Source organism: Paenibacillus sp. J22P165 (genome assembly GCF_059692015.1).
The window spans coordinates 748354-806024 of record NZ_JCAUAP010000002.1 but is presented as its reverse complement, the minus strand read 5'-3'; the positions used below and the strand labels follow the sequence as shown (position 1 = coordinate 806024).

The 57671-nt window shown below is 44.1% G+C and carries 36 protein-coding genes (1 of these 36 running past the window's edge); 28 read left to right on the top strand and 8 right to left on the bottom strand.

Annotated features, from left to right (window positions below; all coding sequences use genetic code 11):
- The 3 genes from AC58QM_RS07680 to AC58QM_RS07670 form a co-directional block, all read right to left on the bottom strand.
- On the bottom strand, positions 1 to 282 hold the beginning of the coding sequence (locus tag AC58QM_RS07680; RefSeq protein ID WP_497282716.1) for a carbohydrate ABC transporter permease. It extends 600 nt beyond the left edge of the window; 282 of the gene's 882 nt are visible here — the first part of the coding sequence; it begins with the start codon at positions 280 to 282; the stop codon falls past the left edge of the window.
- Between the two features lie 10 nt (positions 283 to 292).
- Complete coding sequence (locus AC58QM_RS07675; RefSeq protein ID WP_497282715.1) at positions 293 to 1273, bottom strand: ABC transporter permease; 981 nt, start codon at positions 1271 to 1273, stop codon at positions 293 to 295.
- A 202-nt stretch (positions 1274 to 1475) separates the two neighbouring features.
- On the bottom strand, positions 1476 to 3794 hold the full coding sequence (locus AC58QM_RS07670) for a helix-turn-helix domain-containing protein (protein WP_497282713.1): 2319 nt from the start codon (positions 3792 to 3794) through the stop codon (positions 1476 to 1478).
- Positions 3795 to 4222: 428 nt separating this feature from the next.
- On the opposite strand from AC58QM_RS07670, the gene AC58QM_RS07665 reads away from it, so the two are divergent.
- The gene (locus AC58QM_RS07665) at positions 4223 to 11296 is read left to right on the top strand and encodes a CBM96 family carbohydrate-binding protein (protein WP_497282712.1); all 7074 of its coding nucleotides are present in this window, start codon (positions 4223 to 4225) and stop codon (positions 11294 to 11296) included.
- 70 nt (positions 11297 to 11366) lie between these two features.
- Here AC58QM_RS07665 and AC58QM_RS07660 read toward each other — a convergent pair whose 3' ends face one another.
- Both AC58QM_RS07660 and AC58QM_RS07655 read right to left on the bottom strand, forming a co-directional pair.
- Entirely contained in the window at positions 11367 to 12359 is a 993-nt protein-coding gene (locus AC58QM_RS07660) for a hydroxyacid dehydrogenase (protein ID WP_497282711.1), read from the bottom strand.
- A gap of 24 nt (positions 12360 to 12383) precedes the next feature.
- Positions 12384 to 13202, bottom strand: a complete 819-nt coding sequence (locus AC58QM_RS07655) for a sugar phosphate isomerase/epimerase family protein (protein WP_497282709.1) — start codon at positions 13200 to 13202, stop codon at positions 12384 to 12386.
- Positions 13203 to 13351: 149 nt separating this feature from the next.
- On the opposite strand from AC58QM_RS07655, the gene AC58QM_RS07650 reads away from it, so the two are divergent.
- On the top strand, positions 13352 to 14200 hold the full coding sequence (locus tag AC58QM_RS07650) for a helix-turn-helix domain-containing protein (protein ID WP_497282707.1): 849 nt from the start codon (positions 13352 to 13354) through the stop codon (positions 14198 to 14200).
- Positions 14201 to 14273: 73 nt separating this feature from the next.
- Here AC58QM_RS07650 and AC58QM_RS07645 read toward each other — a convergent pair whose 3' ends face one another.
- Complete coding sequence (locus AC58QM_RS07645; protein WP_497282705.1) at positions 14274 to 16517, bottom strand: AraC family transcriptional regulator; 2244 nt, start codon at positions 16515 to 16517, stop codon at positions 14274 to 14276.
- A gap of 239 nt (positions 16518 to 16756) precedes the next feature.
- Here AC58QM_RS07645 and AC58QM_RS07640 point away from each other — a divergent pair, with 239 nt between their 5' ends.
- From AC58QM_RS07640 to AC58QM_RS07625, 4 genes are all read left to right on the top strand, one after another.
- A complete protein-coding gene (locus tag AC58QM_RS07640) occupies positions 16757 to 17647 on the top strand; it encodes a carbohydrate ABC transporter permease (protein WP_497282703.1) in 891 nt (296 codons plus the stop codon).
- Between the two features lie 64 nt (positions 17648 to 17711).
- A complete protein-coding gene (locus AC58QM_RS07635; RefSeq protein ID WP_497282701.1) occupies positions 17712 to 19265 on the top strand; it encodes an ABC transporter substrate-binding protein in 1554 nt (517 codons plus the stop codon).
- A 77-nt stretch (positions 19266 to 19342) separates the two neighbouring features.
- Complete coding sequence (locus AC58QM_RS07630) at positions 19343 to 20263, top strand: ABC transporter permease (RefSeq protein ID WP_497282699.1); 921 nt, start codon at positions 19343 to 19345, stop codon at positions 20261 to 20263.
- 98 nt (positions 20264 to 20361) lie between these two features.
- Complete coding sequence (locus tag AC58QM_RS07625; RefSeq protein WP_497282697.1) at positions 20362 to 21249, top strand: AraC family transcriptional regulator; 888 nt, start codon at positions 20362 to 20364, stop codon at positions 21247 to 21249.
- A gap of 15 nt (positions 21250 to 21264) precedes the next feature.
- Here the strand turns inward: AC58QM_RS07625 and AC58QM_RS07620 are convergent, their stop codons facing one another.
- Positions 21265 to 22407 carry a Gfo/Idh/MocA family protein gene (locus AC58QM_RS07620; RefSeq protein ID WP_497282696.1) on the bottom strand — a complete coding sequence of 381 codons (1143 nt, stop codon included), beginning with the start codon at positions 22405 to 22407 and terminating at the stop codon, positions 21265 to 21267.
- Between the two features lie 217 nt (positions 22408 to 22624).
- On the opposite strand from AC58QM_RS07620, the gene AC58QM_RS07615 reads away from it, so the two are divergent.
- From AC58QM_RS07615 to AC58QM_RS07565, 11 genes are all read left to right on the top strand, one after another.
- Entirely contained in the window at positions 22625 to 23467 is an 843-nt protein-coding gene (locus AC58QM_RS07615; RefSeq protein ID WP_497282694.1) for an AraC family transcriptional regulator, read from the top strand.
- 93 nt (positions 23468 to 23560) lie between these two features.
- The gene (locus AC58QM_RS07610; RefSeq protein ID WP_497282692.1) at positions 23561 to 24403 is read left to right on the top strand and encodes a sugar phosphate isomerase/epimerase family protein; all 843 of its coding nucleotides are present in this window, start codon (positions 23561 to 23563) and stop codon (positions 24401 to 24403) included.
- Positions 24404 to 24432: 29 nt separating this feature from the next.
- The gene (locus tag AC58QM_RS07605; RefSeq protein ID WP_497282691.1) at positions 24433 to 25449 is read left to right on the top strand and encodes a hydroxyacid dehydrogenase; all 1017 of its coding nucleotides are present in this window, start codon (positions 24433 to 24435) and stop codon (positions 25447 to 25449) included.
- A 150-nt stretch (positions 25450 to 25599) separates the two neighbouring features.
- Positions 25600 to 27411: a sensor histidine kinase gene (locus tag AC58QM_RS07600; protein ID WP_497282689.1), complete on the top strand. Its 1812-nt coding sequence runs from the start codon at positions 25600 to 25602 to the stop codon at positions 27409 to 27411.
- Positions 27408 to 28496, top strand: a complete 1089-nt coding sequence (locus tag AC58QM_RS07595; protein WP_497282687.1) for a response regulator — start codon at positions 27408 to 27410, stop codon at positions 28494 to 28496. The genes AC58QM_RS07600 and AC58QM_RS07595 overlap by 4 nt, the downstream gene beginning before the upstream one ends.
- A 172-nt stretch (positions 28497 to 28668) precedes the next feature.
- A complete protein-coding gene (locus AC58QM_RS07590) occupies positions 28669 to 30840 on the top strand; it encodes a glycoside hydrolase family 52 protein (protein ID WP_497282790.1) in 2172 nt (723 codons plus the stop codon).
- 99 nt (positions 30841 to 30939) lie between these two features.
- Complete coding sequence (locus AC58QM_RS07585) at positions 30940 to 31920, top strand: ABC transporter permease (protein ID WP_497282685.1); 981 nt, start codon at positions 30940 to 30942, stop codon at positions 31918 to 31920.
- 10 nt (positions 31921 to 31930) lie between these two features.
- Positions 31931 to 32812 (top strand): carbohydrate ABC transporter permease, encoded by an 882-nt coding sequence (locus AC58QM_RS07580; protein ID WP_497282683.1) that lies wholly within the window; start codon positions 31931 to 31933, stop codon positions 32810 to 32812.
- 72 nt (positions 32813 to 32884) lie between these two features.
- Positions 32885 to 34453: an extracellular solute-binding protein gene (locus AC58QM_RS07575; RefSeq protein WP_497282681.1), complete on the top strand. Its 1569-nt coding sequence runs from the start codon at positions 32885 to 32887 to the stop codon at positions 34451 to 34453.
- 107 nt (positions 34454 to 34560) lie between these two features.
- Complete coding sequence (locus AC58QM_RS07570) at positions 34561 to 41589, top strand: CBM96 family carbohydrate-binding protein (protein ID WP_497282679.1); 7029 nt, start codon at positions 34561 to 34563, stop codon at positions 41587 to 41589.
- A gap of 210 nt (positions 41590 to 41799) precedes the next feature.
- Positions 41800 to 42624 (top strand): heparin lyase I family protein, encoded by an 825-nt coding sequence (locus AC58QM_RS07565; RefSeq protein WP_497282678.1) that lies wholly within the window; start codon positions 41800 to 41802, stop codon positions 42622 to 42624.
- A 10-nt stretch (positions 42625 to 42634) separates the two neighbouring features.
- Here AC58QM_RS07565 and AC58QM_RS07560 read toward each other — a convergent pair whose 3' ends face one another.
- A complete protein-coding gene (locus AC58QM_RS07560; RefSeq protein ID WP_497282676.1) occupies positions 42635 to 43540 on the bottom strand; it encodes an AraC family transcriptional regulator in 906 nt (301 codons plus the stop codon).
- Between the two features lie 152 nt (positions 43541 to 43692).
- Between AC58QM_RS07560 and AC58QM_RS07555 the strand changes: the two genes are divergently transcribed.
- The 11 genes from AC58QM_RS07555 to AC58QM_RS07505 all read left to right on the top strand — a co-directional run bounded on the left by AC58QM_RS07555 (position 43693) and on the right by AC58QM_RS07505 (position 57664).
- Entirely contained in the window at positions 43693 to 45633 is a 1941-nt protein-coding gene (locus tag AC58QM_RS07555) for a glycoside hydrolase 5 family protein (protein WP_497282674.1), read from the top strand.
- Between the two features lie 17 nt (positions 45634 to 45650).
- Positions 45651 to 46538, top strand: coding sequence for a hypothetical protein (locus AC58QM_RS07550; protein WP_497282673.1), 888 nt, complete (start codon positions 45651 to 45653; stop codon positions 46536 to 46538).
- Between the two features lie 133 nt (positions 46539 to 46671).
- A complete protein-coding gene (locus tag AC58QM_RS07545) occupies positions 46672 to 47271 on the top strand; it encodes a TetR/AcrR family transcriptional regulator (RefSeq protein ID WP_497282671.1) in 600 nt (199 codons plus the stop codon).
- 63 nt (positions 47272 to 47334) lie between these two features.
- Positions 47335 to 48537 carry an MFS transporter gene (locus AC58QM_RS07540; RefSeq protein ID WP_497282670.1) on the top strand — a complete coding sequence of 401 codons (1203 nt, stop codon included), beginning with the start codon at positions 47335 to 47337 and terminating at the stop codon, positions 48535 to 48537.
- Positions 48538 to 48668: 131 nt separating this feature from the next.
- On the top strand, positions 48669 to 49613 hold the full coding sequence (locus AC58QM_RS07535) for a DUF1861 family protein (RefSeq protein ID WP_497282668.1): 945 nt from the start codon (positions 48669 to 48671) through the stop codon (positions 49611 to 49613).
- A 121-nt stretch (positions 49614 to 49734) separates the two neighbouring features.
- Complete coding sequence (locus tag AC58QM_RS07530) at positions 49735 to 52029, top strand: helix-turn-helix domain-containing protein (RefSeq protein ID WP_497282667.1); 2295 nt, start codon at positions 49735 to 49737, stop codon at positions 52027 to 52029.
- 171 nt (positions 52030 to 52200) lie between these two features.
- A complete protein-coding gene (locus tag AC58QM_RS07525) occupies positions 52201 to 53166 on the top strand; it encodes an ABC transporter permease (RefSeq protein ID WP_497282666.1) in 966 nt (321 codons plus the stop codon).
- A gap of 1 nt (position 53167) precedes the next feature.
- A complete protein-coding gene (locus tag AC58QM_RS07520) occupies positions 53168 to 54046 on the top strand; it encodes a carbohydrate ABC transporter permease (RefSeq protein ID WP_497282664.1) in 879 nt (292 codons plus the stop codon).
- A 52-nt stretch (positions 54047 to 54098) separates the two neighbouring features.
- Positions 54099 to 55646: an extracellular solute-binding protein gene (locus tag AC58QM_RS07515; protein ID WP_497282663.1), complete on the top strand. Its 1548-nt coding sequence runs from the start codon at positions 54099 to 54101 to the stop codon at positions 55644 to 55646.
- A 71-nt stretch (positions 55647 to 55717) separates the two neighbouring features.
- A complete protein-coding gene (locus AC58QM_RS07510; RefSeq protein WP_497282661.1) occupies positions 55718 to 56779 on the top strand; it encodes a glycoside hydrolase family 130 protein in 1062 nt (353 codons plus the stop codon).
- Positions 56780 to 56797: 18 nt separating this feature from the next.
- Positions 56798 to 57664: a protein phosphatase 2C domain-containing protein gene (locus AC58QM_RS07505; protein ID WP_497282659.1), complete on the top strand. Its 867-nt coding sequence runs from the start codon at positions 56798 to 56800 to the stop codon at positions 57662 to 57664.
- Positions 57665 to 57671 lie beyond the last annotated feature (7 nt).

Here is a 57671-nt window from a genome sequence, read left to right as displayed (position 1 = left end):
GGTAAAGAAAATATTAAGTACAGTGCCTGCCACCACATAGAATATCGTGTTTAAATAGCCGATTGTAATCATGGGATTACTGAACACGAGTCTGTAGCCTTCAAGGGAGAAGCCTGTGGGCAAGAACATGAGCCCTCGCTGCTGTGCGAATTGTGCAGGCTCACTGAAGGAAGCCATCACGATATAGTAGAAAGGATAGAGGGTAACGAGACATAAGAATGAGAGTAACAAATAAGTAATACAATCAAAACTAACATCAGCAAACGTTTTTTTCTCTTTCATGGTGTACCCCCTACCACAGTTTCGTTTCCGTAAAGGAACGACTCAGTTTATTGGCTAAGATTAGAAGTGCAAAGTTAATGACGGAATTGAATAATCCGACAGCTGCACTGAAGCTGTAATTGGACTCAAGCAAACCCTTGCGATAAACGAAGGTAGAAATGGTATCGGCTGTTTCGTACATAGATGGGTTGTACAGGAGAATAATTTTCTCTGCTCCCACACTCATGAAGTGACCGATTGTAAGAATGAATAAAATAATAATGGTTGGTGCAATACCTGGCAGTGTAATGTGCCTGATTTGCTTGAGTCGGTTGGCACCATCCACGCGAGCTGCTTCATAGAGAGAAGGATCAATACCCGCAATAGCAGCTAAATAAATGATGGATCCCCAACCCACCCCTTGCCAGACACCAGAACCGACAAATAAGAATCGAAACCAATCCGAGCTAGTAAAAAACTTCTTCGGCTCCATACCGACCATACCAAGCAATTGATTGACTAATCCGCTTAAGGAGAAGAAGTCCACCGTCATCCCTACTACGATCACCACGGAAATAAAGTGAGGAACGTAAGTGATGGTTTGGACCGCTTGTTTAAATAAGCGATGCCTGACCTCATTTAAGAGAAGAGCTAACAGAATTGGAGCGGGAAACCCGAAAATAAGCTCATAGAAGCTGATGAGCAGCGTATTTTTTAATACACGCCAAAAGTAGAAAGAACTGAAAAATTGCTTGAAGTGGACCAAGCCTACCCAATCGCTGTCCATAATCCCTTTAGCCGGTGAGAATTGTTTAAAGGCAATTTGTGCGCCATACATCGGTACATAATGAAAGATGACGTAATACGCGACAACAGGCAAGAGAATTAAGTAGATGAGCTTATTTCTCTGTAAATCTTTTTTGAGCCTGCTCAGGTACCCCGTCTTCTTGTGGTTAACAACAGCCACTATGGTTTGTGCTGCTGACAAGCTGTTGTTTGAATCGGTTTGCATTGGGATCACCCTTTCTATGTGTTTAACTTGAGTATAGAAGGGCGGGCGTCTGAAACCTACCGTTAATAAGGGAGAAATGCCTGCGGAATGCCACTTTTGGGACTATCAATTGGTATCCAATGCCAACAAGAATCGCTATTTGTGAGAAAAAGGACAGAAAAACCAGGCAGCTGTTTAATGACGAGCCATCTGGTTTCGTTTGTTATTTGATTCCACTGCGATATTTACCAGGAGTAAGTCCTGTATGTTTTTTGAAAATCCGTTGTAACCCGATATCTGTTGAGTAGCCCAGCTTTTGCGAGATATCTACAATGGTTAGGTCTGTCTCGCTTAGTAGTTTTTTCGCTTCCTCTACACGCATTTTGGCGATGTAGTCCGTCAGTGTCTCACCCGTGTGTAATTTGAAGAATCGGGATACGTACTTAGGAGACAGACTGAAATGGTCGGCGACACTCTCCAGTCCAAGCATACCGTTAAAGACTTGGGCTTCGAGATAGGTAAGCATATTATTTAATAGCTCTTGGTTGTGGTCGGATCTTTCTTCATTCACATAAGTACATAGAGTGGCATACATCTTCTTTATTTCTTGAAACATTTCAAGTAACGTGTCACAGGAGGTAAGCCTTGTATCCGGATCGTCCTCTAGAATAAACACATCGCGATAGGTTAGGTTTAGCACCTGCAAGCATTTTAACAGCGTGCTTACAATATTGTACATTAACCATTTACCTAACTCAGGTGCAATAGCTCCTCTGTCAAAATTCATGGCATAGACCTGGTCTAGCAGCTTGCTGACCTGTTCCAATTCGGCATGCTTCACTAAATTAATAATCTGACCTTCCATTTCAATCGGGTAGTAGTAGGTTTTCTCTTCTTCACCCAAGTCACGGTAGAAAATAACAGAGTGCTCACTCTTTAACCATTTGTGTGCGATCGTCCGCATAGCTTCGGAGTAGCATTCTCCAATCTTCGAAGCGTGAGGTCGACTTTCACTGACAGCTATCGTCACAAAAATAGACAATCGGCTTTGCAACACATTTTTTAATTCGTTTAAGCAAGTCTGCATGATTGGCTGCCATTCATTGGTATCGCAACTATGGTTGATGAGTACGCCAACTTGATCTCGTTCCATTTCAGCAAAGTAGCCATACATGCCTCGTTCTTTCAGTAAATCCTGCAAAATATTCATGATAATAAACCGTACATGTGCCCATTGCCTTTCCGAGTTGTCCTTCACAAACTCTGTACAGTCGTCCAGATCAATCAGCATGACGGCAAAGTGCGGATAGGTAAAAGGAGCGCCAAGCATTTCCAATGAGGCTTCTTGGATGGTATCGCTTTCAACACGCCCTCGAATGAGTCGATGGATGTAGCTGGATTGAATCGTCGGGAAGTGCTTATGAAGCTGTCCACGTAGTTGACGCTCCTCTTCCTGAGATTCCTCCATGGAAAATTTCAGCGCAGCCCACTCATCCCACTTGCCATTTGGGGAGTTGGAAGGGGCTTTGGAACGGATGACCTGTACTAAGTTCCGTAATGGACTATAATTACGCTCCGTCATGACATAGGCGGCGATTAAACCAAGCAGCAAGCAGGCTGCTCCTGCGGCCATAGCGGCATTTTTGACATGAAGCACAGGGGCTATGAACGCTTTTTCAGGCATGGTAACTACATAGGTCCAGCCGGATTGTTTGGAGTACTCGGATGTTACCATCATACGGTCTTTCTCCGTGACATTGGTAATGGACGTAGTCGGAGATTGGCTTACTTTTGCAAGAAGCTCCCCATCAAGTGGGTTTTCAGATGTACTCATTACTAGGTGTTTGTCTTTGTCGAGAATATAGATCTGTATTGGATTCGTATTTACAGACATTTCCGTGGAATCGAGTAATTTGGATTGATCCAGCATAATTAATAATTTGCCGAGAGACCCTGTGCGCTCCCCTAGTGGGATAGAGGAAGTATAGGTCACGATTTGCTTGCCTGCCGTTGTAGGGCTCGCGGGAAGAAATTGCTGATAACTATAGCCTTTGACGACTGTTTTCATCCAAGCCTCATAGGTGAGGTCCTTGAAGCCTAGATAGTTGTCGTAATAAAAGGCAGTATCCATCCTCGCCGACGAAGTCACGATGCTGTCTAACTGGTCAATACTAATGGAGAAATCGTCAATAATGCTATTCACTTGTTTATACTTTCGAAGTTCGGCTAGCAGTTCGCTCGCCAAATAATCCTTTTGGGGATGGTCAGGCTTTATTTCGGTCAGCAACGTTTGAATTTTGGGATTTACAGAAATGAGATAAGAGAATTGCTGGAGTTCAGCCAAGCGATGATCAACGTTCTGACGAAGCTGGCTGAGCAGTAGCCGATTCGCTTGATAAGCGTTATCATAAATGATTTTCTCAAGTTGCGTATACATTCCCCATCCAATGAGCAGCGGGAATAACAGCATGATGAGATTGGAGACGAATAGGCGGTAGAATACCTTTTTGCGACGGAGCGAGAATAGATTGCGGTTGATCAACGGGGTCACCACCTAAGATAGGATGCCGATCATCATCTTTATATTGCCTGATATGAAGCATTCTAGCATATCTGGAATGGGTAGTGCTAGAAATGTTTGCAGAAAATTGGGGATGATAGCTAATCTGTTGCATTGCCATAAAAAGTGCAGCTTTTTCACCATTTTTTTCAGTTTACTTCGAATTATCCATGCAGGTCCAAATGGTATTGAAACCTTTCTAACGAAAAAAATGCAGCCTTTTGACGACTTTGTGAAGTATACAAGTGCCTGGTGTGATTCTAATATGAGAGGGAAGGCATCGCCATCACCTCCCATTTATGATAACGCTTACGAGAAGGGGGCTCGTAGTGATTCATGCATAAGTGAGCTGGCGAGCAGTCATCCAACGACGAGTAACCACTATGGAATCTATTTAAAGGAGTGAAGTAATGTCGAGGCTAAAAGTTAAACAAATCATGAGTAAGTTGTTAATTGTCGTTCTGTTGGCCGGATCTTTTCAAGGCTTGCTGATGAATCCATCCACAACTAGTGCGAGAGACGATTTAATTATTGCAGAAGGGGACACGTATGTATCCAGCGTAGTTGCCGATCAAGACAAAAATTTTAATAAAGCGACGTTTAATCAAATGGCAGTAGCTTCTTCAGGTACGACCAATCAATATGCATTTCTACGGTTTAATTTGGCAACACTCCCAACCGACCTGAACGGAGCTACATTTAAGCTTCGATTGTATAACAATCCGGTAACGACCTCCCCTTCCAAAGATACGGCAGTTACGATGAACGTCTACGAGACCGATGATTCTTGGACGGAAGATACATTGAAATGGACGAACATGCCCTCGCCGATGGGTCCATTGATCACCTCTTTTACAATTCCAACTTCGGCCAATGTAGGTACTTCTGTTGAAGTGGATGTGACGAATTATGTGAAGCAGCAGAAAGCCTTAAATAAAAAAGTGAATCTTGTCATTATGAGTAAATCAGGCTATTGGAGAGGGTTTACAGATAAGGATAGAACCTCATCTGAATCTAATAAATGGCCAGCCATCGTCTACACGCATGATGCGGAACCAGCCGTTTATCAATCGGCAGCGGTTAGTGGAGATTATAAAGAAATTAATTTAGCTTGGAATGAAGCCATTTTTGACAATACGTCGGGCAATTTAAAGAGTAAAGTGCTGCTCACGACGGATGGGCTTACGTATAACCCTTTAGGGGCCAATGATACGGTCACGGTGAGCAATAATGTGTATGTAAAAGTAAACCTACAAGCACCGCTGATCGGAGAGAACAATCGGATTAAAGTGCTGGCTAACACGGTAAAGGATGCCTATAACAATATTACTTCGACGGAAGTTGTCACGAATCAACTCATTGGACAAGTGGATATGACCGTTCCAACGTATCAGAATGCAACGGTTGGCGGTACAGCGCGAACGGTAACACTTAACTTTGATAAAACGGTAGCCTGGCATACAGCGAATCCGAAGTCAAACATCCTGATTTCTACTAATGGGGGCACGACTTATCAAGCGCTTGGCGCCAATGATACGGTTGCCGTTAGTGGAAATTCTGCTGTTATTCAATTTGCTAGCGCGTTGATTGGCAGCAATTATAAAGTGAAGGTACTAGCAAACACGATCAAATCATTTGCTAGCAATTTGCCGATCACCACAGACATCACGACTCAGACATTGAACATTCCAGCACCGCTAACATCGCTGGTAACTGTCAAGGTTAACGCGGATACCTATGTAGATGCCGGTGGAGCCATTACGACATCGGATGTGAGCGCAAACAGTCCTTACTACAAAAACTATGGAACAGAATCGCTTATGTATGTAAGAGAAGTTTCTGGCGCTTCTGTGATCGGCGCAGCTAAGGCGAGATCTTTCCTGAAGTTTAATATTGCGGATCTGGGAACGTTTAATATAGGGAAATTGCGTTTGTATCTTTCCTATGGAACAACGCAAGGTGGAACCTTCTCCTTCTACGCTGTAGATGATGATAGCTGGACGGAAACGGGATTGACCTATGCGAACCAGCCAGCTTATGGCGATCTAATTGGAACAGTTACCATCGATGCAAACCGAACCGATACGTGGTATGAACTCGATGTAACGGATTACTTGAGCAAGCAAAAAGCCAAAGATGGCGTTGCCAGTATCATGATTATGAATGATACAACGTCCACAACAGGTGCACGGAGTTTTAAAACGAAGGAAGGCTCTGGCGTAGGAACCATCTATCCGCAGCTAGCCGTGGATTATGACAGCAAAGCTCCTGAAATCTCAGGTGTAGCAGTAACGGATAACAAAAAAGTGGAATTGACGTTCAATGAAACACTTGTGAATAAGGCTGCTGATTTGAAAACTACGATCACTACCTCCTCAAATGGTGTAGATTACACTGCGCTTGCAGCGGGTGACACGGTAAGTATTAGCGGACAAAAGTTAACGATTAATTTGGCTCAGAAAATAACTGCGCCAACATTAACAGTCAAAGTGGCGACAGGAACATTAGCCGATGTGTTCGGCAATGTCAATGGACTTGCGATCGTTACACAACCGATCGTACTTGACGTCTCGGCTCCTATCTTCGAGCCTAACGTAAAGATGGATGCGACGAATAAAATCATTACGTTGAAGGCGAATGAAACGTTAATTAATCAGGCTGCTGACGCTAATGCACTGAAAGCAGCTGTTACCTTGAGTGCAAATAACGGGCCATTCGTTGCGTTAGCTGCAGGGGATACCGTTACGACTAGTGGTAACTCATTTATCGTCACGTTAGCTTCTAAAATCGTTGGAGCGAACTACAAATTAAAAGTAGCTGCTTCTACCGTCAAAGATGCCAGCGGAAATTTGACTCCGGAATATACGTCTAACGCTTTCTCTGAGGATGTTACGGCTCCTCAATTGACGGATGTATTTACCGTCAACTTTAATAAAACGATCAAAGTCGCTTTTGATGAGCGCATTATTAACAATTTGGGAGATAGCCAAGCTTTGAAGAATGCCGTACAGCTATCGACAGACGGTGGATCTAGTTATCATGCGCTTGGTGCCAACGATAAGGTTGAGATTGGTGTTAATCATCTCAATCTGATTCTAGGGCAGCCCGTTTCTGGAACAGGATTGAAGGTGAAAATAGCCTCTGGCGCATTGAAAGATGCTCCTGGCTTTGTAACATCGGAGATTAGCGGCACATTTGCGGCAAGCCCTGTTGCTTATCCGTATTCGGAGCCTGCTCATGAATCTCTCGTGGATGCCTTAAACCATATTCGCAACATCGTGTTTGCTAATACAAATAACGGAACAGGCAACGCGGTTGAAACAGAGAATGCCAAAGGATTCTCCGTTGTGGCACAAGCTATAGCTGCTGGGAACACGGATCCCGTTTTGGTAGATGAATATGTGGATGCACTGAAAAAGATGTTAACTGTCCCTGCCAAAATGCCCAATCTGCAAGCGGGTCTTGATGATCGGTCACAGTCACCGATTGTATACGGAATGGCGCTTCTCTGGAATGACGCGCGCATTACGTCAAGATTAACGGAAGCCGAGAAGTCTATCTGGTACACCTTTATGAAGGCAGCGCTAATCGCGGAGATGTATATGCTTAGCGATTACGATAAGGATGGCAATTATATCGGCTACACGCAAAGAAGACTCGCGATGAATGGTGACGCCAATAACGGTGTAACGGGGAACTTCGGGGAACCTCACTTGACTAATCTCTTCGGTGCTGCTTTTGCCATTGGTTTAGATAACATTAGAGGGATTATCGCAAATTATGATCATAAGGCATTTATTACCGAGTTAAAAAGTAAAGGATTAACTACCATTGCGGCTAGCTTTGAGAATACGAGTAATTATTCGACAGCTGCAACAGATGCACTGAAACTGACAGAGAAAGCTGCCCGAGTGGAAGCAACATTGAAATCGAGCAAATGGTCATTCATGAATGTGACTTTGGATGATTTCCTAGAAAATCCTCTGAAAATTCTTGCTGCCCAAGAAGCGTACAACTGGCCATATCTAGCAGAAGATGGGGAGTTTCAAGGTCAACTCGGGATGGGGTTTGAGTTCCGTTCAGCCGATCAAGGCGGTCCGCGTGAATCACCAAGCTATGTGATTTTAGGGTTGGAGCCTGCGATTTCCAATACGGTTCTGTTGAATCATTTTGGTTATCTGCATACACCTGAAAATACGAACTCAGCTGCCCAAATTGAAAAGTTACAAAAGGTAGCGTCCAATGATCTTTACGCTAAAATTATTAATGGCTATTTTGGTCAAAGTTGGATTAGTACCCATACGTACCAGATTAATGAGAGTGATTCCTGGCCGTTCCTGTTTGAATTACTATATTCGACAGGAAATCTGACGGGGGCAACTTTCCATGATTCATTCAACTACAGCAACGTAGCTGACATGGCGTCTAAGAATTGGACAGTTAATCAAGCTAGTTCTACCATTACGAACGACAGCATCATTCCGTATAATCAAAAGTCTGTCATAAACTCGTCCGTTGTTGGTGGACATAACCATGATGATAATGAGAAATTGTTTACCATCACGGGAGGTCAAACACCGGTTATTGCTTACAACACCGCAAAGAAACTGGCGAATATGAACTACTTTGCCTGGATGAACACGCCTGCGATTGGAACAGGTGAAGCGGGAATCCTAGCGAGGGTTATTGATGCCAACAACTATTACCAAATATCGTATACCAGCAATAAGTTGTTCATTAAGAAAAGGGTGAATGGCAACTTTACGACGATTGCCGAGAAATCGTTTACGTTGCCTACGACTAGACCTGGGTCGATCTTCTATTTTAACCCTTGGGGCTGGAAGGATACGGTTGTCCCGGCGACAGCTCATCGATTACGAGCAGTATTAACGAATGGCACTATTCATGTGTATGTAAATGGTAACATGGAATTAAGTGCACAGGATGCAACATTTACTGAGGGTTATGTGGGCTTAACGGCTGTACAGACGGTTGCCAAGTTCGATGGTCTTCTCGTTAGCTATACACAGCCTGCAGCACCTGTTTTGAATTCGGTTAAAGTAGGCAATACCAACTTGACGCTAGATTACACACCTGTTGATGGTGCATTGACCTATAAAATCAAGTATGGCACACAATCCGGGACGTATACACACACGTTAACTACGACGAATCCAACACCAGTGATTCCTAACTTGGTTAATGACACGACCTATTACTTTGTTTTAACTGCCGTAAGTGCACAAGGGGAAAGTCCTATTTCCAATGAGAAAGCGGGCACACCCAAAGCACCGGATGCTGTGACACCTACGCTGAATAGTCTTGTCGCAGATGGCAATCAAGTCACAGTGAATTTTTCGACGGACCCCAAGAATACATCATATGTAATCAAATATGGGAAAACCAGCGGGAATTACACGAATACAATTACCAATGTAACAAACACAGGCTATGTCGCAACCTTGGATGCTACAGCAAGACCTTACTATTTCATCGTGATCCCTTCGAATGAAAATGGATTAGGGACCGCTTCTAATGAGAAAAGCGTTGTACTGGATACACCTTTCTTACCTGTCGTTAGTGTAATGGCAAGCTTAGACACAGATCCGAAGTATGTGGCACTGAATACCATTGATGGTGACCTTACAGCTGAATCACGTTGGTCAGCAGAGAAAGAACAGTGGATTCAGTATAAATTAGGCGATCCTAAAGAAATTAACGCCGTATCCTTAGCCTATTTTAATGGTCATACGAGGAAAAATTATTTCGATATTCAGGTATCCATAGATGGAAATAACTGGACGACAGTTTATCCTGGAGGAATAACAAGCGGAACAACATCGGAGCTGGAAACCTACGTATTTCCTGCGGTGACAGCTCAATATGTGCGAATTCTTTGTCATGGTCATTCGGGTGCAGGCTTTGGACTTGGATTTAACAGTATTATTGAAACCAGAATTTTCGCGGCTGCGCCAACGAAGCCAACAGGTTTGCATGTAACTAGTAAGACTGCTAATCGCGTTAGCTTGACTTGGCAAGCATCTAGCACGCAATCGGATACGACCATTACGTATGATTTGTTTGATGGGGGGAACAAACGCAATGCTTCAGACATTACGGGCACATCCTATACTGTGACTGACTTGCAGCCCGAAACAAGCTATTCGTTCACCGTTGCAGCCAAGGATTCAACTGGTAAAGTATCCGACGCGAGTAACGTCTTGACGGTAACAACGGAGGCTTTACCGACACCAGCAGGCGGTACACCGCCAGCTTCTGGAGGAGGAACACCGCCGCCAACGCTGCCTCTTGGCACGGTGGAACTTCAACCTGTCATAAGTGGTGAAACCGCTCGAGTAGCGTTAAGTGCTTCTTCTTACAACACGGCATTAGGTCAAGCACCAACGGGCAGTCATGGAGATAAAGTTGTCACAGTGGTCATCAAGCCTGAACAGGGGATCAAGGAATATCGCCTTGCACTTCCGAAGGAAGCTTTTGATGCCTCGAAACCGAAAGTACGAGATTCTGTGAAGGAAATAGAAATCAAATCTGCACTGGGAACGATAACGATTCCTGAGAATATGTTTAAGCCAAAAGACGTCGAAAACGCATCGACGATCGAGATCTCCATCTCACAAGCGAGTGCGGATGGTCTTAGTGCTAAAATGAAGGAGAAGATTGGCAATAAACCGCTTATTGAACTGAATGTGCGAATAGATGATCAAGTTGTTCTTTGGAAAAATAACAATGCTTCTGTCAAGGTAAGTATAGCTTATATGCCAACCGAGCAAGAACTGCAAGATCCTGAGCATATCGTCATCTGGTATGTGGATGGTGCCGGCAAAGTCATCAAGATTCCTTCTGGGAAATATGATGCAGCCACAGGAAGAGTAACCTTTACAACCACACATTTCAGTACTTATGCTGTCGCATTTGAGAAGACGACCTTTGAGGATATCCAAAGCTTGGCTTGGGCGAAGAAACCAATCGAGGTACTAGCTTCCAAAGGGGTCATTAATGGGACTTCCGAGAATATGTTTTCGCCGAGTGTCAACATCACAAGAGCTGATTTCATCAAACTCCTTGTCGATACGTTAGGTGTCAGCACCGAAGTGGAAAGCAACTTTGGCGATGTGATGCCTTCGGATTATTATTATGAGGCGGTTGGAACAGCCAAAGAGCTAGGCATCAGTTCTGGCACAGGAGAGAACAACCTTAACCCGCTTGCATGGATTACGAGACAAGACATGATGGTCATGGTGGAAAGAGCGTTACGCTTAGCAGGTAAGAAGTTGCCCACTGCGAATTCTGTGGACATGACTCCGTTTGCTGATTCAAATCAAGTAGCGTCTTATGCGAAAGATAGCATCACCATTCTGATTCAAAGTGGACTTGTGGAAGGAGATGGGCAACGCCTTCACCCATTAGGTCACACAACGCGAGCGGAAGCAGCGGTATTGCTGTATAAAGTCTATAGTCAATGAAGAAAAGGGATTGCGCTATGAAATGCGCAATCCCTCTTTTTAAGTCGGTTGCAGTTAGGTAACCTGCCTACTACCGTGTCATATGGCGAAACTGTTCAACAGGCACCCGATAAGCGAGCTCATCACCACGTTGGAACCGTCGGATCTCTTCCACCATCGCGGCACTTAATTTTGTAAGTTCCACCATTCCGGCTACATGAGGCATCAGGATGGCATTGTCCAGTATTCTTAGTTCGCTGGATAATGGCAGAGGTTCTTTCTCAAATACATCCAACACAGCTTGGATTCTTCCCGTTTTAAGTTCTGCGATAAGAGCGTTCTCGTCAATTATAGCACCTCGCGCAGTATTAATAAGAAGGGTGCCATCTTTGAGGAGGGCCAGCCGATCTTGATTTAACAGATGGTAGGTCTCATCTGTTTTGGAGGCATGGATAGATACGATGTCTTGATCTGCCAGCGCTTCCTCTAAGGAGCAGAGGGTAACATTTGGATAGGGGATAAGCGATTCTGGCGATACATAAGGATCATACAGCTTTACGCTAACGCCGAACGGTCGCAATAGGTCCAACAGAAACCGACCCACAGTGCCCAGACCAATAAGGCCTATGCTTGCTTCTACTAGCGTGCCACAAGGCGAAGTATCCCAGATGCCTTGTTTCATGGCTGAATGGCGTTGTACGATATCGCGCTTAGCAGTAAGCATGTATGCCAATGTTCCTTCTGCTACATACTTAGCCATCAGTCGATTCGCACTAGCTACTTGAATCCCCCTCTCATACACGTCTTCTGTTAGAAAAGTAGCGACACTGCCGCCGGGAGTAACAATGAGCTTCAGATGCTTGGCTTCGTCAAGCACTTCTTTGGTGAATTTCGGAGCTCCCTCCCATGCCATAACGATACATACTTCAACTTGATACAGCATCACTTTAAGTTCATCTGGCGTACAAACGTGGCTATGTGGATTTTCTCTTAAGTTGCCGAGAACTCGGAGATCGCTCAGAATCGTGGTTGGGAAAAATTGTTGTTTTAATTTGCCTCTGTGCAAGGATAATAGCATATTCATCTTCTAGGTCTCCTTATTTGAACTTTACGAATCCGTGTGAACTTCAAGCTGTGAACGAACGTACTGGACGAAAAAAGGAAGTGACTGCTCATAGTCTGCCAGATAGGGACGCCAAAGTTTTTCCCACTTAAAGGTGACCCAGCCCTGGAACTGATTTCCCCCTATTGCATGAAAGTAATCCTTTAGTGGAATTTGGCCAGTACCTGGTAATACATCTTCATAGCCGTTCTTCAACAGAAGAATATCGGCTATATAGAATTGCTGAGTCAAATCGGAAGCGACTTGCTGGACGTGATCAGCACTTTCCTTTTGGAGAAGGCAGTGATCAGTAGAGACAATGAGGCCGAGCCTCGGATCGTTTAATTTCCGGATGACATGGGAGCAGTCGCTCACGCAGAAGTTGTTATAATGATTTTGAAGTAACAAAGTGACCTGTTTAGGAGCATCACTTAGCACCTTGTGAAGTACACGTACCAATTGGTCTTGAAACGAACTGACTTCCATGCCAGCAGGGATTTGACCTAGTCGAAGCCGGAGGCTGCTTGCACCCAGTTGATTGGCGAGTTCTAAGTGGGAGAGAATGCTTTCTGTCATTTGCAACCATGAAGACGGTGTGTTGTTGCCGGTTTCGTTATAAGCTAAGAGACTAGCTAAAGCAATGCCTTCGGCATCAAGCGTATCAACAAGTTCTTGGATGTGATGCTTAGAAGAGGCTAGTGTAAGTTCCCCAGATGAAGAGGACACGCGAAGGTCGATGCCATCGTAGCCATATTTTCTTGCTATTTTGATGGCTTGGACTCCCGTCAACTCAGGCGTAGCAAGTGTGGTGTAACTTAACTTCATTGGTTCAACTCCTTGTATCCAAGTGTGAATGGGGCGTCTATCTGTTACTTACTATACCGCTTTTTTCTTGGAAATACGTGTGTTGTTTGTACCTAAAAAGTATGTTATTTTGATGTCATATGAAAGACTGAGAAGGAGGTTGTATTCGCATGAAAGTTCAACGATTTACGGCTGAACAAGTCATTGATCCCGTAATAGAGGCTTATTATCGCATTCATAATACAAGCAGCAATGTTCGTGTTTTACACACCCATGAATACTATGAGCTTCATTGTGTCGTAAAAGGGACGCTGAAGCATAGTTTTGCAGATGGCACTAGCCAAGTTCTGCCTGTCGGAAGTTTGTTATTTATTCGTCCCCAAGATGAGCATGTTTGTTTAGCGGCAACCGAAGAAGAGTGCGAATACATCAACATTGCCTATTCGATAGGAACTATGCAAGAGCTATTTGGATTCCTTGGGAAAGGGTTTTTAGCTGAGCGATTATTGGCTACACCGTATTCGCCATTGTATGTCCTTTCCGAAGTGGAGAGTCGGCAGTTTTTACATCAATTTGAACGAATAGCCTCGATCCCTCATGGACAAAAGGAAAGAATAAAAACCCAGTTACGCTCCTTACTCGTCGATAGCTTACTGAAATACTTCTCTACCTTATTGGAATTGGAAGGGCCAGAAGTTCCTGAGTGGCTATCAAGTGTGTATGAAGAGATGCATAAGAAAGATAATTTTATTTTAGGTGCTGAGCGAATGGTTGAGCTGTCAGGCAAGAGCCACCATCACCTCTGCCGAGAATTCAAAAAGTATTTTCAACAAACACCGACGGATTTTATCAATAACCTGCGTTTGAATTATGCAGCGAATATGCTCGCATTCAGTAATCAAAGCGTGATGGATATTGCCATGGATCTCAACTTTTATAACCTAAGCTATTTCCATCATGTGTTTAAAAAACAATTTGGGATGAGTCCGTTGAAGTATAGGAAGGGTCATGTGACTTAGATAATGATGAACTTCTAGCGTTCAGACGTAAACACGCCCTCATCCCAGATGGACGAAGGCGTGTTTGCGTTGTTCAGCTTCCATTGCGATACTCCGCTGGCGTAATTCCGGTATACTTTTTAAAAACCTTATAGAAGTAAGTGCTGTTGTTATATCCCGTCTTCTGAGAAATTTCCTCGATGGACTCAGTGGTCGTGGAGAGGAATTCCTTGGCACGGGCGACACGATATTCATTTAAATAATCGGGAATGGATTGATTAGTCAGCTTTTTGAAAATACGGCCTAAATAGGCTGGCGACATATCAATGAGCTCGGCAATTCGGAATAAGCTCAGATCACGGTCCGCAAAGTGGGTATGAATAATTTGATCCACCTGGGTTACCAAATTGTCATGTTTGGTGCTCTTACGTTCCTTCAAGCCATTGCAGATACACGCTATCAATTCATTGAAATGGTTGCGAACATCCTGTAAGGTTTCCAGTTTGTGGAGTTGCTGAACGAAATTCGTAAAATCGTAATTGAAGGAGACGCCTGAGCTTTTCTCCAATTGAATCGCCGTTGTCGAGATGGAATAGGCCATTTGATGGAATAGCGTATTGTAGACGATGTAAGGCTGATGTTCTATCGTAACTAAAATATCATTGAACCATTTGCGCGTTTCCTCTGCTTTGCCAAGCTTAAGCGTTTCGAGCAAGTTGTTCTCCATAGCACTTGGATGCACAAAGGGCTGTTGTTGCGGCTGGGGCACGTACGATCCCTGCAAAATACTCCGATATCCGAAGATAAACTTGTTCTCCATTAATTGGAGCGTTTCTTTATACAACTCCGAAATTTCAAATAAGTTATCCCCCACTTCACTAATGGCAGCGCTTAACGAGAGATGTAAATAGGCTTGAACAGATTCTTGTACTTTCTGCGTCAGCTCTCGAAGATGCTGTGTGTCTTCGAAATCCCCGTTTAGCAGCACGACGACACTTTTTTCGTCCATATCAATGCATTCACTTGTCCCATAGCTACCGAACAGCTCATCCGCGATATTCATTGCCGCATATTTCAATAGGGAACGATCTTCAAAGTTGTATTGATTGGAAAATTGATCGAATCGATCAATTGTAAGTAGGATGATGATGAAATCACGATAGGGTTCAACTCGAATCTCAAATTCTTGCAGCTTGACTTCAATGTCGGTTAATCGCTTAGAGCTGCTATCCAAAATGAAGCGACGTAAGAAATCTTGCTTCAGCTTAAACTGGTTATTGCGCTTCTCGTTGGTCAGTAAATGAACGTTGGAGAACACCTTATCAATCGGCTTGTGCAGAAATTTGGAGATCAAATAGGAGACCGTCAGCCCGATCAGTAAGAGAATGGAGCATACGATCAGTACATTCTTCTTCATGGCTTCAATTTTGCCCATAATTTTATCATAGGGAAGAACACGGATGAACGTCCAGCTGGATTGATCGTGCTTCGAATAAACCACTAAGGACTTTACGCCATCAACATCGGCCACTAAATAATCAGAAGCCTGATTCGAGGAAGCGCTTAATATTTGCTGTATGTAAGGTCGGTCATTTAAATCGGCAAGAAAAGGTACCGAATCTGTACTTGTTACAGCCTGGCCATGACTGTCGATAATGAAGGTTGAACCCGTTTTATCCGTATCAAGACTCATAATGGCTTCCTTCATCCAGCGCTCAGACACATTCAGTATAATGACATTGTCTAATTCCTTCGCAGGTCCTTGTAGATCGTAGAACACGAATGTGTAGACATTCACTGTCTTCTCAACCCCTTGAAAAGGTGTCTGGATGGGGATCACGCGCGGAATCGGTGCTAGACGCTTATACATGTTGAAGTTTTCAATCAATTTCACAGCATCGGGATCTGAAAATTCTTCAATCGATTGTACGTTCTTCATGGTCGCTTGCGATGTAGCGTACATTGTCTTCGAGTTCTTACTATAAATGTAGATGGAATTAAAGAAATAACTGACATTCATATACGTACTTAATCGAGCGAGCGCATTATTCGTATCTAACGAGTTAGGAGCCGTGTAATGGAGTAATTTATCAAATTGCGGATCGGCATAAATTTGAATGGCATAATTGGTTGAGCTTTCAATCATGGATTTGGCGCTGTAGCTTGACTGCGAAAGGCTGCTTTTCTCAGATGCATAAATGTTGGAGAGGGCGATTTTTTCAAAATTTGCATAAAGCGCGTAAGACAAAGTGACAATCGTAACGATAATGCAAATGATGAGGGAAAGAAAAATATTGGCGTATAGCTTTTTGGAGGTGCGAGCTTCTGTAATTTTCATCCTATGTCATTGCTCCTTCACTAAACAGGGTCCCATGTACACATTATTATAATGAATATCCTTGAAATGCGTAAGTCTATATGCAAAAAGTGTACAGATGTACAAATTTGTATAGGTGTAAACCTCCAAAATGTTGAGTGTTTTCAAGGGATTGTGAAGTATACAACAAATTGCGACATGGGCTAGTATGAAATTAGGAAACCGGTCATCCTAACACACCTGAGAGATGGAGGGTCTGCATGGAGAGTAGACATACTGTAGAGAAATATGCGTTTAACCTTATTGGATATCTGATGATTATTGCTTTCGCAACGCTGTGCGTGATCCCCTTTGTCATGATTATTATGGGGTCGTTTACAGATGAGTCCGAAATCGTCAAAAAAGGCTATCAATTGTTCCCGCACACATTTTCAACGGAAGCGTATTCGTTCATTATGAAAAATCCGAAGCAAATACTGAACGCGTACAAGATTACGCTATTGGTAACTATCGTAGGGACGATCGTTGGCTTGTTTCTTTCGGCGATGACCGCTTACGTGCTGCAAAGGAAAGACTTTACGTATCGCAATGTGATTTCCTTTTATTTCTTCTTCACGACTTTGTTTTCTGGCGGATTAGTTCCTTGGTATATCTTGATCGTCAAATACTTGGGCTTCAAGGATTCGATTCTTGCCTTGATTGTACCGTTATTGTTGAATGTATTTTACATCATTATATTAAGAAGCTTCATTAGCTCGACAATTCCAGATGCCATTAGTGAATCCGCGAAAATAGATGGAGCTGGTGATTTCCGAATCTTCGTTGCCGTGATCCTGCCGCTGCTGAAACCAGCACTTGCGACAATTGGCTTGTTCATTGCTCTGAATTACTGGAATGATTGGTACCATGCAACCTTGTTCATTAATAAGGAGAACTTGTACCCGCTGCAGTATTTCTTGTACAAGATTTTGAATAGCATCACTTTCGCTAATTCGGCTGTAGCTGCACAAGGCTCGGTGGTCATGGATACGCCGAAGGAATCGTTTAAACTTGCCATGACCGTTGTGGCCACAGGTCCAATCATTTTGTTATATCCATTTGTACAAAAGTATTTCATTCAAGGGATTACGATTGGTTCTGTAAAAGGGTGAATCCGGTTTATGCCGGTTTATCATAAGGGTTCATGTATAATGAGATTAAGGGGAGGATTTATCAATGAAACAATTACGAGTACTTATGGCTGTAGGTTTGACCGCTTCCATGTTGATCGCAGGCTGTTCATCGAATACCACGACAGAAGAAACACCAAAGGGCAGCACAGCACCAGCTGCTACGGCAGCAGCAGCGACGAAGCCGGATACATCTAAAGAAGTTAAATTGAAAATGTATCTCATTGGTGATGCACCTAAGGATCTTGGGCTTGTCTATGATGAAGTGAATAAAATGCTCAAGAAAGACATTAATGCCACAGTTGAGCCTGTTTTCCTATCTTGGGGTGATTATGTTCAAAAATATCCGCTGTTGTTCGCAACTGGGGAAGATTTTGACCTCATATACGCAGCTAACTGGTACAAATACAGTGAGTTTGCCAATAAAGGCTCTTACAAAGAGTTAACAATGGATATGTTGACCAAATACGCACCGCAAACGGTGAAAGAAGTTCCGAAAGAAGCTTGGGATCAAGTGAAAGTTCAAAATAAAATTTACATGATTCCTAGTTCCAATAAAGATTTCGGGATGGCTACCGTAGGTGTGCGTGGAGATCTACGTGAGAAATATAATCTTGCACCGCTCAAAACGGTTGATGATTTTGAAAAATATTTAGACACCATTGCGAAGAATGAGCCAAGTTTGGTTCCATTTGATGAGAATGGCGCTGGGTATGCCTTGTATGACAATATTATCTCAGCTGGAACTACAACGAAAATCATTGTAAGCAACACATTACTATCGGTCGACCTGAAAGATAAATCAGGTAAAATTATCGATGTTGGTCAGACGCCACAATATTTGGATTATGCGAAAAAGATGTCCGATTGGATGAAACGGGGCTTCTGGTCCAAAAATGCACTGGTCAACAAAACACCTAATAAAGACTCCTTCCTTGCTGGTAAGAGTGCTTCCATGGCAGCTAACGCATTAGATATCTCCAACTCCATAACTGCCGCTAATCAGAAGCATCCAGAATGGAAAGCAGAAATGTATAACCTATATAACGGTCAAGCAACGTATGTAAATAACTATTCATCGAATGGGATGTCGATTAATGCCAACTCCAAAAATCCGGAGCGCGCATTAATGATGTTGGATCTTTTCCGCAACAATGAAGATTACTTCAACTTAACCACTTATGGTATTAAAGGTAAGCATTATGATTTGACAGCGGACAAGAAAGTTCAAGCATTGAATGGTTCAGATTCAGGCTACAAGCCAGATTCAGGTTCACCTTGGGGCTGGAGAACGGCAGGTCTATACAAAACATTATCCGACCAACCTGCGGCATTCACAGCGATCAAAGATACATGGACAAAAACAGCAATTACGAACCCATTGTTAAACTTCGTACTCGATACAACCAACATCAAGAATGAATTAGCTGCAATTAAAAACGTAAAAGATCAGTATCGTGACCCCATCAACCTTGGTGTTACGGCAGATGCGGCAGAAGCTGTAAAAACGCTTAACGCCAAATACAAAGAGGCAGGACTAGAAAAGATCCAAGCAGAAGCACAAAAACAAATTGATGAGTTCTTGAAAAACAATAAATAAGAGCGTACATGGGAGCGAGAGGGGCTGTGCCTGGTCGGGCAGTTCCTCTTGTTATTGGCTACTAGGAGGTTATTCGGATGATCGCAAAGAGACTTTGGGGAGATTTAATCAAAAATCGTACGATGTACATCATGATTCTGCCAGCCGTGTTATTCTTTCTTATTTTTAGTTATTTACCTATGGCGGGTTTGGTAGTAGCCTTTAAATCATACACGTATAACAAGGGAATCTTCGGAAGTCCATGGGTTGGGCTTGAAAATTTTAGGTTTTTCTTTGAATCAGGGAAGGCACTGCTCGTCACTAAAAATACGATCGTGTATAACTTTATTTTCCTGATCGTGAATAACTTTTTGGAAATCTTTATTGCCATCATCCTGTTTGAGCTAGCGGGAAAGTACTTTAAAAAAATTCTGCAATCGGTCATTTTCCTACCCTACTTTATTTCATGGGTTGTTGCTGGAGCGATCGTATATAATCTACTCAACTATGAATTTGGTGCGGTAAATACACTGTTGAAATCAATGGGCTTCGAGCCTTTGAACTTCTATAACAGTCCCAAACTATGGCCGTATATTCTTGTTTTCTTTAGTGCTTGGAAAACAGTCGGTTATGGAACTGTGATTTATTTAGCCAGTATCGCCGGCATTGATGCCGAAATGTATGAAGCGGCAAAAATTGATGGTGCAAACGTTCTGCAGCGCATTATTCACATTACGTTACCATCGATTATTCCCACAATTGTCGTCTTGCTGTTGTTGAAAATAAGCCAAATTGCTCGAGGTGATTTCGGCATGTTTTATCAGCTCATCGGAGCTAACGGTATTTTATATGATAAAACAGATGTTATTGATACCTTCTCCTTCCGGGCGCTCCTGGATATGCAGGAGTTTGGGATGTCGGCAGCTGTGGGTGTGTATCAATCTGTCTTGAACTTTGTGATTATTATCATTGTGAATATGTCGGTGAAAAAAGTGAGTAAAGAGAACGCATTGTTCTAACCGTATTGTGAAATTGCATACGAAAGCTGTCAAGACCGAGGATTCCATGGTTTTGACAGCTTTTTGCTCCATTAATTTCCCAAGAAAGGAACTAGGTTATGGACAGAATTCGATTACATACAGGCTACTTTCCATTTATTCGTGATATGGGGAAAACGCTAACCACGGAAGGTTGGATTCATCCCGATCGTAAGGCTGATTTTAATGTGTTTATCTTTGTCATTAGTGGTCAGATGCAAGTGGTGGAGGAAGGGCAGGAATATCTTCTTACGGAGGGGACTGGCTTTTTTCTCAAAAGTGGACTGCACCATTGGGGTGGTTCTGGCACGCTGCCGGACACCTCAACGATTTGGATTCACTTCTATGACCGCGAAGAGGAGTCGCTTCCGACGAGAGAAGTCGAGGAACGAAGCTTACCATCCTTCCGGGCTACGCAAGCGTACCAACTATTTACACCACAAGATTACCAACATCAGTTAGTTCTACCCAAGCTTTTTCAATTAGGACAGCCGTCTGGCTTGATCAGCAAATTAAAAGAGCTGTACGAGTTGTACAGCTCAGCCCCTTTATTTAGCCATTTGTCTTTAAGCATGAAAACGATGGAGATATTTCTTGATATTTATCGGCAATCGCTGGAACGGCCCAAGCTGTCTAGTAAGTCAGATGCGGTTGTCCAGAAACTCGCTGCTTATCTGGAAGAGCATTGGGCATATAAGCTGGACCCCGAGCGTATTACCGCGGAGTTCCAGCTCAATTACCGTTATATGAGTACATTATTTACCAGTAAAATGGGAATTAGTTTATTCAACTATCATGAGCGACTTCGCATTCATAAATCAGCCGAGCTTCTGAGAAATACGACGCTCAATATCTCAGAAGTGAGCCATCAGCTCCATTTTACGAACCCCTATTATTTCTCGCGTGTTTTTCGCAAAGTAATGGGTGAGCCACCTACAGCGTATATTCGCAATATTTATCGCACGTAATTAAGCTTTAGCAAATTATTCAAAGCTAGGAATAATGACTTCCTTACCGCCTTGCATGGCAGATTCGTGTGCACAAATACCAGCGGCAGTCCAATTCGCGGCTGTCACGGCATCAATCGCCGGCTTCCGCTGTTCTACAATACTGCGTAGAAACTCATGAACTAAGTGAGGATGCGAGCCATGGTGGCCATTTCCTTGTAAGACAGATTGATGCGGATTGTTCGGATCAAGAATGGCCTGGTGCGTAATATGATAAGCCAGTTCTTCTGGGAGCAAGTCTGGACGGGAAGGCGCTTTTACCAAGGTAACGTCGGATTTACGGCCTCGTTCCCCTTGTTCTGCAGCGGTCTTAAAAACAGTCAGGGGCCCATCTTCCATGTGCCATTCAACGGAAGCTTCTTCCCCATAAATATTGAAGCTTTCCATGTAAGGGCGCGTTGTCTGGAAAAGTGTACGTGTAACCTCTGCGCTTAAATGCTCTTGCTCCAATTGGAAGATCGCCGTTTCTATCGGATAGGGATTCCCGTATTGCTGCACAAGGTCGTCCGCCATGAGGCCAGAACCGATACAGTTAACTTTTGTTGCTCGTGTTCCCGATAGAGCAAGCAAAGGCGAAATTGCATGCGTAGCATAATGCATAGGAGGAAGACCTTTCCAGTATGGTGGCCAATTCACCATATCTTGGTAATGAGCCCCTCGAAGGAATTGCACACGTCCGAACTCGCCTTTGCGATACATTTCTTGGGCATACAAGAATTGGTACGTATATACCGCTGTCTCCATCATCATGTAATTGCGATTGCTTTCTTTCTCCGCTGCCACGATGGCACGCAAATCCTCTAGGCTAGTCGCCATGGGTACTGTGCAAGCACAGTGCTTACCTGAACGAAGTACTTCTACGGATTGTTTCCCGTGCAATGGAATCGGAGATACGAGGTGGACGGCATCATAGTCATCTGACGCTAGAATATCCGCTAAGTTCGTGAAACGTCTTTCAAATCCATATTTATCCCCATATTGATTCAAAAGTTCTTCATCTGTATCGCAAATCGCAACATGCTCGACATCGGGGTGGGCATGATAGATCGGTGCGAAGGCTCCTCCAAATCGAAGTCCGACTAGGGCAATTCTTACTTTTTTAGTGGATGTGTTACTCATGTGTGTCGCTTCCTTCCATCAAGTTATCGTAGTCTACGTCTTTAATAGTAGTCCTAATGATAGAACCTGTGAATGAAGCGAGAGACAGAAAAGTTGTATTCTGTTCAGGTAAATGACTCGACTAGCGAATTCCGCTGTCGGGCTTTTTGCACAGGTGTGTAAATGATATAATTCCTCTTAGATATCCTAAGTTAAAGACGGAGAGGCCGGAACCATAATGAGTACTCACCTCATCTATTACTATCGTGATTTTATGGAGAAGGACTTCCCATTCAAGCTGGATTTTCCTACAGAAACCAGCTTGAATCTGGACTTTCATGCCCATGAGCATGTTCAAATTTGTTATGTTATGCGTGGAACGTGCTGCCATTACACGGACAATCAGAGGTATGTCATGAGCAAGGGGGATATGCTAGCCATACCGCCTTTCGTGCCACATCGTTTTGAGCCATACGAAAATGAGAAGGTTGAGATCGTCCAGATTGATTTTATGCCGCTAATTATTGATCAAGATGAGACCTCACTGTCCAATCAATTTTTCCCCAAAATCCAAATTTCCGCACAGTCCCAGGATATCGTGGAGCAGCTCATTTCAAGTATGAAGCGGGAGAATGAGAAGAAGGAATCCGGCTACCATTATTTGATCAAAGCTGATTTAATCCGATTGCTCGTAACCATCTTTCGGGAGAGCACCAAAGAAGGCCCACAGACCAAATCTAAGGATACTCAAGGAAGAAGGCTTTTTCATGAGGCTGTTCATTACATTGAGCAGCATTACGCTGACAATCTCCAACTTGAGGAAGTGGCGCAGCGTGCTGCGATGTCACCGACTTATTTTAGCTATATGTTTAAGGTATTAAAGGGGCAGCCCTTCGTTCAGTATGTGAATGAGGTTCGCATCCGCAAGGCTATTGATTTGCTTCGTTTGACGGAAAGAAGTGTCCTCCAAATTTGCTTGGAAACAGGTTTCAATAACGCTAGCCATTTTAATCGAATGTTCAAAAAAACAACAGGCATGACGCCGCTGAAGTATCGCCAACAGTCCGAAGATCCTTCCTAAAAAAGGTGTATTTTTTCGTAAAATACTGCAATTAATTCATATAGCCTCGAGGTATAGTAGACGTAAGTCAACCATACTTGGAGGTTATTTGTCATGAAATTATGCTTTAGCACGCTGCCTTGCGAAGGTTGGAGTGTTGAATTGCTGATAGCGAGCTGCCAAACCTTAGGTTATTCAGGCATTGAATTGAAAGAAGATCATAACTACGCAGTAACCCTTGCTACGCCTGCCAACGAGCTGCTTCTGATCGCAGATAAGTTTCGAGAGGCAGGTATTACCATTACGAATGTTGGGAGTAAGGTTATTTTTAATGGCCTACAACCAGAGGAAGAGAAGCTCATCGAGCTTAAACAATATATTCAGATGGCTGCCACACTTGGTGCAAAAGGGGTACGTATTTTTCTGGGTTCATATCTTAGATTCGTGCGTCAGCGAGAGCAAGAACATGATGTGGCGCGTATTATTTCTTATATTCAGGAAGCTTGTGACTTTGCCGCAACGCGCGATGTAGAAATATGGATTGAGACCCATAATGAATTCTCGACGGGTAAGGTGCTAAACGCGTTGCTAGATCGGATAGAGCGGCCGAATTGCAAAGTCATCTATGACATTATACATCCCTATGAGTTCGGTGAAAGGCCAGAAGAAACGATTCGATTGCTTGGAGATCGCTGTGCGCATGTACATATGAAAGATGGCGTTCCATTTGAAGATGCTGACATTCATGAATGGAAGTATACCCCAATCGGAGAGGGGCAGCTGCCACTGAAATCAATCGTTTCAGCGTTGCAGGAAAGTGGTTATAACGGATATTACTCCCTAGAATGGGAACCGAAGTGGCGTCCAGAGTTGAAGCAGCTTCAATTGGAAGTGCCAGAGGTTCTAAAGTCCTATGTAACCTATATGGAACATAACTTTGGGACAAACGGTGAATAAGATAATTGACGAAAGAGGAGTTTATGAAAATGAAAACATTACTTGCGATTACAGATCCGCACTTAAAAGAACTATTTTTCCCAGATCATGTTGTTGCGAAGTTACAATCCTTCTCAGAGACGGTCTGGTTTGAAGCCACAGGGGAGACATGGAGCTCTGATGGATTATCACGGATTATTGGCGAATATGATGCCGTTCTTACTTCGTGGGGGACGCCTTTTTTCACATCTGAGGTACTTGATCGTGCAGAGAGGCTGAAATATATTGGCCATGTCGCAGGTTCACCGACATCCATTCTGGATGAAGGCGCCTTTCATAAAGGCATTGCCGTCGCCTCGGCAAATCCCGTTTTGGCCAAATCTACAGCAGAAGCGGCAGTTGCTTTAATCATGGCTGGCGCTTGGGATTTACATGGGTATAACGCGAGATTAAAGCGGGGACAGTGGGGGAATAATAGCAGAGACACCGTAATGGGTGTTTCTAATCAGGTGATCGGATTAATCGGGTTTGGTGAAATTTCGAAGAATGTCATTTCAATGCTGCGCGGATTTCCAGTTCGCATTAAGCTCGCTTCACGTTATTGTTCAGAAGAACAGGCAAGATCGCTTGGTGTTGAATTGTGCTCTTTGGACGAGCTGCTGCAAACGAGCCAAATTATTTCACTGCACAGTACTTTAACACCGTCAACCATCGGCTCCATTGGCAAAAGAGAGCTCTCACTTATTCAGGATGGTGCGCTGTTCGTAAATACGGCTCGGGCTAAAATTGTGAACGAAGAGGCGCTCATGAAAGAGCTGGCATCTGGACGTTTTTTCGCTGCCTTAGATGTATTTCATGAAGAGCCTGTGCCAGCGAATCACCCTCTCCTCTCTTACGACCATGTTATCTGTTTGCCGCATATCGGTGGGTTTGCAAGAAACTACAAGCGTGCCATGGGAGAATTCGTTGTCGAACATTTACAAAGTTTTTCCCAAGGTGACCGTCAGGTCGTAGGATCAATCACATTAGAAGAGTTCGGTCGTATGACAACGATTCAGATGCAATAGTAAGCTAGAAGCAGGATAGCATAAGGATGAATAGCATAAACTGTCACAGGTAAAGAGCAATGCCTGCGGCAGTTTTTTTGTATGTAGACTAAACAGAATGCCCAACAAGGTGTATAATGCATGCTAATAAGGCAAAGGGGAGGAGATCCGTTGTTCAGCTTTATCAAAAGTTCTTTACAGTGGAAGCTCATTCTGATGATCTCATGCATTGTCGTCCTTGTTGTCATGACGATTGGCGGCTTCAGTTATTACAAAAGCGCGAGGGCGATAGAATCAGATGCACAACGATTCAGCAATCAAATTTTGAAGCAAGCCACGTTGAATTTGACCCGGTATATTAATGATAACGAGCAATTTTTTCAAACGCTTGCCGTCAGTCAGGATTTCCAGGATTGGACGCGGGTTCAAGCGGGGGATACGTACGGTAACTATGCAAAGCTCAAAGATATGGAAAATCGTATTATTAATCCGTATATCAGCTTTCATCAGGAAACGCTTTCAATCGTTTTATTCAACGACAATGGCAACGAAATTTTATATCGCAACGGCTATAGAGATGCAGTGCTGAATACGAAGTACTCGTTTGCCGCTTCTGGAATTAAAGAAATGATGACAGACTCTACACGCATACAGTCGTTCGTAGCACTCCGAAACGATTATAAAAACAGCGATGGCCAGTTTATTCAGCTTCCCATTTTAACCTATGTGCAAAAGTTGTATTATAGTGATCATCCTGTGTATCTAGCTGTCGATATTTCTCTCATGCCGACGCAGCAAATTCTGGATCAGATTGAGCTTGGCGGCAGTGGGCAAGCGTTGATTACAAATGCGGAGGGCACGGTTATTTCCGCGCCTGATTTGACCATGATTAATACGGAATTGGAGCATTGGTTGATAGCTCAAATGAATGTTCAGGCATCCGGCTACATGTATGATAAAAACAAAGAACAGATGATTGTGTACCAATCCATTCCGAAAGTAAATTGGCGAGTTATTGTATTCGTGCCCTACAAGGATTTGACACAGCGTATTATCGACATTCGGAATTGGACGGTTGCGATTGCCCTGCTCATCTTGTTCTGCGCAATCATTCTTGTCTATCTCGTTGCTCGTTCCATTACGAAGCGTATTCAGATGCTGAGAAGGACAATGACGACAACGAAATTAGGTCGATTTGATATCCGCACCGATGTGAAGGGGACCGATGAGGTTGCGGATCTAGCGGAAACATATAATCTGCTCCTGAATCGTATTGATGCTTCCATCCACCTATTGGCGGAGTCCAAGATGGTTCAGCAACAAGCTGTATTATCTGCCCTGCAATCGCAAATCAATTCGCATTTCTTGTATAATGCCTTAGAGTCCATCAATGCCATGGCGAATATAGCCGGACATCAACCCATTCGTAAATCGACAATTGCACTTTCCAATATGTTGAGGTATACGTCCAATTACAAAGAAGCCTTAGTTACCCTTGAAGATGAGATTGGTCACATTCGAGATTACACACAGATTATGGATAATTTATATCCAGGCGAGCTGGAATTTCGGTTTCAGATTCAACCAGAAGTTGCGCAATCAGCTTGTCTGAAAGCTTGTTTGCAACCATTTGTGGAAAATTGCATCAAACATGGTTATGAAATGACGGGTGAGCGATTACGGATCGTGATTTCGGCTTACCGCTTTGAGAATGACTATGTCCGCGTAGATATTGAAGATGACGGGATTGGCATCTCAGAGGAGAAGCTGTCTGAAATGGGAGAAGCGCTGCAGCAAATTCGAACCGAACAAGATTTTTTACAGCTTTCACGTATTGGCATGTTGAATGTTCACTATCGTCTCAAAACCTTCTACCCCCATCACAGTCTTGCCGGCATTGCGGTAGAACGTGTATCGGAGGGAGGCGGGACACGCGTAAGCGTCATTTTTCCAAATAAGGTAAAGGAGAGAATTAACGTATGATACGTATACTTCTTGTTGATGATTCCTCTCTCATTCGCGATAGTTTATCGGTATCCATAGAAGCTTATCATCAAACGACCGTCGTGGCAGGAACTGCTGCTAACGGTGTAAAAGCGTTGGATTGGCTGGAGAATCATTATGTGGATCTCTGTATAACGGATATTCGTATGCCGGTGATGGACGGACTGACGCTCATCAGTGAAATTAACCAGCGGTATCCTTGGATGCGCTGTATGGTGGTTTCGAGTTACGATGATTTTCAATATGCGAAAATGAGTATACAGCTCCAGGCTTTGGATTACATTATGAAGCCGGTGGATGAAGAACTTCTCTTCCAGGCTCTGGACAAAGCCAGAGAACGACTGGATGCGGATCGCCATCGCGATGCGGCTGAATTGCTCTTAAGAAAGCTGCCTCATCATAAACAGGATGTGGACAAGTGGTTGGAGCATATTCGTACGTTGCATGTGGAGACGCTGCCGCTTCTCATTGTAGAAACGTTAGAAATGCTTGAAACTTGGGTTGCGGGCAATTTTAACCTGCTTAATCCATTAAGCAATTTATGGTTGAGAACGATCATCGAGGAATTAGCTTCGGATCGCTTTAAGATGGAGCTGGAGGAGGGCAGCGATCATGGGCTCGGAGAAGCTGCGTTATCGCTGCAGACGGTTCGAAGTTATTTCCGATTATGCGCTGTACGCAGGCTTGAAGAAGGTGCCTACCAACTTGTTGATACGATGAGGGGGATCCGTGATCAGCAGTCGGTGAAGGTGATAGATAAAGTGAAGCTCTATATCGATCAGCACTACGGGGAAGCGATTAACCTACAGGAGCTGGCAGATCATGCATTAATGAATAAAACCTACATGTGTACGTTATTTAAACAGGAAACCGGGATGACCATCGGTACATACACGGTAACGATTCGTATGCGCGAAGCTCGAAATCTTCTGATGGACACATCGGAGAAAATCTATACGATTGCCAATCAAGTCGGTTATGAAGATGTGACATACTTTTCTCAACTATTCAAAAAGCATTACGGACTTAGCCCGGTTGATTACAAGAAACGGATGAAATCATGATCCATTACATGAATGAGACTGTACCTCATAGGGTACGGTCTTTTTGCTATTTTCCGAAGATTGTCATAGTAAAACGAAAGCTGCTCCACTGTTTGGCGGGAAACCCCAGCTCTATAATTAGTGGTATACACGAATGAGAGAAGACATACAGGAGGAATGTACGTTGCAATTAATGGGAGATGCATTGACCGTATTGGGATCGAGGTTAGGACTTGCCTGGGACCCAGCTAATCAAAAAAGTTATCTGGTTCGGCATGGAAATCATCCAGGTTTGCCGATTCAGCTTCATGCAGGAATAGATTTGGGAGACCGTGTGCTGACACTTCCTTTAGCGGGGGAGGAGCAATCTTTTGAGTTTATGGATCAAGAAATGACGGCAACGACAATGAGATTAAGCGGCATAGACTCGACAACTGGCATTCGCGTGAAGCTGACGGCACGCATTCCGTTTCGCCCGAGAGACAACTTTTTCAGTACAGTGCCCGTTGTTTATTTGGATCTTGAGGTGGATCGATTACCCTCATCCTTCCGCTGGATCGCACAATACGACGAAGTTGTAGAAGGCAAGCTGTTTCTTGGTTTTTCGGGGGAAGGCTTTAGCTTCCAAGCAGTCGATGTTGCTAAACAGGTAATCGAAGCATCTTACGATTCGGTTGTTTTACGTCCGTTTGAGGAAGATGATCATCGCCAAGCGATTCGCTCCAATGAAGAAGTAATCCCATGCCGGGATCGCATTGCAATTCTTTCAGGATTATGGGATGGAAGCTATGTATCAGCACCCTTTTCTTTGAGTAAAGGCATGGAAGGTGCGACGCTTTCCCTTGCATGGTGTGCCTGGGATCAACCTGTACTAAACGTATTAGGACAACGTAGTCCATTCAAATATACGCAGAACTTCGCTGGTTTGGATCAGGTGATTGATTGGTCTATTCAGAACGCGGAGGCGGTAAGAGAGAATTCGATCAAAGTCGATGGCATTATTGCCAATCATACATTGGGAGAGACAACAACCAAGTTGCTCTCACAAACGCTGCATGCTTGGCTAATGAATACGTGGTGGGTAGTAAGAGAGAATGGGCAGGACTGGTTTACCGTATGGGAGGGGAACTGTTATTTTCACTCCACGGTCGATGTTGAGTACACGCAAGGCCCTTTTTATTTGGCTTTATGGCCGGAATTGCTTGAGCTTGAGCTTAATGAATGGCCGTTGTTCGGTAAGGACGGGCAGCGGGTGCTGGGAGAACGAGGTGAGGGAACGCAGTATTTGTCCCACGATATGGGTGTATTCGGCGACAGCACCAAGCAGTATTACCATCATGAAATGGAAGTTGAGGAGAGTACGAATTATATTCTTCTTGCTTACACACATTGGAAGCGTACAGGAAAAGATGCGACGATTCTGCGGCATGCTGGATTCATTCGTAAATTAATAGATTTCATCGTGCGATGCGATACGACAGGCAACGGTATTCCAGATAAAGGCTGTGCCAACACGGTAGACGATGCCTCACCAGCCATTCAATATGGAGCAGAGCAAGTGTATTTGGGCGTAAAATCATTGGCGGCATGCCAGGTTGGTATCCAAATCCTGCAACATGCAGGAGTGGAGGATCTGCAGGCGTATGAACATTTCGTTCAAGCAGCGCTTGCGACGATTGAAGAGCACGGTTGGCTTGAAGATCACTATGCCGTAACATTAACCCGAACCATGGACGGTACAGTCGATCCTTGGACAGGGGAACCGCAGACAGGCGAGCTTCTGGGCTGGGATGCCTACCACATCTATACGGTAAATGGACTCTCCTTACTCGATATGGTTGGCCATCAAACAGGTTTAAGTGATGCTAATCTTCGTCTTGATATGGAAAAGGCAACGGAGAAAACCTTGGGACGCTACGGCTGTCGACATACGAGCTATATCGATATGCAGGATAAGAGCATTTTCATCCCAGGTCTGGCTAGTCATTCCCGCAAGGTGGGGTGGGTGTCCATGAATATGTTGAGGGACATTGCAGCAGCATATCGGGGGCTGGATCTCCTACATCTTAGTGAGAACTATTGGAACTGGCAGAGTACAACGAATACGCAAGAGCTTGCTATGTTTTTCGAAACGTTCTACGGCAACAACCTAAGCTTTTATCCTAGAGGCGTAGCTGTGTACGGATATTTGGATGCAGCAGCGGGTTTTGTATATGATGCCGTTCGAGGAACGCAGTCTTTTGCTCCAATTCGGGGGTCTCTCCAAGTACCTATTCTCTTATTGGCAGATTGGGAAAGAGGCACCGTGCCTAGAGTCATTTCCAGCTTAAACGATGGACATATTACGTATCGTGTCGAATCTTGAAAAGAACAGAAGATTACCATGAACTTCGAAAGATTCCCCACTAGGACGGTGAAACGTCGATTTATATAATAGAAATAGAAAGAGATAAGGAGTGGGACCATGAATAACGAAACCTTAGAGGCAGCATCGGTCCAAAGGATCAAGCCTGCTGAAGCAGTAAGAAAGAAATCTGGAGAACTGAGTTTCCTTGGATTTGTTAAGAAGAACAACGCCTTATATATTATGTTGATTCCCGTGTTCATTTATTTTCTCACCTTCAAATATGTTCCGCTGCTCGGCAGTATCATCGCGTTCAAGGACTATAACATTTTTGATGGTTTTATTAAAAGCAAATGGGTCGGCTTTCAATGGTTCGAGCTGATGTATACGAATCCGCAGTATGCACGCTTAATTAAGAATACGTTATTAATCAGTCTGTATCAGATCGTATTCTCCTTCCCGGCACCGATTATTCTGGCGTGCCTCTTGAACGAAGTGCGGAATATGGCTTTTAAGCGATCGGTTCAAACGGTCCTGTACTTGCCGCACTTTCTGTCTTGGACGCTCGTTTATGGTCTCGCCTATATGATGCTTTCGGAACAAAGCGGCCTCGTCAACGAAATGTTGAAAGGATTGGGTCTGCACACCTTTGACTTCTTGCAAGCTCCATCGGCATTCCGTTCAGTTGTCGTATCGGCTGGTATCTGGAAAGAGATGGGATGGAGTACTATTATTTTCTTGGCAGCATTATCGGGGATTAGCCCTTCCTTGTACGAAGCAGCGAAGATGGATGGGGCTGGAAGATGGAAGCAATTTCAGTATGTAACGTTTCCGGGCCTTCTTCCTGCAATTACCATTCTTCTTTTACTAAAAATCGGCAATGTAATGGATGTTGGTTTCGAACAAGTATATATCTTCCTAAGTCCAATAACGTATGAGGTCGGGGAAATTCTAGATACGTACGCTTATCGCCTAGGAATTATGAATGGTCAATTCTCCATGACAACAGCGATCGGCCTTTTTAAATCGGTAATTGGCTTCGTTCTGCTTGTGGGTGCAAATAAAATCAGTAAATCGACAACAGGCGAGAGCTTATACTAGGAGGCATCATATGAAAATCAAACAATCCAAGAGCGAGAAAGCATTTGATGCCTTCAATATAACGCTGTTAGTGGTCATGAGTCTTGTTGCGTTACTGCCGCTTCTGCATGTCTTGGCAGGTTCCTTCTCTTCCAACAATGCGCTTATTCAATCTAAAGTTTCTTTCTGGCCTGTTGAGCCTACCCTGCAGCAGTTTAAATACGTCATGGCCAACGACACGTTCTGGAAAGCGGGCTGGATGACAGTGAAAGTTGTTGTGATTGCAACGCTTCTTAATATGATTTTAACGGTGGTTGGCTCTTATCCTTTATCCAAATCGTATTTAAGAGGCCGAAGGGTAATTATGCTATTCATTATCTTCACACTCATCTTTCAAGCGCCATTAATTCCAACTTACTTGGTTGTTAAGGAATTGCATTTAATTAATACGATGTGGGCATTAATTGTACCAGGAGCGATTAGCGCCTTTAACATGATTCTGTGTATAACGTTCTTCCGCAACTTACCAGAGGAACTCTTTGATGCTGCGAAAGTTGATGGCATGAATGACTACCGTATTGTTTGGCAAATTGTCGTCCCTCTATCTAAACCAATTATGGTCACATTGTTATTATTCTATGCGGTTGGGCATTGGAACAGCTATTTCGCACCGCTCCTGTACATTAACGACAGGCACCTGCAGACGCTGCAAATGTATATCTATTTCCTCATCGCCGCAGGGAGTTCGAATGACATTGCTTCTGCCGTTGCTGGAGATGTAGGAGGCAAGTTGCTTCCGAAAGCGTTGGAAATGGCAACGATTGTGCTTGCTACAACGCCGATTGTTATCTTGTATCCATTCCTGCAAAAGCATTTTGTAAAAGGTGCCACACTGGGTTCTGTGAAAGAATAATTCGTTATGTCGACATGAAGTCTTCATATATAATGAAACACAACAAAGTAGATAAAAAGGGAGGAATTTTGAATGAACGCTTCAAAAAAATGGATTGGCGTAACTGTTGCTGTATCGATGGTTGGTGCCCTTGCAGCATGTGGTACTAAAGCTACAGAAAACAGCTCTACAGCAAGTCCTGTGGTAAGTGCGGTAGCAACAGAGGCGCCTAAGGCACCTGTTAAGTTTAGTTTACTTACGACAGATAATAATCAACCTGTCCCTGGCGGTAACTTAATGGATGATCCGACGATTAAATATATGGCTGAGAAAACCAACACCATACTAGATATTACCTTCTTGCCAGCCGCACAGGCGGAAAACCTTAAAAAGGTTAAATTCGCAAGCGGTGAACTACCGGATGTCATTTCTGACTATGGGGTAAATGGGGACTTATACGCTAATAATCAATTGATTCCATTGAATGAGTACCTGGATAAATACGGACCAAACTTGAAAAAAGTCATACCAAAAGCGGCATGGGATGGGGTAACACGAGGCGGGAAAATCTATGCAATTCCAGAATCCGCAGCTGGAGATTCCCAAGTTAACCGTATGTTCTTCGTGCGTAAGGATTGGATGGATAAAGTAGGCATTAAAGAATCCCCAAAAACACCAGATGAGTTCCTAACGTTGCTGCGTGCATTCCGGGATAAGGATCCTAATGGCAATGGGAAAAAGGATGAAATTCCTCTATCGGGAAGAGAAAACTTCACCTGGTTGGATACGGTCTTGGGTATGTTTGGTGCGAATCAATACGGAGCAAAGTTAATTAATAATGAAGTTGTTCCATCTAACATCAGTCCGCAAATGAAGCAAGCGCTTACCTATCTGAGACAGTTAAATGATGAGAAATTGTTAGACAGCGAATTCATGACGAATAAACGTAATACATGGGAACAAAAAATTCAGAACGATCAAGTCGGCGTATGGGTTCACGATCCTAACCTTGGCTGGGATTGGCAAGATAAGTTGAATAAAGCGCTGCCTGGCAAAGGGGCAATCGTTGCACCGTTGCTTTCTCCTAAAGCACCGGGCGTAGAATATGCAGGATTCGGAATCTCTGCTTTTAATAAAACGTTCTCCATTACGAAAAAAGCAAAAGATCCTGCGGCTATTATTAAGTTCTTTGATTGGTTAGTTACGCAAGAAGGACAAGAATTTATTAATTTTGGTATTCCTGGTAATACAGTTACCAAAGATAGCGCCGGTAAACTGACGTATAACAAACAAAAAGATACAGATGACAAAACCATTTTATGGAGAAGCATCACGTTTAACCTTGCAGGTTGGAACCCGGAATTGAAAAAAGTTCAAGTCGGTCCAGAAGCTGTAGCGAAATTGGAAGAGTTTTTTGCAGTGGGGAAAAAGGAAGGACAGCCTAACTTGCTGTTAGGGGCTCCGACGTTTAAGTCTTCGTTGCCGGAAATTGGTGAGTTTGCGGTACCAGGTACGATGTTCATTGAAGCAGCTGCAAAAATTGTGCTTGGCAATCAACCTGTCGAATATTTTGATGAGTTTGCGAAAAATTGGCGTACACGTGGCGGTAATGACCTTGTGAAACAAGCAACGGATTGGTACAACACAAACGGCAAGAAGTAAATCGGTGAATGGGGGAAAGTGGGGACTTCGGTCTTCGCTTTCCGCTCTATTAACGACATTATGAAAGCGTAATCAAATTAAAATATAGGATGAAAGGGTGGATATTTATGAAATCCTTCCAATTCAAGAAGCTTGTCAGTAAAGTGCTTACTGTAAGCCTGACGCTAGCTTTGTTGAACGGGCCGATTGTGATGGGTCCGCAAACGGCAAGTGCTGCAACAAGTACCGTATTTGCGGAAGCGGATGCATATGTGGATGGAGGTAATACAACAACGAATTACAATGATCCTGCCTATAACTTACTGAGTATCAAAGAAGATTCGAACCTTACTGTGACAAGAAGAGTCTTTATGCGGTTTAACCTGAGTACGCTGCCAACTGCGAATGCAATAACGAAAGTGGAAGTCAAGGTGTTTGCGAAAGCACCTACAGCTGTTACATTAAACGTTTACGCGGTTGATGATATTGCATGGGATCAGACGACAATTAACTGGGCGAATAGGCCTTCGTTCGGAGCGAAAATCGGTTCCATTAGTTTGGGGACGACAGATGGCTATTATGCTGTTGATCTTACGAATTATATCAAGACGCAGCGGGCACTAGGCAAAGCATCTATTATGATTACCAATGCAACAAGTAGTCAAATTCAGATATACGACACAGAAAGAGAATATGATACCCAGAAACCTAAGCTGGAATACACCACAGACGATACACCGCCAGCTTATCAATCGTCCACGGTCAATGGAAATTTCAAAGACGTTCAACTGAACTTTAACGAAGCTCTAGTAGCGAATGCGGGAGTTACCGTAAAAAACAACGTATATTTGGCAACCGATGGGGTTACCTTCAACCCGCTTGGCACGAATGACACGGCCACGATTAGCGGGAGCGGTATCCAAGTGGGACTGCAACAAGCATTAAGCGGATCCCTGAATAAAATTAAAGTATTGGGCTCATCGCTCAAAGATGCCGCAGGCAATGTTCTTACTGTGCCTGTGATGACGGAAGCGCTAATCGGCATGCAAGATGCCAGTGCACCTGCTTTTGTGTCAGCGACAGTCGGCAGTAACGGAAAAAGTGTTGCTTTGACCTACGATAAGCCCATCTCCATGACGGGGACAACGGACCAGCTTAAATCGAGCATCACGCTATCTCAAGATGGCGGAACGACTTATGTGGCGCTGCAATCCGCAGATCAGGTTGTGATTAGCGGTAATGTCATCAACATCGCATTAAATCAAGCGCTTGCAGGCATCCAAAATAAAGTGAAAATCGTTTCTGGTGCTCTGAAATCGACTAGCAGCGCCACACCGACAGCGGTGGATACCGTCACTGCAAATCTAGGTGGTATCGAGAATGCGAGAACCATAACGGTGGCCGAAGATGCGAGAGTAGACAGTGGTGCTGCGAATGTCTCGGCAAACTTTGGGACAGAATCCACGATGATACTGAAAGAAGGCGGTTCTACCTTTAATCGCCGTATCTTTTTCAAATGGAATGTGTCCACGTTAGGCATCTACAATTCGGTGAAATTGCGTTTAAACTTTACTGATGCTGGAGCAACTGCCGAGCCTTTAAGTTTGTATGCCGCCACGGATACATGGACGGAATCTGGGCTTACCTATGCTAACCAACCTGCCTATGGGGCTGCTATCTCCACAACACAAGTAGGCGGAGGCAACGGTTGGTATGAATGGGACGTCACATCGTATGTGCAGCAGCAAAAACAAGCAGACGGCATCGCATCATTCGTGCTGTTGGGAACGAATTTGAGCACCAACCGGATCGTCAGCGGCAAAGAAAGTGGTGCCAACGCTCCTCAATTGGTTGTCAATTATGATAATGTGCCTCCTGCTTATATCGACAGTACGGTAAGTAATGAAAATAAAACGATTGACCTCTTGTTCAACGAGGGTCTTAGCAACGCGACAGCGAGTTCCGCTGCTTTGAAAGCAGTGATTAGCATCGCCCGAGATGGAAGCAACTTCGTTTCCCTAGACAGCAGCGATCAAGTCTCCCTTGCTGGAACGAAGCTGACGATTACACTGGCCAACCGACTAACTACAGCTGGCGCTAAAATTCGAGTGGCAGCGAACACGCTGCAAGACAGTGGGCAAAACGTCTTAGCCTCGACGGTGACGACGAATGCGCTGACGTATGATGTCACATCTCCTGTTTTGAATCCTATTCTTCAAACGGATGCGACTAGCAAGCAATTTACTTTGTCAGGGGATGAAGCTTTGCTGAGCAATATGGCGACGTCCGCTGCTTTGAAAAATGCGATTACATTCTCCACGGATGGTACGACATTCTTGCCTCTGGCAGGTGGAGACAGCGTGGAGATCACGGGAGGCAAGCTCAAAGTAACACGTACACAGTCATTAAGCGGCGCCTTCAATAAGCTGCGCGTTGCGGCAAATACGCTGAAAGATGGAGCTGGGAATGTGGTGACGCAAAGCTTCACATCCAATGTTGTCGTTGCAGATACGACAGCACCGACCATTTTGTCGGCATATCCATCTAATTTTAATAAGAAGCTTATCGTGGTATTCAGTGAGAATGCCTTCAATAACCTATCAGATGATACGCAGCTGAAGCAAGCGATCACGCTTTCGGGAGATGGAGGAACCAGCTACCACACGCTGGATACAGCGGATAAGGTGATTCTGAGCGGAAGCACTCTAACGTTGATACTGAATCAACCATTGACAGGAAACCAGAACAAAATTCGCATACAAGCGGGCACGTTGAAGGATGCCGTGGGTAATGTGGCTTCGGATGTCCTAACAACTTCATCTATCGAGGCGGCTGCTATCGTGTATCCGTATCTGCCCCCACGACAAATCGATTTGCAGAAGGCTATGGCGGATACCGTCAATATCGCGTTTGGCAATAAAGATGCGGCGGAAGGTTCAGCTGTGGAACTAAAGGCTACGAAGGGACTTAGTTTTATTGTCGAAGAAATTGTTTCCGGCGATCGCGATCCCATCTATCTAACTCGCTACGTGTCGACGGTGAAAAAGATGCTGTCTACACCAGCAAATATGCCTAACCTGCAAGGTGGACTGGATTCGCGACCGCAATCTTCAATGCTGTACAGTATCGCGCTCCTGTGGAACGATCAAGAGGTCATGAGTCAGTTTACAGAAGCAGAGAAATCAAAGCTCGTCACGTTCTTTAAAGCTGGTCTAATTAGTACGGCGTACACGTTAAACGATTATAATGAGTCCGGTAATCTACGTCCAGGGGATCGTCTAGCCATGAACGGAGATCCAAATAACTGGAATGGTACAGGAGTTAACTATTGGGAGCCGAATCTCACGATTTTCTTTACATCTTCATTCATTCTTGGGTTGGAAAATGTGAAAGAGTTGCTGCAAAATTATGACCACGCAGCCTTTATTTCGGAACTGAATTCACAAGGATTAACGAAGATTAAAGAATCGTTTGAGAAGACTACGAATTTCTCGGTGGCGGCTACAGAACAAGCTAAATTAATAGAAAAAGCAGATAAAGTACAGCGCACGATCAAGCCAAGCAACTGGTCTTTTAAAGGTGTAACCTTGGAACAATACCTTCAGAATCCGTTCAAGCTGCATGAAGCTTCTCAACGAAAATCTTGGACCCATACTGCCCAAGAAGGCGACTATATGGGGCAACTCGGCATGGGACATGAATTTGATGCCGTAGATACAAAGGGCTCAAGACAAAGCGCAAGCTATGTGGTGCTCGGGATTGACCCCAGCTTACAGAACACAAGAATAATGAATTACTTCGGCTTTATGCATGCACCAGGCAATGAAGCGGGAGCAGCCGATATTGTAAAGCTGCAGCGCGTAGGCGTATCGGATTACTTTGCAAAAGTAGTAAATGGATATTTCACCCAATCATCGTATGAGATTACAACTAGCTACATGCCGGAAAGCTTCTTTATTAACAGTATGATGTCAATGGGATATTTGAAGCCTGCTTTGTTCAATGACACGTTTAACTATGACGGATTGACAAGTAAACTGACGGACAATTGGCTTGTCCAGAGTGGCAGCTGGCAGGCGGTGAACGATAGCATCGTTCCTTACAATACAAAGGATCCTGTTTCCCATATGACAGGCGCCAAACCTATTGATGAGAATGAAAAGCTATTAAAGCAGGACAATGTGACAGGTAGCGCACTGATTTACAGCAAGAAAAGCTGGGATAATATCAGCTACTTCGCGTGGGTGAAGGATATGAGCAGCGGCGAGACGGGGTTGCTTGCGAGGGTACAGAATGAGAACAATTACTACCTCTTCTCGTACAGCAATGGCAAGCTTGCGATCAAGAAGAAAGTAGCAGGCAATTTGACTACACTTGCTGAGAAAAATGTTACTTTAACGGCTGGAGCGGCCCATCGCTTGCGCGCAGTTCTGAATGGCAGCAGTCTGGAGCTGCATGTGGACGGCGAACAGCAGTTGACGGCGACGGATTCAGCGTTTACTTCCGGCGCTGTAGGCCTCTATACGAATCAAGCTAGTGCGAAATTTGACGGCGTTCTCGTTCAAAATGCCAGCGTACATGCACCGGATTTCCAATCCATTGGCGTCGGCAACACCAAGCTGTCTCTGACATACTCAGAAGTACCAGGGGCGATTGGCTACAAAGTCAAATCAGGTACAACAACTGGCCAATACACGAATACATTTATCACGACAAGCACAATTCCTGTAATTACGGGGTTAACGAACGATACCATGTACTATTTCGTTGTTTCAGCTATCGATGCAATGGGAGAAAGTACGAATTCGCGAGAACTTTCGTTAATGCCCAAGGCACCGGATGCCATTACACCAACGATTACAGATATGATTTCGAATAACAACCAACTCGTCATCAATTTTACTATGGATCCCAAGAACACGTCGTATACGCTGCGTTATGGCACGAGCTCCGGCAGCTATACGAAAGTGATCGACAACATTACGGCTTCTGGCTATGCCGTGACGGTTCCCATTTCACAAGCGCCGTATTACTTTGTGATGGAAGGGCGTAATGCGAACGGGGCGAGCGGCCTGTCGAACGAGTGGAAAGCGATGGCGAACAACTCCACGTTGTTCACGGATGATTTTAATGATGGTGAATATGCCAGTGATTGGGTTCTCTCTACAGGCTCGCCGGTGATGGACAATGGCAAAATCAAGACAGGCAGCGGTAACCCAGAGCGCTTATGGCTGACGCAAGGCGCGGATTGGAGTGACTACACCGTTTCCGCAACGTTTACACTATTACCGGAGGATGTTACGAAAGAAGTTGGCTTGTTGGGCAGAGTCAATACAGCCGCCAACTACTATGTGGCCGATTATAAATACGACAAAACGGCCAATACCGAGAAGGTGATGCTGAGAAGAAAAGTGAATAATGCTTTTCTAGCTGATCTCGCTTTTGATTTCACGCTGAACAAACAGGTGACAGAACATACGATGAAAGCCATCTTCGATGGCAGTCATATCAAGCTGTATATCGATGATGTATTGGCTTATGATGTGACAGATACGTCATTAAGCAAAGGAACGGTGGGTATTTTCTCTGTACTGACGCCTGTGTATTTTGATGATGTGAAAGTCGAGCAGCTGAATGGTTTAAGCCGGCCTGTGATGACAAGCGTAGCGACAACGAACGCTAAGACTACGGCTGTGTTCAGGAAAGTTGAAGGCGCGCAAGGGTATAACGTCAAATACGGGACGCAGTCGCATTCGTATACGAATCAAGTGAGCGTCACTGAAAATGCCTACGCGGGAACCGAAATTCCTAATCTTGTAGCAGGCACGACTTATTACTTTACGGTCAGTGCAACGAACCGTACATTGGAAAGCCCGAATGCGGAGGAGTATCGCTTTACGGTACCTGTTGGAGGGGGGGATCCTGATCCTACAAATTCGAATTCAGGAAGTGCGGGTACAAGCCCATCAACGCCATCAGTAAACGACGGGCAGGTAGCTATCACACCCATTTTGGTGAGCGGAACGGCTCAAGCTAGTCTGGATGCGGCGACAATGAGTCAAGCTTTTCAAGGCGCGTCTGCGGATCAACAAGGTCATAAAGTGGTAAGTGTGATTTTGAAGGAAATGCCTGGTGCGAAAGTATACAAGGTGGACCTTCCAACATCAGGCTTCATGGATGGAAAGTCAGGGAAGGGGAAATCCGAGAAAGTCATTCGTGTGCAAACGCCGATTGGCACCGTAACCATTCCGGACAATATGTTCAAAACGAATGACCTCAAAGAGGCTTCTAATGTCGGTATATCCATAGGCTGGGCGGATACAACGTTGTTAGATGCTGACGTGAAACGGAAAATTGGTGATAAGCCGGTCATTGAATTACATGCGTTATTGGATGGGAACGTTGTTGCCTGGCGGAATAACAATGCATCCGTAACTGTTAGTATCCCCTATACACCAACAGCACATGAATTGAAAAATCCAGAGCATATTGCCATCTGGTACCTAGACGGAACGGGACAAATTAATAAAATGCCGGCGAGGTTTGACGCAGCGACAGGTAAACTGACGTTTACGACGACGCATTTTAGCCGATATGCTGTGGGGTATGACGTGAAGACGTTCACGGATTTGGGCCAAGTAGATTGGGCAAAGAAAGCAATTGAAGTGTTAACGTCCCAGGGTATTGTGAATGGAACGACAGATACGACTTTTAACCCAAGCACGCTTATTACCAGAGCCGAATTTCTTCAGCTTTTAGTCGGTGCGCTGGGGATTTCAACAGAGATTGAAACGAATTTTGCGGATGTTCAAAAGTCGGATTACTACTACGAAGCAGCAGGGATTGCTTTGAAATTAGGCATTAGCGACGGTGTAGGAAATAACCGTTTGGATCCATCGGCAGCCATTTCCAGACAAGATATGATGGTGATGGTGGAACGTGCGATGCGAATTGCAGGTAAGAAGTTGAGCAGTAAATCCGTTGTTAATTGGGTTTCTTTCAAGGATGCAGCCCAAGTGGCTGGCTATGCCAGAGAAAGCTTACAAACGTTAATTGGCAGCGGGTTGGTTGAGGGTTCCAACAACATGCTTAACCCGATAGGTCAAACCACACGAGCTGAAGCAGCTGTGCTGATGTATCGCGTATATAACAACTAATGATTTTATCCAGGGGGATAGCTGTTATCCCCCTGATTCTTCACTTGATATGAATGCGTTTACATGATTTGGCGACATGTAAGAAGGGAGGTGAGGCGGGAATTTGAACTACTTCAACCAAGATAGCTCGCGGATTTCGTCAGGCGCATAGTTTGATCCCCATGAGTTGGCACAAAAAATGAAAATTTATGTATGAGGAGGCTATCATGTATGAGAAAAAACAGAAAATGGACTTTGGGATTGATCAGCGTAGTAGGTTCTTTGACCGTCTTCGCTGCTTCGGCATCAGCCAGTGTCATTGCGACAATCGACCTTGAAGGCGCATCGGTTAACGCAATAAGCTGGGACTTAACGGACAGCGGGGTAACGTTTGATGAGAAAGGGATAGATCGCAACAATATGGTGACGCCTTATTTATCGACTTGGACGCCCTCGGGCACAGGCTCAAGTCTGAAATTGCAGGCGACTCCTTATACAACAGGAGAAAAGCAAAGAAATGAATTTTACACGGCGAGAGACCAACCCTTTGGGGAATGGCGATATAACGGGTTTCAGATCGGGCTCCCGTCAGACACTGTGCTGCCGACCAATTGGGTCGTTCTCGATCAGTTTCATCAAGACAGCTATTATGTGTCTCCGCAAGGCTCATTTGAGTTAGCCAATGTCAATGGCAAGCTCACTTACCTTTTCAAAATTCGCAATAAGGATTACTACAACATCGACGGTGTTAACGGACCAAGCGGCAATGCGCTGACGCTTTGGTCACAGGAGGTAACGACGAATCAATTCAACGGAATTGTCATTGGCTTCAAACCTGACGCTGGAGGCAATGGCGGAGTGAAAATTTGGTATAACGGCACACTAGTCGTCAACTGGACGGGGTATCTGGGCTTTCCGACAGGATTTCAAGGCAAAAATTTTATTAATCAGTACTATAACTCCTTCGGTATTTATCGCGGTGCCCAGAACAATACGCTGAAAGTCTATTACGATAATTACAAATGGGGAACGACGTATAATGATGTAGCTCCATAATGGTGAGCATCTACAAGCCCAGCAGCCTCTTCCGATATTGCATGGGGGAAATCCCCTTTAGGGTTCGGAAATGCTTGATAAAATAACTGGTATGATTAAACCCGGTTTCTGTGGCAATTTGTGTAATCGGTTTAGAGGGGTCGAGCAGCAATTGCTCGGCCTTTCTTATTCTCAGAAACGTGATGTATTTGACTAGCGGCATGTGCATGAATTGTTTAAAAACGGTGGCAAACCGGCTGTAGCTCATCATCGCCACTCGCGCAACGTCAACAGCATTCAACTCCTCGTGGGAATGCTCATCGATGTAGGTTAGCACATGGACGAAAGCTTGTAAGCGTTCAGCGCCTTGAGTCGCAGCGTTCGGCGTAGTGTGAGTAAGCAGGGAGCTGTGACGGAGCAAAAATAGCATAAGCTGGTGGATGCCTGATGTAACAGTAAGCTCAAAGCCGATCTCTCTGGTTGTAAATTCGGTATGCATAGTGGTAATCATAGCTTCTAATCGTTGATTCTGTTCATTAGAAAGCTGGAGTAAATTCCAAGTAAACGTCCGATTGATGGAATAAGGCAGTCGATACTTTAAGTCGAAGGCTAGCTGGGGCATTGGCGATATAAGTTCAGGGTCAAACCCAATGACGTAATGAAGCGATGAGAGATGCGGTTCAATGTGCACAGCATGAACTTCGCAAGGGGGAATGAGTACAAGATCGCCAGCTTGGACGTTAAATGTTGAACTGCCTGTCGTCACAGTGCCTCTTCCTTCGGCCCAGTATACGAGTTCCATATGATAGTGCCAATGGTGTCCGATGCAGTATCCTTCTGTAGTAGTTTTAAGCGATCCTATATAGAATGGACGTTCAATGTTACCACTGTGCGACTGATCTTTGTTCGCTTCCCAGTAAGGCGTGATGTTCGTCATGTATGTACCTAGGCTCCTTTCAGCAAACACAGCGATAGTAGAATTGTTATATTTTTTGATATCTTCATTATAGTTTACTTCACCTATCTTTAGTAGGCTAGAAACATATAAAGAATGTTATGTGTTAGTGTGTGGAAGGGGATAATTGGACGATGAATGCAATGTTTAATGTAGAAAGTTCATTCTTTCTTGGCGTTAATTACTGGGCTTCGCATGCGGGGACGGCGATGTGGTCGGACTGGCGTCCGGAGCAAGTTGATACAGATTTAAAAAATCTGGCGGCTGCAGGTGTTGAAATCCTGCGTGTATTTCCGCTCTGGCCCGATTTTCAGCCCATTCATACCCTGTATACGGGACGTGGAAAACGGCACGGGCATCGATTTGGGGAAGAAAGACTGCCAGACACTGCAGCAGGACAAGCCGGAGTTTCCGAAATAATGATGGAAAGATTCAAAGCCTTTACAGCCATTGCCGAGCGACACGGTTTAAAGTTGATTGTTGGACTGCTTACAGGTTGGATGAGTGGAAGGCTGTTTGTGCCACCCGCACTGCAGGGCAAGCCCATCTTGACTGACCCTGATGCGATTCGTTGGCAAGTTCGATTTGTACGGTATTTTATATCGGAGATGAAGCATGAACCTGCGATTGTAGCATGGGATTTGGGCAATGAATGCAATGAGATGGGCGAAGTTGCGAGCCAGGAAGAAGCCTGGCTGTGGACTTCTTCGATCGCGAACGCGATAAAAGCTGCTGATAGCTCCCGGCCGCTCGTTTCGGGCATGCATAGCCTGCTTCCAGCAGGGAAGTGGACGATGCAGGATCAGGGAGAGCTTACGGATATCTTGACCACACATCCGTATCCTTTCTGGACGCCATACATGGATTTTGATCCACTGGATACGATTAGACCTACCATCCATGCGACGGCGGAAAGTTTGTTTTATGGTCACATCGGGGGCAAACCAAGCTTTGCAGAAGAAATGGGAACGATGGGTCCTATGGTGTGCAGTGAGGAAACGGCGGCTGCTTTTGCACGGACCAGCATGCTGTCCCAATGGGCCCATGGGTTGGATGGCTTGCTGTGGTGGTGTGCCAACGACCAGACGAAGCTACAGCATGCGCCCTATGACTGGGTTGCCTGCGAGGGCGAGCTTGGCTTGTTGACGGAAGCGGGGCGCGTAAAACCAGCTTTGCAGGAGATGGGTAAGCTGAAGCAAGCTATTGAAGCACTGCCGATACCGAAACTGCCTCCTCGGTTAACAGAGGCTGTCTGCATTGTGAATACATCGCAAGATCACTGGGCTGCGGCGTTAGGTTCCTTTATGCTGGCGAAGCAGGCGGGGTTTGATCTGGAGTACCAGTTCGAGGATCAACCTTTAAAGCAAGCCGATATCTACCTGTTGCCCAGCTTGAGCGGCGTGCAAGGTATTCCCAAGCAGCGCTGGGAAGAGTTGTTGCGCAGAGTAGCCGATGGTGCAACCTTGTACCTGTCAACAGATGACGGCTATACACTTAATTTTGCCGAACTGACAGGATTGACTGTGGTGAACCGCCAGCGTCGTGCTCAACCTGTGGAGCTGACATTGGCAGCAGATAGCGGCAAGGTGCAGATGTCCATTCCGGCATCATTCTGTCTCACCTTCCGAAATGATCGGGCAGAAGTGCTGGCTGAGGAGTCGGATGGCAACCCTGTATTGACGAAGGCCACCTATGGAAAGGGGACAGTCTATTTCCTATCCGTGCCAGTTGAACTGGCGATGGTACAAGGCAAGGCGACGAGCTTCCGCCCGGAGGAGAATCCATTTTGGAAGCTGTATGCGAAGATATCAGCCGAAGTTAGAAGCGCAAGCCGCGTTATAAGCGCAGATACGCCGAATTGGGGAGTTACCGAGCATCCGATTGATGAGCGGACAAGGGTTGCTGTGATCATCAACTACTCGCCTGTTGTAAGCAAAGAGCCGGTTAACTTGGCTGAAGGGTGGAAAGTGGCCGCGTGCTGGTATGGTCAATATCCATCTATTTCTGGGCACATTGCACAGTGCAGTCTGCCGGCGAATGACGGTATAATTATTTTGCTTAAAAGAGAAACATAAATAAACAGGGGGCGCTTATGGCGTCCCTTTTGCTTTGTATTTTTCCCGATTGCATTCAAGGAATGCTAAAGAGCCATAATATTGGAGATGATAAGGACAAAAACGGGTTAGGAGGCATCTCACTGCTAAAAATGAGAAAAGTATGGTTGTTTACGCTAGTTCTAACAATTAGCACTTTGGTTACTTCTAAGTATGCAGAAGCTGAGCCAATGCAAGTAGTTGATCATTTTATCAGCCACTTAATAAAGAATGATCTTGAATCAGCTAAGCCGGATTTGTTTACTGAATCGGTAAAGATACCTGAATTAGTAAACACAACATCAATTGGTGAATTCAAGGTACTTCCAACACCGCAAAGAAAAGATACTCAAATCGTGGTAGCCTTTTATAAAGATGAACCTGGCGGAGAACGAATCGCATTTATATGGGAAGTCATCGTTAAAGATGACAAAATCTCCTACATACAAGTCATTCACGATGGGGCTAAGCCGTTATTGGAAGAAGCTAAAGTGGTCAAGGAATATCAAATGAAAGTTAACAGACATGTGTTAGTGCCCACTGAATTCCCAGCTGAGATTACTGGATTTCATGGTTATCTAATTGAAAAAAATGAAGAGCAGCCGGAGATTCTACATTTAGGATATCGTATGGAGTCCCTACACAGCTATCTACATATTTCCGTATTTCCCGTAACTCGGAACTTAGAGCAGTATCAATGGAAAGATACGGAGATTCTTACATTAAAAGATGGAACAACAGTGCTATATAGACCAAATTTTGATTTGGCCTATGAATTAAGATTTCAGAAACATGGCATGCAGTATACACTTGCAGTCGGTAAGAAGAACTTTATTGGCAAGTTTACGGTAGACGATTTGATGAAAATCGCAGAATCGATGGAATAAGTGTTAATCACGTAGTCGAACTCAACTAAAGTTTGCAAAGATTTAAAAGATCACCTATAATACTGAATGAATGTTCAGTATTGATTCGATTCTCATTTTACAGATCGGCTAGCTAGAAAGTGGTGAAGCATGTGTGAATAAAAAGCAACAACAAACCGAGCAAACGAAGAAGAAAATCGCTGATGCGGCTAGAGGTTTATTTGCTCAAAAAGGGTACAAAGCAACCGCGATTGAAGATATTGTAAAAGCAGTCGGGTGCAGTGCAGGTAACATTTATTATCATTTTAAGAACAAGGAAGGGCTATTCTTATATTTACTTGAGGATTGGAACAGGGAATGGGACCGTAATTGGTTGGTCAAGGAAAAACTGTACACGACGACTACCGATAAATTATATGGCATGGTTGAATATTTGGCGCTTGATCAACTAAATCATCCGTTGACAAGGGCTGCTGATGAATTTTTCAATAATGCGGAGAAAGCCCCCGATGTGGAGGAGCGAATAAATCTCATGGTTAAAGGGTACATTGACTTTAATCGGCAGTTGCTTCAGAAGGGGATCGACAACAATGAATTTGAAATTACGAATGTGTCAGGTCTCGCGATTATCTTGGACAGTCTGTTGCTTGGGCTCAGTCAACATAGCCGAAGGATGGAACGAGAGGAAGCGCTAGCGGCATATCGGTTGGCTATGGATGTGTTTCTGCTGGGCATTGCCAGGCGGAGCCACTAGCCTTTTTTTTGCCATAATACTGAATATATATTCAGTATTATTCGATAATAGGAGGATTTACAAATGACATTATTAACAAGACATCAGGGAGCATTGTTGGTGCTCATGTTTAATCTTTTTTTAGTCTTTTCAGGAATAGGACTTGTTATCCCTATTATGCCTAAATTCATGGATAGTCTAGGAATTACAGGAGGTATTATCGGCTTATTGATTGCCTCTTTCTCACTCACGCAACTTCTATGCTCACCGCTGGCCGGCCGTCTAGCCGATTCCTTCGGCAGGAAAAAAATGATTGTCATCGGCATGCTTGTGTTTGCTGTCTCAGAGGGCTTGTTTGGATTAGCCAGTTCGCCTCTATTGCTCTTTGTATCGAGAATGCTAGGCGGCATCAGTGCAGCCATGATAATGCCGGCCGTAATGGCTTACGCAGCAGATATTACGACACCGAAAGAACGTGCGGCAGGGATGGGGTATATCACAGCATCCATTACAACAGGCTTTATTATTGGACCTGGTATAGGTGGCTATATTGCTGAATTTGGGATTCGTGTACCCTTTTACGCTGCAGGTGCTGCGGGGCTTTTCGCGGCATGTATCACACTGTTTATCCTTCGGGAGTCGCGTCCGACAAAAGAGGAGGACATATCAGATACGCCATCTAGCACAGTTGATCGAAGAGGTCTGTTCTCTCAATTGAGATATGCCTACAGAGAGCCCTATTTCTTTAGCTTAATCATCGTATTTGTTATGTCATTCGGACTTTCTAATTATGAAACGATTTATGGACTGTTTGTGGATCGAAAATTTGGTTTTCAGCCTAAGGATATTGCTTTTATTATTACGTTCGGGTCTATAGCTGGCGCTGTAGTTCAAGTTACGGCATTCAGCTGGATATTGAAACGGGTTGGGGAACAACGCGTCATCACGCTTTGTCTTTTCTTTGCAGGTTTGTTTATTCTACTGACGCTATTTGTTCACCAATTTTGGATGATTTTTGCTGTTACTTTTATTGTATTTTTGGCGATCGATATCTTACGGCCGGCCATTAGTACCCAATTATCGATGGTGGCTAAGGATCAACAAGGCTATGTTGCCGGCTTGAACTCTGCCTTTACCAGTCTTGGTAATATAGCGGGACCTATTGTAGCTGGATTTCTATTAGATTTGGATGTCAATTATCCGTATACGTTGGCCTTCTTAGTCTTGTTTGTTTGTAGTGGCTTATCGATCACGCTTAAAAAGCGCAGCTTGCGGGTTACCAATTGATTTTGAAACAGTAGTGGTTTGATGAGACGAGTACTCATTTTCAAAAGTCATTCCTAATATTCGAAATTTACTTTTCACTATGCCTATTTTATGATCAAAATCATCTCAGATAGGAATGGAGAGAAGGCAAAGTGACACTTTCTGTACAAAATGAAGTAAAGTCTTCCAAACAGCTGTTGGAGACATTTAATAGTCAGCCTTACAATGCGGAAAAGCTTGTATTTACAAACGTTGGCCATAGGGATGTCTATAATATTGCGGCACCTTTTTTAGACGATGGCGAGATGGTACTTGCGGGTCGTGTGGAGGCTCGTGATTCAGAGCGTTCAGAGGTTATGTTTTTCGTTAATCGCGGTGGTACATGGATACCGAGGGAAGGATGCGCATCCTTTACGTTACAGGATCCTTTTTTCACGTTCATCTCCGGGGAGTTAGTTTTCGGTGGTGTTGAGGTTGTCTTTGATACGGAGAATCCAAAGAAGGTCTTAACATGGCGTACCTTGTTCTATAGAGGGGCAGATATACAATCGTTAACTTATTTTGCCTGCGGCCCAGACCATATGAAAGACATCCGTCTTGTTGAACTTGCAAGCGGCAAAATTGGTGTATTTACGCGTCCACTAGGTGTGGGTGATGCAAGGGGCTTAATTGGATATACAGAGATTGAACGGCTGGAGCAGCTGAATGAATCCGTCATCGATGCAGCAACGTTATTTACCGACCAGTTTCGAAAGGATGAATGGGGAGGCGTCAATGAAGCGCATTTACTTAAGAACGGTCTTGTCGGTGTTCTTGGTCATATCGCTTACATGGAGGAAGGCGACATTCGCCATTATCATGCCATGACGTTTGCTATCGATCCGACAACGTTAGAACGAAGTCCAATTAAGATCATCGCAACACGCAATCAATTTCCTCAAGGGCCTGCCAAGCGGAATGATCTCATGGATGTGATTTTCAGCGGAGGACTTCATCGCTTGAGGGATGGTAAGGCGATGCTGTATGCAGGGGTTAGTGACACCGAGGCTCACAAACTGCTTATGGATGACCCTTTTGAGGAATATGAAAATAGGTAAGAACATGGCTCCTCCTTCTAATTAGGAGGGGCTTTTTGCTGATTTTTAAAATAGATTCCTCTTTTTCAAAGATGCTTCAGGAAGGTGAATGAGTTATGATGGACGCAGGGGTGACAGCATCATGGGATTTTTTAAGCGTATTCAACATTATCGAGTCTACCGAAGGCTAATTTTATCTTACTTATTCTTAATCATGGTGACAATTACGTTATTGTGTACCATTTTATATTCGATGTTTTCGGCTAGAGCAGTTAAAGAAATTGATCTTTCTTCTCGGGAAATGCTTTCGCAAGTCAGTTATACAGCGAATGTCGTATTCGAACAAGTTCAGAACATAACCAATCAGCTCGTGAGCGATAATCAGATTAATACGTTCATGTATGCGAATGTGGATGATAAAATTGCGGATTACAACGCTAATCTTCTTTTAACGAAAATGCAAAGCGTGTATCCTTTCTTAGCCAATATCAGCATTTATAACTTCACGAATAAGGCGTATGTAGATGTTATTTCGCTGCCTCCAGACCCGCAAATGGGGGAAAGAACACAAACCGGTTATCTTGGTTTTTATCCTCGTAAGGTCGTGGATGGAAACGGATCTTCACTTCAATTATTAACATTCAAAATGATTCCAGAGCCTGTTTTTTCGGGGCCAAATAAGTCCGCTATCGTGCTTGATTTAAAAGAGACGTATATTCAAAATACGATGAGCAGTATTAGCCGTTCGTCCCGTGATACGAGTACCTTTGTGATAGATTCAAAAGGTACTGTGATTTCTCATTCGGATTCTGAACAATTTATGAAGAACTTCTCGGAAAGCCATTATGTGCAACGGATTTTAGCTGATGAGGGAAGTCAGGGGAGCTTTGTTCAATCCCTTGATCAAGATAAATTCCTCATTACCTATGTGAAATCAGCAACACTTGATTGGGTGTTTGTTAGTGTTCGTCCTTATGATCAATTGCTTTCTAACATTTATGAGCTACGTAATTGGATGCTTCTAATCGCTTTGTTTCTTTTCATTATGGGCGCATGCATTTCATTAATTGTAACGGGTAACCTGTATAATCCGATTAAAGCACTCGTAGACAAAGTAACAGAGAGTGAAAATTCGGATCATAAATCTCTTCTCCGTCTGGATGAGTACAAGTTGTTATCGGAGGCCTTCTCCCATTCTATGCAGGTGACCAAGACGATGGAGATGACGCTTTCTCGTTCCTCTGACTTGCTGAAGAATGGATATATCGCCAATATGCTGAAAGGACGCCCGCAGTCGTCTGGCTATACAGAGGACATTGAACAGCAGCTGCTTTCTCGCATGGAAGGTCCCTATTATGTCGTTATTCAATTTCAAATCGATCAATATCATCAGTTTAAGAACACATTCAGTATCCTTGATAGGGAGCTTATTCGCTTTGCCATAAGTAATATTGCACAGGAACTGCTCGGCAGGATATATCGTAATGATGAGGTTATTATTGAAGAAAATGAAATCACTTTGATTATTCAATGGGAGCAAAAAGAACCGGATGAACAGTTGTATTTTATCCTGAATGAAATCCAGGCGGCTGTTAAGGGTTATTACAAGACATCTGTATCGGTAAGTATAGGCGATGTTGTTTCGGTTATCGGAGATATTGATAGTTCTTATCGATCGGCTCAAAGGTACATGGGCATGAAGCTGTTTTGGGGGCATGGCAGTTTCCTGAATGCGACGAAACTATTGGTTCCTGATGAACATACACGTTATCCAGCAGCTATAGAGCGTAAAATTATCGATGCCATTAAACTCTGTCAGCCCAAAGCGATTCAAAAAGAATTGGCGGAGTGGATTACGCTATTATCCCGCTGTGGTTCGCCTTCACTAACGTTACAATATGTGAGCTTCTTACATCTGGCGATCACACGAGAATTTGAGAGCATTCTGGAATGGTGGGACGCAGACCCCGAGGAACTATATTTGGCTATGAATGAGCTTCCGTATGCGGAAACACTGGATGAAATTCAAAACATGATGAAGCAATTTTGCTTGCGAATTGTGGATATGATTGAAGAGAATAAAACAAACATGGCAGCTCTCAAGAACTCAAAGGTCATTGAAGAGGTTAAGCTCTATTTACAACAGCATTACCATAACCCAAGTCTCTCCTTGGAGAGCGTTTCCGATCAAGTAGGACTAACTTCAGGATATATAGGTAAAATGTTCAAAAGTATGGTGGGTACATCTTTCAATGATTATGTAACTCATATTCGCATGGAGCAAGCCAAAACTCGCTTGGCAGGAACGAACGATACCGTTGCTCAGATTGGCGAACAAGTCGGAATTTTTAATGTGTCGTATTTTTCAACCCTATTTAAGAAGAAATACGGGATAACCCCTACACGCTATCGAGAGCAAAACGAACAACAAACGTAAAAATTAGGACGATTGGTGCCTTAAATGGCATGCAATCGTCTTTTTTGATAGCATCGCTTATTTTTAATAGACCGAAACACCAATTATTGAAAGCAATACGAATACTCGAAATTTACAGTATCCCGGTAATCTCCTATGATTAGGGCAACCCGAAAGCGAGAGGTGCTACCGATGCAGACAAGAACATTTTTAACCAAAGAGAACGTTCCAAAAATTAAGAAAAAAGCGGGGATATGGCAAGAGCTTTTCAAAAACCGTTTTTCATATTTGCTCATTGTCCCTGCGCTCTTATATGTCTTTATATTCTCCTATGCCACCTACCCTTATCTGTTGATCGCCTTTCAACATTTTAATTACCAGAAGGGCGTATTCGGCAGTGAGTGGATCGGTTTCCAAAATTTTGAGTTTTTCTTTAAGACAAACGATGCGCTGCTCATCACCATCAATACGGTGAAGTTAAATGTGATGTTTCTAATCGCAGGCACAACTAGCGCCGTATTCATTACGATTTTATTTAACGAAATCAGAAGCCGGTTGTTTCAACGATTTGCCCAGACCACGATGATCTTCCCTAATTTTCTTTCATGGATCATTGTGAGCTACATGATGTATGGTCTCTTTTCCACTGATTTTGGGATGATCAATCAGATGCTGACTTTCTTCGGAATGGCCACTGTGAATTGGTACACCAAAGCGGAGGCGTGGCCTTGGATTCTCGTCATGATGAAGATCTGGAAAGAAGCGGGAATGGGCTCGATTATTTACTTGGCAGCGATAACGGGCATCGATCACTCACTTTATGAATCTGCCGAAATCGATGGGGCTACAAGGTGGGACAAAATTTGGCGTATTACGATGCCTCTCTTGGCACCGACAATTGCTATCCTGACGTTACTTAACTTAGGCAAAATCTTCTACGGGGATTTCGGCATGATCTACGCCATCATTGGTGATAATGGTGTGTTATACCCTACAACGGATGTTATTGATACGTATGTGTTCAGGTCGCTTCGTCAAATTGGAGATCCCTCCAATGCAGCGGCTGTAGGTTTATTCCAATCAACGGTAGGTTTACTGCTTGTTTTCATCGCGAATTGGTTTACACGCAGATTTTTCAAGGAAGGGGCGCTTTATTAAGATGCAGACACTGAGACGATTCGACACAGCGGGTATGATGATTTATATCGTTCTTACCATATATGCCCTCCTATGTATTCTGCCTATGTATCTAACCGTGATGGTTTCCATATCAGATGAAAGCAGTATTATACGGCATGGGTATCAGCTCATTCCAGAGCAATTTTCATTAGAAGCTTATCGCACGTTATTCAACAATAAGGCGGTTTTACTCAAAAGCTATCTGGTGACGATAACAGTCACGGTAGTCGGTAGTCTGGTCGCTGTGATTATTACGGCAATGGCAGCCTATACGCTCTCCAATCCGAATGTGAAGTACCGTGCAGGACTTAATTTATACTTTTTTATTACGTTGTTATTTAATGGTGGTTTGGTTCCATGGTATATCATGTGCAAAAAGTTAGGTCTGGTCGACAATCTGTTCGCTCTTATTGTACCCATGCTGCTTTTCAATGCCTTTAATATGTTTTTGGTACGCAATTTTATGGAGGCCTTACCCAATGCACTCAGGGAATCAGCCTATATGGATGGCGCCAATGATGTGCGAATCGCTTTTCAAATCTACCTGCCCTTATGTGTTCCTGTGTTAGCGACTATTCTTCTTTTCTATGCGTTAGCTTATTGGAATGATTGGTTCAATGCCATCATGTTAGTCGATGATAAAGGCTTATATCCACTCCAGTATGTGTTATTTAAAATACGATCCAATATAGAAATGCTTAGCATGATTCCTGCAGGTGCAAGCAGCCAATATACCGCTCCAGCGGAATCAACCAAAATGGCAACCGTCATAATAACACTAGGACCGATCGTGTTTTTATATCCTTTTCTTCAGCGATATTTTGTTAAAGGTCTTGTTGTAGGTTCCGTTAAAGGTTGATATTTTCCTCAAAAGAGGTTTATATAAGATTACATCAAAAGGAGAGGTCAAATTGAAGAACTTATCTATGATTTCATTATCCAGTCTATTGGCAGTATCTGTTATTGCAGGCTGCGGTTCAACAAATGATACACCCGAAGCGTCTGCAACATCTACTACAGATGCGAAGGGCGTTAAAGAAACAGCGAAAGCAAACGAAGTCGTTACATTGAAATATGTTTTACCTGGTAATGAACCAAAAGATTGGCCGGCAGTAAAAGAAGCGATTGATAAGAAACTGCAAGCAGACGGCGTGAATGTGAAAATCGTCAAAGAATATATCGACTGGGGAGCTTGGGAACAAAAGTTGAACCTTAAGCTTTCCACGGGTGAAGAGTTTGATTTGTTCCACGTCATGAACGACTGGATTTCCTTGGCCAATTATATTGGTCGCGGAGCGGTTAAAGATATTGGGCCAGAGATTGCCAAATACGGACCTGAATTAAAGAAAGCTATCCCTGATTCGGTATGGAGCGGCGTGCAAAAGGACGGGAAAACCTTCGGAATTCCTTCTTATTGGTATGAACCTGCCGTTGATGGTTCCTTTACGGCGAATCGCATTATGCTGAATGAAGCAGGTGTTAAAGAGGCTCCTAAGACACAGGAAGAAATGCTGGCTGCTATGGAAAAAGTCATGGCAACAGACAAAGGTGCGACGAAGCCGTATCTGCCAATTCGTGGAGGTTTGCGTGATGCATCTGATGTTCTGCACCGTGCATATGATTCGTATCCTTTTGCTGTAAAAGATAAGATTGCATTCATTGATAAGGACGGCAAAGTTAAGAGTTGGGCTGAAACGGAGGAGTTCAAGAAAGATGCTGCTTTCTTCCGTACGGCTTACCAGAAAAAACTAACGAATCCCGATATTCTAGTCGTGAAGCAAGAGCAAATCGACAAGCAAATAAAAAGTGCCGTGTATCCGTTCCTTTTCGGTACGCCGAATGACGTTAACGAAATGAAAAAGACGTATCCGAACATGAAAGACGAAGATTTTACCTTGCAACGATTAAATCCGGATAAACCGCATTACAGAATGTTTAACGCGAAAAATGTTAACGCTGTAGCTGTGAACAGCAAACATCCAGAAGCAGCCGTAAAGCTATTGAATTGGTTGTATAGCTCACAAGAGAATTATGACTTGTTCATGTACGGAATCGAAGGCAAGACGTACAAGAAAGTCGGCGATCGTGGCATTGAATACTTGAAAGATACAGATGGCAAGACAGATTTGTACAAGCAAGAAGACTGGATGATCGGCAACTTGAAGTACATTCGTATCGATCCGAATACGTTAAGTGCTAACAAAGCTTTATTCGTCGCAGATCCTAATGCAAAAACATTCTTTGCTGCAGACTTCTTCTTCGATCCAACCTCGGTTAAAGCAGAGATGTCTAATATTCAGGCTGTTTACACATCCGATGTTATGCCGATCTACGATGGTGTGCTGGATTATGACGCGAAGAGCAAGGGAGCCATTGATAAGCTAAAAGCAGCTGGTATCGATAAAGTGATCACTGAGTATCAAAAACAGTTAGACGCATACAAAGCATCCCAAAAATAATGAACAATGATGGGCTACTCCAGAAGCTTAATTGGAGTAGCCTCATCTCTACGTGAGGAGACTAGATTACGATGTATGGACAAGACAAGTTGAACTGGCAACTAGGCCCATTTATTAAAGCAGATGAGGTGAACCCTATTTTGCTTCCGGAAGCGGAGGCAGCCTTTATCTGTCCGGTTCGTGAGGACCAGATAAAATGGGAAGAGAAGGATTTGTTCAATCCAGCTGCTGTGGTAAGAGATGGCGAAGTGCATCTTTTGTATCGAGCAGAAGACAAGGTAGGGAAGTACGAAGGCACTTCTCGGATTGGGCATGCTGTGAGCAGAGATGGGTTACAATTTAAGAAGGAATCGGAGCCCGTTTTGTACCCTGAAAAAGATGCCTATAACGCGCTCGAATGGGAAGGCGGATGTGAAGACCCACGTATCGTCGAGGATGCGAATGGCATGTATTATATGATGTATACGGCTTATGATGGCATCAAAGCTAGACTTTGTGTGGCCACTTCCGTTAATTTAACATCATGGACGAAACATGGATTAGCCTTTGGCCAAGCTTTGGCTGGCAAATATGCAGACATTTGGAGCAAATCAGGGGCCATTGTCACCAAACGTGTGGGAGAGAAGTTCATCGCGGAGCGAATTGACGGTGTATATTGGATGTATTGGGGGGAATCCAACATCTATGCGGCGACTTCCATAGACTTGATTCACTGGACGCCAGTTGAAGCGGAGGATCCGCGCGGATACCATTCGGAGCCGCTTTTGCTACCGCTTTTATCTGTAAGAAAGCACCATTTTGATAGTGATCTCATTGAGCCAGGTCCACAGGCGATCATTACCGAACGTGGAATTTTGCTGATCTATAACAGTAAAAATCATGGTCAACATGGTGATCCCCACTATACGACAGGAGCATATTGTGCTGCACAAGTACTATTCGACCTGAAAGATCCTAGCATCGTGATAGCACGGTCGACAAAACCTTTTTTAATGCCTGACAAAGAGTATGAAATTAACGGACAAATCAATCATGTTTGCTTTGTTGAAGGGCTCGTCTATCACAATGGCGCATGGCTTCTCTATTATGGAACAGCCGATTCCAAAATTGCTGTGGCGCGTTGTGAGGGTTAGTAGGGGATGATGACAAACATGACAACGAATATGAAGAAGCAGATCATCTCTATACAAGGGAACAGTGCTTGGAACGAGGATTCCCTTCTTGTTAACGACAATCTTCACCTTTATGGTGTCATAGATGGGGCTACCTCGTTGGAACCTTACAGAGGCTCTGGCGGTGAGACAGGGGGGTATCTGGCTGCACAGCTGATAGCCAAATCGATACTCGAGATGTCCCAGGATAGCGTTGGGCAACATCATTCTCCACAAGAGATGCTGCTGCATGCTAATCAACAGTTGCGAACAGAGATGCTCGCAGCAGGTGTGGATGTAACCCGTAAAGAACAACTATGGGGCGCTTGCGCTGTCATTGTTCGCGTACATGGCACTTACGTTGACTACGCGCATACTGGGGATTGTATGCTGATCGCGGTGTATGAAGATGATACGATTCGGATTGTAACCCGCGATCAATTGGAAGTTGTCGACCGACCCACCCGTCAGCTGTGGGCACAAGGAGTGGCATCAGGACTCACTTCCCGTGATGATTTGTGGGAGCTCGTTAAGCCGCAGATCCATGCAGGAAGGGCATTAATGAATACACCGAATGGGTATTCCGTCTTGAATGGTGAACCGGAAATGGCAGATCATATGGAATTTGGACGCATTAGCCGAACGCAATTAAAATCTTTGTTACTTTTCTCTGATGGCCTCATTGCTCATCAAAGAGAGCTTTCCTTGGAGGAGTCGTTCAAACAGATCGTATTAAAAGTTACATCCATGGGACTAGACAATTATATCGAGTGGCTCATTCAAGTGGAGGAAGCAGATCCGGATTGTCTGCAATTCCCGAGAGTGAAAAAGTCGGATGATAAAACGGCGATTTATTTAGAGTTTTAAGGGAATG

Excerpts from the sequence above, each read along its gene's own strand:
- AC58QM_RS07675 (WP_497282715.1), bottom strand. The coding sequence starts at position 1,273 with ATGCAAACCGATTCAAACAACAGCTTGTCAGCAGCACAAACCATAGTG.
- AC58QM_RS07665 (WP_497282712.1), top strand. The coding sequence starts at position 4,223 with ATGTCGAGGCTAAAAGTTAAACAAATCATGAGTAAGTTGTTAATTGTC.
- AC58QM_RS07660 (WP_497282711.1), bottom strand. The coding sequence starts at position 12,359 with ATGAATATGCTATTATCCTTGCACAGAGGCAAATTAAAACAACAATTT.
- AC58QM_RS07655 (WP_497282709.1), bottom strand. The coding sequence starts at position 13,202 with ATGAAGTTAAGTTACACCACACTTGCTACGCCTGAGTTGACGGGAGTC.
- AC58QM_RS07650 (WP_497282707.1), top strand. The coding sequence starts at position 13,352 with ATGAAAGTTCAACGATTTACGGCTGAACAAGTCATTGATCCCGTAATA.
- AC58QM_RS07645 (WP_497282705.1), bottom strand. The coding sequence starts at position 16,517 with ATGAAAATTACAGAAGCTCGCACCTCCAAAAAGCTATACGCCAATATT.
- AC58QM_RS07640 (WP_497282703.1), top strand. The coding sequence starts at position 16,757 with ATGGAGAGTAGACATACTGTAGAGAAATATGCGTTTAACCTTATTGGA.
- AC58QM_RS07635 (WP_497282701.1), top strand. The coding sequence starts at position 17,712 with ATGAAACAATTACGAGTACTTATGGCTGTAGGTTTGACCGCTTCCATG.
- AC58QM_RS07630 (WP_497282699.1), top strand. The coding sequence starts at position 19,343 with ATGATCGCAAAGAGACTTTGGGGAGATTTAATCAAAAATCGTACGATG.
- AC58QM_RS07625 (WP_497282697.1), top strand. The coding sequence starts at position 20,362 with ATGGACAGAATTCGATTACATACAGGCTACTTTCCATTTATTCGTGAT.
- AC58QM_RS07620 (WP_497282696.1), bottom strand. The coding sequence starts at position 22,407 with ATGAGTAACACATCCACTAAAAAAGTAAGAATTGCCCTAGTCGGACTT.
- AC58QM_RS07615 (WP_497282694.1), top strand. The coding sequence starts at position 22,625 with ATGAGTACTCACCTCATCTATTACTATCGTGATTTTATGGAGAAGGAC.
- AC58QM_RS07610 (WP_497282692.1), top strand. The coding sequence starts at position 23,561 with ATGAAATTATGCTTTAGCACGCTGCCTTGCGAAGGTTGGAGTGTTGAA.
- AC58QM_RS07605 (WP_497282691.1), top strand. The coding sequence starts at position 24,433 with ATGAAAACATTACTTGCGATTACAGATCCGCACTTAAAAGAACTATTT.
- AC58QM_RS07595 (WP_497282687.1), top strand. The coding sequence starts at position 27,408 with ATGATACGTATACTTCTTGTTGATGATTCCTCTCTCATTCGCGATAGT.
- AC58QM_RS07590 (WP_497282790.1), top strand. The coding sequence starts at position 28,669 with ATGGGAGATGCATTGACCGTATTGGGATCGAGGTTAGGACTTGCCTGG.
- AC58QM_RS07585 (WP_497282685.1), top strand. The coding sequence starts at position 30,940 with ATGAATAACGAAACCTTAGAGGCAGCATCGGTCCAAAGGATCAAGCCT.
- AC58QM_RS07580 (WP_497282683.1), top strand. The coding sequence starts at position 31,931 with ATGAAAATCAAACAATCCAAGAGCGAGAAAGCATTTGATGCCTTCAAT.
- AC58QM_RS07575 (WP_497282681.1), top strand. The coding sequence starts at position 32,885 with ATGAACGCTTCAAAAAAATGGATTGGCGTAACTGTTGCTGTATCGATG.
- AC58QM_RS07570 (WP_497282679.1), top strand. The coding sequence starts at position 34,561 with ATGAAATCCTTCCAATTCAAGAAGCTTGTCAGTAAAGTGCTTACTGTA.
- AC58QM_RS07565 (WP_497282678.1), top strand. The coding sequence starts at position 41,800 with ATGAGAAAAAACAGAAAATGGACTTTGGGATTGATCAGCGTAGTAGGT.
- AC58QM_RS07560 (WP_497282676.1), bottom strand. The coding sequence starts at position 43,540 with ATGACGAACATCACGCCTTACTGGGAAGCGAACAAAGATCAGTCGCAC.
- AC58QM_RS07555 (WP_497282674.1), top strand. The coding sequence starts at position 43,693 with ATGAATGCAATGTTTAATGTAGAAAGTTCATTCTTTCTTGGCGTTAAT.
- AC58QM_RS07550 (WP_497282673.1), top strand. The coding sequence starts at position 45,651 with ATGGCGTCCCTTTTGCTTTGTATTTTTCCCGATTGCATTCAAGGAATG.
- AC58QM_RS07540 (WP_497282670.1), top strand. The coding sequence starts at position 47,335 with ATGACATTATTAACAAGACATCAGGGAGCATTGTTGGTGCTCATGTTT.
- AC58QM_RS07530 (WP_497282667.1), top strand. The coding sequence starts at position 49,735 with ATGGGATTTTTTAAGCGTATTCAACATTATCGAGTCTACCGAAGGCTA.
- AC58QM_RS07525 (WP_497282666.1), top strand. The coding sequence starts at position 52,201 with ATGCAGACAAGAACATTTTTAACCAAAGAGAACGTTCCAAAAATTAAG.
- AC58QM_RS07520 (WP_497282664.1), top strand. The coding sequence starts at position 53,168 with ATGCAGACACTGAGACGATTCGACACAGCGGGTATGATGATTTATATC.
- AC58QM_RS07510 (WP_497282661.1), top strand. The coding sequence starts at position 55,718 with ATGTATGGACAAGACAAGTTGAACTGGCAACTAGGCCCATTTATTAAA.
- AC58QM_RS07505 (WP_497282659.1), top strand. The coding sequence starts at position 56,798 with ATGACAACGAATATGAAGAAGCAGATCATCTCTATACAAGGGAACAGT.